At 70.0% G+C, this 55596-nt stretch carries 54 protein-coding genes and 1 rRNA gene (1 of these 55 only partly in view); 29 read left to right on the top strand and 26 right to left on the bottom strand.

Features of this window, described 5'->3' with window-relative positions; translation table 11 throughout:
• Positions 1-175, bottom strand: partial view of an uS10/mL48 family ribosomal protein gene (locus F3H10_RS00275; RefSeq protein ID WP_149782862.1) — the 5' portion only. It extends 158 nt beyond the left edge of the window; only the first 175 of its 333 coding nucleotides appear in the window; its start codon is at positions 173-175; the stop codon falls past the left edge of the window.
• 182 nt (positions 176-357) lie between these two features.
• On the opposite strand from F3H10_RS00275, the gene F3H10_RS00270 reads away from it, so the two are divergent.
• Complete coding sequence (locus tag F3H10_RS00270) at positions 358-804, top strand: bis(5'-nucleosyl)-tetraphosphatase (RefSeq protein WP_149782861.1); 447 nt, start codon at positions 358-360, stop codon at positions 802-804.
• Positions 805-869: 65 nt separating this feature from the next.
• Positions 870-1889 (top strand): DUF5787 family protein, encoded by a 1020-nt coding sequence (locus tag F3H10_RS00265; protein WP_149782860.1) that lies wholly within the window; start codon positions 870-872, stop codon positions 1887-1889.
• A 12-nt stretch (positions 1890-1901) separates the two neighbouring features.
• Here the strand turns inward: F3H10_RS00265 and F3H10_RS00260 are convergent, their stop codons facing one another.
• Positions 1902-4961 (bottom strand): FAD-binding and (Fe-S)-binding domain-containing protein, encoded by a 3060-nt coding sequence (locus tag F3H10_RS00260; RefSeq protein WP_149782859.1) that lies wholly within the window; start codon positions 4959-4961, stop codon positions 1902-1904.
• 153 nt (positions 4962-5114) lie between these two features.
• Here F3H10_RS00260 and F3H10_RS00255 point away from each other — a divergent pair, with 153 nt between their 5' ends.
• Both F3H10_RS00255 and F3H10_RS00250 read left to right on the top strand, forming a co-directional pair.
• Positions 5115-6149, top strand: a complete 1035-nt coding sequence (locus F3H10_RS00255) for a sodium:calcium antiporter (RefSeq protein WP_149782858.1) — start codon at positions 5115-5117, stop codon at positions 6147-6149.
• A gap of 134 nt (positions 6150-6283) precedes the next feature.
• Positions 6284-6589, top strand: coding sequence for a PRC-barrel domain-containing protein (locus F3H10_RS00250; RefSeq protein WP_149782857.1), 306 nt, complete (start codon positions 6284-6286; stop codon positions 6587-6589).
• Between the two features lie 31 nt (positions 6590-6620).
• Here the strand turns inward: F3H10_RS00250 and F3H10_RS00245 are convergent, their stop codons facing one another.
• Genes F3H10_RS00245 through F3H10_RS00235 form a run of 3 tightly spaced genes read right to left on the bottom strand, consistent with a single transcriptional unit; the run spans position 6621 to position 8143 of the window.
• Positions 6621-6947 (bottom strand): DUF5789 family protein, encoded by a 327-nt coding sequence (locus tag F3H10_RS00245; protein ID WP_149782856.1) that lies wholly within the window; start codon positions 6945-6947, stop codon positions 6621-6623.
• Between the two features lie 59 nt (positions 6948-7006).
• The gene (locus F3H10_RS00240; RefSeq protein ID WP_149782855.1) at positions 7007-7423 is read right to left on the bottom strand and encodes an MPN domain-containing protein; all 417 of its coding nucleotides are present in this window, start codon (positions 7421-7423) and stop codon (positions 7007-7009) included.
• 27 nt (positions 7424-7450) lie between these two features.
• On the bottom strand, positions 7451-8143 hold the full coding sequence (locus F3H10_RS00235) for a hypothetical protein (protein WP_149783171.1): 693 nt from the start codon (positions 8141-8143) through the stop codon (positions 7451-7453).
• A 92-nt stretch (positions 8144-8235) separates the two neighbouring features.
• Between F3H10_RS00235 and F3H10_RS00230 the strand changes: the two genes are divergently transcribed.
• The gene (locus F3H10_RS00230; RefSeq protein WP_149782854.1) at positions 8236-8739 is read left to right on the top strand and encodes a DUF3592 domain-containing protein; all 504 of its coding nucleotides are present in this window, start codon (positions 8236-8238) and stop codon (positions 8737-8739) included.
• A 40-nt stretch (positions 8740-8779) separates the two neighbouring features.
• Here F3H10_RS00230 and F3H10_RS00225 read toward each other — a convergent pair whose 3' ends face one another.
• Entirely contained in the window at positions 8780-9340 is a 561-nt protein-coding gene (locus tag F3H10_RS00225) for a thioredoxin family protein (RefSeq protein ID WP_149782853.1), read from the bottom strand.
• 67 nt (positions 9341-9407) lie between these two features.
• Complete coding sequence (locus tag F3H10_RS00220; protein WP_149782852.1) at positions 9408-9896, bottom strand: hypothetical protein; 489 nt, start codon at positions 9894-9896, stop codon at positions 9408-9410.
• 147 nt (positions 9897-10043) lie between these two features.
• Between F3H10_RS00220 and F3H10_RS00215 the strand changes: the two genes are divergently transcribed.
• Positions 10044-10238: a hypothetical protein gene (locus F3H10_RS00215; protein WP_149782851.1), complete on the top strand. Its 195-nt coding sequence runs from the start codon at positions 10044-10046 to the stop codon at positions 10236-10238.
• 97 nt (positions 10239-10335) lie between these two features.
• On the opposite strand, the gene F3H10_RS00210 is transcribed toward F3H10_RS00215, so the two are convergent.
• Entirely contained in the window at positions 10336-10734 is a 399-nt protein-coding gene (locus tag F3H10_RS00210) for an OsmC family protein (protein WP_149782850.1), read from the bottom strand.
• 74 nt (positions 10735-10808) lie between these two features.
• Positions 10809-11534: a metal-dependent hydrolase gene (locus F3H10_RS00205; protein WP_149782849.1), complete on the bottom strand. Its 726-nt coding sequence runs from the start codon at positions 11532-11534 to the stop codon at positions 10809-10811.
• Positions 11535-11754: 220 nt separating this feature from the next.
• Between F3H10_RS00205 and F3H10_RS00200 the strand changes: the two genes are divergently transcribed.
• From F3H10_RS00200 to F3H10_RS00180, 5 genes are all read left to right on the top strand, one after another.
• Complete coding sequence (locus tag F3H10_RS00200) at positions 11755-12849, top strand: zinc ribbon domain-containing protein (RefSeq protein ID WP_149782848.1); 1095 nt, start codon at positions 11755-11757, stop codon at positions 12847-12849.
• A gap of 87 nt (positions 12850-12936) precedes the next feature.
• Positions 12937-13680 (top strand): fumarylacetoacetate hydrolase family protein, encoded by a 744-nt coding sequence (locus tag F3H10_RS00195; protein ID WP_149782847.1) that lies wholly within the window; start codon positions 12937-12939, stop codon positions 13678-13680.
• Between the two features lie 144 nt (positions 13681-13824).
• On the top strand, positions 13825-14919 hold the full coding sequence (gene hisC, locus F3H10_RS00190; RefSeq protein ID WP_149782846.1) for a histidinol-phosphate transaminase: 1095 nt from the start codon (positions 13825-13827) through the stop codon (positions 14917-14919).
• The gene (locus F3H10_RS00185) at positions 14916-15494 is read left to right on the top strand and encodes an adenylate kinase family protein (RefSeq protein ID WP_149782845.1); all 579 of its coding nucleotides are present in this window, start codon (positions 14916-14918) and stop codon (positions 15492-15494) included. Before hisC ends, F3H10_RS00185 begins: the two co-directional genes overlap by 4 nt.
• 82 nt (positions 15495-15576) lie before the next feature.
• Positions 15577-16179, top strand: coding sequence for a CDP-alcohol phosphatidyltransferase family protein (locus tag F3H10_RS00180; protein ID WP_149782844.1), 603 nt, complete (start codon positions 15577-15579; stop codon positions 16177-16179).
• Between the two features lie 31 nt (positions 16180-16210).
• Here F3H10_RS00180 and F3H10_RS00175 read toward each other — a convergent pair whose 3' ends face one another.
• The 4 genes from F3H10_RS00175 to F3H10_RS00160 all read right to left on the bottom strand — a co-directional run bounded on the left by F3H10_RS00175 (position 16211) and on the right by F3H10_RS00160 (position 20389).
• The gene (locus tag F3H10_RS00175; RefSeq protein WP_149782843.1) at positions 16211-16693 is read right to left on the bottom strand and encodes a cupin domain-containing protein; all 483 of its coding nucleotides are present in this window, start codon (positions 16691-16693) and stop codon (positions 16211-16213) included.
• 79 nt (positions 16694-16772) lie between these two features.
• Positions 16773-17558 (bottom strand): ABC transporter permease subunit, encoded by a 786-nt coding sequence (locus F3H10_RS00170; protein WP_149782842.1) that lies wholly within the window; start codon positions 17556-17558, stop codon positions 16773-16775.
• Complete coding sequence (locus F3H10_RS00165; protein ID WP_149782841.1) at positions 17551-18489, bottom strand: ABC transporter ATP-binding protein; 939 nt, start codon at positions 18487-18489, stop codon at positions 17551-17553. Before F3H10_RS00165 ends, F3H10_RS00170 begins: the two co-directional genes overlap by 8 nt.
• Positions 18479-20389 carry a COG1361 S-layer family protein gene (locus F3H10_RS00160; RefSeq protein ID WP_188127829.1) on the bottom strand — a complete coding sequence of 637 codons (1911 nt, stop codon included), beginning with the start codon at positions 20387-20389 and terminating at the stop codon, positions 18479-18481. The genes F3H10_RS00165 and F3H10_RS00160 overlap by 11 nt, the downstream gene beginning before the upstream one ends.
• A 189-nt stretch (positions 20390-20578) precedes the next feature.
• On the opposite strand from F3H10_RS00160, the gene F3H10_RS00155 reads away from it, so the two are divergent.
• Complete coding sequence (locus F3H10_RS00155) at positions 20579-20815, top strand: hypothetical protein (RefSeq protein WP_122104569.1); 237 nt, start codon at positions 20579-20581, stop codon at positions 20813-20815.
• Positions 20816-20844: 29 nt separating this feature from the next.
• Here F3H10_RS00155 and F3H10_RS00150 read toward each other — a convergent pair whose 3' ends face one another.
• Both F3H10_RS00150 and F3H10_RS00145 read right to left on the bottom strand, forming a co-directional pair.
• Positions 20845-22029 (bottom strand): MFS transporter, encoded by a 1185-nt coding sequence (locus F3H10_RS00150; protein ID WP_149782839.1) that lies wholly within the window; start codon positions 22027-22029, stop codon positions 20845-20847.
• A 105-nt stretch (positions 22030-22134) separates the two neighbouring features.
• Entirely contained in the window at positions 22135-23313 is a 1179-nt protein-coding gene (locus F3H10_RS00145) for a M24 family metallopeptidase (protein ID WP_149782838.1), read from the bottom strand.
• Between the two features lie 293 nt (positions 23314-23606).
• Here F3H10_RS00145 and F3H10_RS00140 point away from each other — a divergent pair, with 293 nt between their 5' ends.
• Positions 23607-24581 (top strand): transcription initiation factor IIB, encoded by a 975-nt coding sequence (locus F3H10_RS00140; protein ID WP_149782837.1) that lies wholly within the window; start codon positions 23607-23609, stop codon positions 24579-24581.
• Positions 24582-24617: 36 nt separating this feature from the next.
• On the opposite strand, the gene F3H10_RS00135 is transcribed toward F3H10_RS00140, so the two are convergent.
• Positions 24618-25391 carry an inositol monophosphatase family protein gene (locus F3H10_RS00135; protein WP_149782836.1) on the bottom strand — a complete coding sequence of 258 codons (774 nt, stop codon included), beginning with the start codon at positions 25389-25391 and terminating at the stop codon, positions 24618-24620.
• A 114-nt stretch (positions 25392-25505) separates the two neighbouring features.
• On the opposite strand from F3H10_RS00135, the gene F3H10_RS00130 reads away from it, so the two are divergent.
• Positions 25506-25982 carry an NUDIX hydrolase gene (locus F3H10_RS00130; RefSeq protein WP_149782835.1) on the top strand — a complete coding sequence of 159 codons (477 nt, stop codon included), beginning with the start codon at positions 25506-25508 and terminating at the stop codon, positions 25980-25982.
• A gap of 222 nt (positions 25983-26204) precedes the next feature.
• Entirely contained in the window at positions 26205-28715 is a 2511-nt protein-coding gene (locus F3H10_RS00125; RefSeq protein ID WP_149782834.1) for a DUF7527 domain-containing protein, read from the top strand.
• A 91-nt stretch (positions 28716-28806) separates the two neighbouring features.
• Here F3H10_RS00125 and F3H10_RS00120 read toward each other — a convergent pair whose 3' ends face one another.
• Complete coding sequence (locus F3H10_RS00120) at positions 28807-29112, bottom strand: hypothetical protein (protein ID WP_066416926.1); 306 nt, start codon at positions 29110-29112, stop codon at positions 28807-28809.
• A gap of 258 nt (positions 29113-29370) precedes the next feature.
• On the opposite strand from F3H10_RS00120, the gene F3H10_RS00115 reads away from it, so the two are divergent.
• Together F3H10_RS00115 and F3H10_RS00110 are read left to right on the top strand one after the other, a co-directional pair.
• Complete coding sequence (locus F3H10_RS00115) at positions 29371-30732, top strand: adenylosuccinate synthase (protein WP_149782833.1); 1362 nt, start codon at positions 29371-29373, stop codon at positions 30730-30732.
• A gap of 61 nt (positions 30733-30793) precedes the next feature.
• Positions 30794-31942, top strand: coding sequence for an acyl-CoA dehydrogenase family protein (locus F3H10_RS00110; protein WP_149782832.1), 1149 nt, complete (start codon positions 30794-30796; stop codon positions 31940-31942).
• A 54-nt stretch (positions 31943-31996) separates the two neighbouring features.
• Here the strand turns inward: F3H10_RS00110 and F3H10_RS00105 are convergent, their stop codons facing one another.
• Positions 31997-32734, bottom strand: a complete 738-nt coding sequence (locus tag F3H10_RS00105; protein WP_149782831.1) for a bacteriorhodopsin — start codon at positions 32732-32734, stop codon at positions 31997-31999.
• 1 nt (position 32735) lies between these two features.
• A complete protein-coding gene (locus F3H10_RS00100; protein WP_149782830.1) occupies positions 32736-34481 on the bottom strand; it encodes a methyl-accepting chemotaxis protein in 1746 nt (581 codons plus the stop codon).
• Positions 34482-34659: 178 nt separating this feature from the next.
• On the opposite strand from F3H10_RS00100, the gene F3H10_RS00095 reads away from it, so the two are divergent.
• Together F3H10_RS00095 and F3H10_RS00090 are read left to right on the top strand one after the other, a co-directional pair.
• The gene (locus F3H10_RS00095) at positions 34660-36456 is read left to right on the top strand and encodes a MutS-related protein (protein ID WP_149782829.1); all 1797 of its coding nucleotides are present in this window, start codon (positions 34660-34662) and stop codon (positions 36454-36456) included.
• The gene (locus tag F3H10_RS00090) at positions 36449-36898 is read left to right on the top strand and encodes a hypothetical protein (RefSeq protein WP_149782828.1); all 450 of its coding nucleotides are present in this window, start codon (positions 36449-36451) and stop codon (positions 36896-36898) included. Before F3H10_RS00095 ends, F3H10_RS00090 begins: the two co-directional genes overlap by 8 nt.
• A 4-nt stretch (positions 36899-36902) precedes the next feature.
• On the opposite strand, the gene F3H10_RS00085 is transcribed toward F3H10_RS00090, so the two are convergent.
• Complete coding sequence (locus F3H10_RS00085) at positions 36903-41666, bottom strand: glycoside hydrolase family 15 protein (protein WP_149782827.1); 4764 nt, start codon at positions 41664-41666, stop codon at positions 36903-36905.
• A 147-nt stretch (positions 41667-41813) separates the two neighbouring features.
• Here F3H10_RS00085 and malA point away from each other — a divergent pair, with 147 nt between their 5' ends.
• Both malA and malQ read left to right on the top strand, forming a co-directional pair.
• Positions 41814-43871 (top strand): alpha-amylase MalA, encoded by a 2058-nt coding sequence (gene malA / locus F3H10_RS00080; protein ID WP_149782826.1) that lies wholly within the window; start codon positions 41814-41816, stop codon positions 43869-43871.
• A 69-nt stretch (positions 43872-43940) separates the two neighbouring features.
• Complete coding sequence (gene malQ, locus F3H10_RS00075) at positions 43941-45431, top strand: 4-alpha-glucanotransferase (RefSeq protein WP_149782825.1); 1491 nt, start codon at positions 43941-43943, stop codon at positions 45429-45431.
• A 234-nt stretch (positions 45432-45665) separates the two neighbouring features.
• Here the strand turns inward: malQ and F3H10_RS00070 are convergent, their stop codons facing one another.
• Positions 45666-45887, bottom strand: coding sequence for a PLDc N-terminal domain-containing protein (locus F3H10_RS00070; protein WP_149782824.1), 222 nt, complete (start codon positions 45885-45887; stop codon positions 45666-45668).
• Positions 45888-46025: 138 nt separating this feature from the next.
• Between F3H10_RS00070 and F3H10_RS00065 the strand changes: the two genes are divergently transcribed.
• The 6 genes from F3H10_RS00065 (at position 46026) to F3H10_RS00040 (ending at position 50732) form a co-directional block, all read left to right on the top strand.
• On the top strand, positions 46026-47300 hold the full coding sequence (locus F3H10_RS00065) for a Zn-dependent hydrolase (protein WP_149782823.1): 1275 nt from the start codon (positions 46026-46028) through the stop codon (positions 47298-47300).
• 117 nt (positions 47301-47417) lie between these two features.
• Positions 47418-48374, top strand: coding sequence for a mechanosensitive ion channel family protein (locus F3H10_RS00060; RefSeq protein ID WP_149782822.1), 957 nt, complete (start codon positions 47418-47420; stop codon positions 48372-48374).
• Positions 48375-48452: 78 nt separating this feature from the next.
• Positions 48453-48761, top strand: a complete 309-nt coding sequence (locus F3H10_RS00055; RefSeq protein ID WP_149782821.1) for a hypothetical protein — start codon at positions 48453-48455, stop codon at positions 48759-48761.
• A gap of 312 nt (positions 48762-49073) precedes the next feature.
• Positions 49074-50084 carry a transcription initiation factor IIB gene (locus tag F3H10_RS00050; RefSeq protein ID WP_149782820.1) on the top strand — a complete coding sequence of 337 codons (1011 nt, stop codon included), beginning with the start codon at positions 49074-49076 and terminating at the stop codon, positions 50082-50084.
• Between the two features lie 145 nt (positions 50085-50229).
• Entirely contained in the window at positions 50230-50409 is a 180-nt protein-coding gene (locus F3H10_RS00045) for a DUF7836 family putative zinc-binding protein (protein WP_149782819.1), read from the top strand.
• An 89-nt stretch (positions 50410-50498) separates the two neighbouring features.
• Positions 50499-50732: a UPF0058 family protein gene (locus F3H10_RS00040; protein WP_094531428.1), complete on the top strand. Its 234-nt coding sequence runs from the start codon at positions 50499-50501 to the stop codon at positions 50730-50732.
• A 68-nt stretch (positions 50733-50800) separates the two neighbouring features.
• Here the strand turns inward: F3H10_RS00040 and F3H10_RS00035 are convergent, their stop codons facing one another.
• Together F3H10_RS00035 and F3H10_RS00030 are read right to left on the bottom strand one after the other, a co-directional pair.
• Positions 50801-51181 (bottom strand): DUF555 domain-containing protein, encoded by a 381-nt coding sequence (locus F3H10_RS00035; RefSeq protein ID WP_149782818.1) that lies wholly within the window; start codon positions 51179-51181, stop codon positions 50801-50803.
• A 46-nt stretch (positions 51182-51227) separates the two neighbouring features.
• Entirely contained in the window at positions 51228-52154 is a 927-nt protein-coding gene (locus F3H10_RS00030; RefSeq protein WP_149782817.1) for a DNA-3-methyladenine glycosylase family protein, read from the bottom strand.
• A gap of 134 nt (positions 52155-52288) precedes the next feature.
• Here F3H10_RS00030 and F3H10_RS00025 point away from each other — a divergent pair, with 134 nt between their 5' ends.
• Complete coding sequence (locus tag F3H10_RS00025; protein ID WP_149782816.1) at positions 52289-52789, top strand: SRPBCC family protein; 501 nt, start codon at positions 52289-52291, stop codon at positions 52787-52789.
• 5 nt (positions 52790-52794) lie between these two features.
• Here the strand turns inward: F3H10_RS00025 and F3H10_RS00020 are convergent, their stop codons facing one another.
• Positions 52795-53652 carry a DMT family transporter gene (locus tag F3H10_RS00020; RefSeq protein WP_223174148.1) on the bottom strand — a complete coding sequence of 286 codons (858 nt, stop codon included), beginning with the start codon at positions 53650-53652 and terminating at the stop codon, positions 52795-52797.
• A 118-nt stretch (positions 53653-53770) separates the two neighbouring features.
• Here F3H10_RS00020 and F3H10_RS00015 point away from each other — a divergent pair, with 118 nt between their 5' ends.
• Positions 53771-54064, top strand: coding sequence for a hypothetical protein (locus F3H10_RS00015; RefSeq protein WP_149783170.1), 294 nt, complete (start codon positions 53771-53773; stop codon positions 54062-54064).
• A gap of 14 nt (positions 54065-54078) precedes the next feature.
• On the opposite strand, the gene F3H10_RS00010 is transcribed toward F3H10_RS00015, so the two are convergent.
• Together F3H10_RS00010 and rrf are read right to left on the bottom strand one after the other, a co-directional pair.
• On the bottom strand, positions 54079-54966 hold the full coding sequence (locus F3H10_RS00010; protein WP_149782814.1) for a hypothetical protein: 888 nt from the start codon (positions 54964-54966) through the stop codon (positions 54079-54081).
• 314 nt (positions 54967-55280) lie between these two features.
• Positions 55281-55402: ribosomal RNA gene (rrf, locus tag F3H10_RS00005) — 5S ribosomal RNA — on the bottom strand.
• Positions 55403-55596 lie beyond the last annotated feature (194 nt).

The following is a 55596-nucleotide window of genomic DNA, read 5'->3' as shown; positions in this document are numbered from 1 at the left end:
CGTCGCCGGCGCGGAGACGCTTGTACTGTGGAACGCGGACCGTCTCGGGGGGTGAGGCGTGCGGGCCCTTACACTCCGCGCCCTTCCGCTCGAGGGTGTCTTTGAGCTCCTGGACGGTCTCGGCGAGCACGTCGCGGTCGCCGGAGGCGAAGGAGAGTTTCGTGACGAAGGTCATGGCTGGGGGTCGTGGGTGAATGGTCCCCCGAGGCGTAAAAACACATCTACTGGGGGACGGTACCGGGGGCCGTCATCGGCCGGTTTCGACGGAACCGCGCAGATCGCCCGAGAGCGCTCGAAAGGGGCTCGGAACCGGCAATTCCGACACCCTCTTTACTGGTGGTTGCTTACCTGAGGCTAATGACGGTCGAAGCGATCAGTTCCGGAGCCATCCTCTTCCGCGATACCCGCGGCGAACGGGAGTACCTGCTCCTGAAGAGCCGACCGGGGGACTGGGAGTTCCCCAAAGGCGGGATCGAAGGCGACGAGGAGCTCCAGCAGACGGCGATACGGGAGGTGTCCGAGGAGGCCGGGATCGACGATTTCCGCCTCATCGACGGCTTCCGTCGTGAGTACGACTACGTGTTCGAGGCCGGAGGGAAGACGATCCACAAGACGGTCCACCTGTTCATCGCCCGATCGTTCGAGGCGAGCGCGGAGCTCTCGAAGGAGCACCGCGACCTCCAGTGGCGCGATTACGACCAGGCGATCAACACGATCACCCAGGACGGCCCGCGGGAGATCCTCGAGGAGGCCCACGAGTACCTCGACGAGCTACAGGAGGAGGCCGACGACGGCTACGTCTGAGCCGGGACGGTGACGCCGACCGAGCGGTCAGGACCGATCGGCTCATCCGCCACACGCCGACACCCGTGATCCCCGACGCGGAGTTCGGCTACGAGCTGCTCGTCTGTCGGTTCGTCGAGCTGACGTGGTACCCCGACGGCGACCCGCGTCCGGCGATCGTCTCCCGACAGCTCGGCACGAAGCGGCGGCGCTGGGACACCGTCGTGATCGAGGTCGACCCGGAAGCGTACGCCGCGCGGCGGGCCTTCGGCGACCGCGCTCTCGACTCGGACCTCCTCCACGTCGTCCGGGACGCCCCGGCGGAGTGGGCGTGGTACCGCGACGCGCTCCCGGACCCGGGCTACCCCTGGCGCTACGTCCGGCAGGCGGTCCACCGCGCCGCGGGCCGGGACGTGATCGAGAAGCGCCGACGGGGTAACCGGATCGAGATCCGTCGCGTCAGACCGTATCCGGACTGGGTCGATCGGATCGTCGCGATCGAGAACAAGCCCGACCTCGACCGGTCGGCGGCGGACGCCCTCGCCGACCAGCTCGCTCACGACGTCGAGACCGCCCTCGCCGACGAGGTCTGGCTCGCGACGGAGGCGACCGGGGACCGCGTCGAGCCCGCGCTCCTCCGGTCGATGCCGGTCGAGGCGGGGATCCTGACCACGGCGTTCGCCGACGGCGACGCCGGGGGCGAGAGGGCCGCCGTCGACGCGGATGCCGCGACCGTCGACTGGCTCCCGAGCGACCTCGAACCGAGCGGGTCGGAGGGACGCGACCCGGAGACGGTTACCCGCCGGCTGGAGATCGCGGAGCGCGCCTACGGCAAGGGGTGGCGCTCCTATCACGACACGATGCGGCCGGACTGCCGCCACTTCGAGCTCCGACGCGCCGGCCGGGCGCTCGTCCCGCACTGTACGGCCAAGGACCGCTGTCCCACCGACCGGGAGTGTTCGGGCTCGTGTCCGTCGTTCACGCCGGAGCCGCCGGCGTGGCGGACGAAGGGGTGGCCGATCGAGGGCGGGCCGGGAAAGGGGATCCGCGCGCTCCTGTCGCGGCGTCGAGAGCGCGTGCGCGACCGGATCGATCCGGACGGGTAACGGTCGAGCGACTCAGGCGAGCGCCGCCGCCAGTTTCTCGACCGGGTGCGGAGGCTCCTCGGCCGCGTCGTCCCGTTCCTTCAGCTGCGTGCTACAGGACGCGCCGGGTGCGACGACGGCGTCGGCGTCGCTCGCCTCGACCTGCTCGAAGAGGTCCTCGCCGATCGCCTTGCTCATGGAGTAGTGTTCCGCCTCGTAGCCGAACGAGCCGGCCATCCCGCAGCAGGTGGTGTCGAGCGGGTCGACGCCGTAGCCGGCGCGCCGGAGCACGCCCACCGCGTGGTGGTCCTTCTTCGTCGCCTTCTGGTGGCAGTGGCCGTGGTAGGCGAGCCGCTCTCCGGGCGCGTCGAAGGCGAGCGCCTCGTCGAGCCGGAGCGCGTCGACGTACTCCATCACGCCGAAGGTCCCCTCGGCGACCGTCGTGACCGCCTCATCGGAGACGTCGCTCGCGTCGCCGCCGAGCAGGTCGGCGTAGTCCGACTGGAGCATCACCGCGTCGGTGGGCTCGACGACGACCACGTCCCAGCCCGCCTCGACGTCGGGCGCGACCGCCTCGACGGTGTCGCTGGCGATCGCGCGCGACTCGTCGATGAGGCCCTTCGAGTGGGGCGGCCGCCCGCTCCCCTTCACGTCCGGGATCTCCACGTGGCAGTTCGCGGCCTCGAGCACGCGCACCGCGGCCTTCCCCGCGCCCGGGTTCGTGTAAGTGGTGTACACGTCGGGGAACAACAACACGTCGCGGTCGGCCGCCTCGCGCGGGACGCCCGCGCCGCCGCGGGCCTCGAACCAGTCGATCAGGCTCTCCGAGCGGAACGTCGGGAGGTCGCGCTCGCTCGCGATGCCAAGCGTCTTCTCGAGGACGACCCCCGCGCCGGGGAGCTTCCCCGGCAGGTTCGACAGCGGGGCGAACCGGGAGCCGAGCGGCGCGAGCGACTCGAACTTCCCGAGCAGCCGCGTCCGCAGGCCCGCACCGTGTTCCTCGTGGTGGGCGTGTTCGACCTCGGCTTTCAGCTTCGCCATGTCGACGCCGCTCGGACAGTCCACCTTACAGCCCTTACACCCCACACAGAGGTCCATCACTTCGGTGACGAACTCGTCGTCGGTGGGGTCGTCGGGCAGTTCCCCGTTCATCGCGCCGCGAAGCATGTTCGCCCGGCCCCGCGTCGACTGGATCTCCTCCTCCGCGGCGCGGAAGGTCGGACACATCACGCCGCCGGTCGTCTCCTGTGGCCCCCGACAGCCGCCGCAGCCGTGACAGAGCTCGACCATCCCCTGCATCCCGTTCTCGTTGTCCCACTGCATCGCGGCGTCGAAGCCGGCGTCGAACTCGTAGTCGGCGTCGAACCGGAGGTTCTCGCTCATGTCGAAGTCGCCGCAGACGTTGCCGGGGTTGAGCAGCCAGTCCGGGTCGAAGGCGGTCTTGAGGTCGCGGAACGCCTCCCAGAGGTCCTCGCCGTACAGCTTCCGGTTCCACTGGGTCCGCGCGTGGCCGTCCCCGTGCTCGCCGGAGACGGAGCCGCCGAGGCGGACGACCGCGTCGGTCACGCGGTCCGCGATCTCCACCATCGTCTCCACGTCGTCGACCTGCTTCGTGTCGATCAGCGGCCGGACGTGGAGCACGCCCGGGCCGGCGTGCGCGTAGAACGTCGCGAACGTCCCCGTGTCCTCGAGGATCTCCTGGAACTCGCGGGTGTACTCGGGGAGGTGTTCGGGCGGGATCGCGCAGTCCTCGATGAAGGAGATGTGCTTGGCGTCGGAGGTCCGCGACAGCAGGATCGGGAGCCCCGACTTCCGCATCTTCCAGAAGCGGTCGCGCTCGTCGGGGTCGTGTGCCTCCATGGCCGCCAGCGCCCGTTTGGGCTGGGCGGTCGTCCCCGCGGCGTCGGGACGCGGGTCGGCGACGGTCTCCGCGCCGTCGACGCGGTCGGCGACGAGGTCCGCGACCTTCCGCCGGCCCGCCTCGTCGCTCTCGGCGTAGAACTCGACGAGGAGGACCGAGTCGGTTCCGTCGGGGAGCATGCCGACGACCTCCGCGAACTCGGGCGTGTCGGCCGCCAGTCCGAGCAGCACGTCGTCCATCACCTCGACGGCGGCGGGGTCGTGTTCCAGGATCGGCGCGACGTCCTCCATCGCGTCGAGGAGGTCGCCGTAGGTGAGAAGCGCCACCGCCTTCGTCTCGGGGATCTCCACGAGCGAGACGGTCGCCTCGGTCACCGTCGCGAGCGTCCCCTCGCTGCCCGCCATGAGTCGGCCGAGGTTGACGACGCCCTCCTCGCCGTACTCGCCGCGGTACTCGGCGAGGAGCCGGTCGAGGTTGTACCCGGAGACGTTGCGTTTCATCTCCGGGAACCGGTCGTCGACCGCGTCGGCCTCCTCGTCGAGGATCCGGACGACCTCGGCGTGGATCCGCGGGAGGAGCTCGTCGCTCTCGGGGTCGGCGGACTCGCGGAGGTCGTCGACCCGCTCGTCGCCGAAGGTGGCGACCGTCCCGTCCGCGAGCACGACCTCCAGCTCCTCGACGTAGTGGTCGGTCTTCCCGTACTTCAGCGAGTGTGACCCGGTGGAGTTGTTCCCGATCGCGCCGCCGACCGCGGACTTGTCGCGCCAGGCGGGGTCGGGCGCGAACTTCAGGCCGTGCGGCTCGACCGCCGCGTTGAGGTCGCCGACGTACGCGCCGGCCTCCACGCGGGCGGTGCGCGCCTCCGGGTCGGCGTCGATCACCGAGTCCATCGCCTTGGAGAAGTCGAGGACAACCGCCTCGTTCACCGTCTGGCCCGCGAGCGAGGTGCCGCCGCCGCGCGGCAACACCGGGATCCCCTCCTCGAAGCAGTACTCCTGGACCGCGGCCACGTCGGCCGTCGACTCCGGGAAGACCACGCCGATCGGCGTCACTTCGTAGGCGGACGCGTCGGTGGCGTACAGCCGACGGGAGTAGTCGTCGAACCGCACGTCGCCGTCGATCCGACCGTCGAGCGCGTCGACGAGGTCGGGGCGTTCGACCTCCCCGCCGGTGTACTCGAAGTCCCCCCCGTCCCGCGGGTCGAGTTCCGACCCGCTCGAGTGTGTTGCCATGCGACTCCCTCGCGCTCGGATCGACAAAAGTCCCCCGGGGTCGGCGAGTTCCCCCGACACGAGCACCTCCGGCACGGCGAATTCCTCCGGCGCGGCGACCGACGGCCGACACCGGTGGTTTCATCGGCGCGCTCGCCGATGCTCCGGGAAACGATGGTCCTCGGAGGCGTCCTCCCCGACACGGTGGCCGTGAACGTCCTCGTGGTCGTCGCCGCGAGCGGACTGATCTGGCTCGGCAGCGGGTGGCTCGAGGAGGCGGCGGAGGGCCTCTCGACGCACTACGGCCTCCCGCCGGTCGTTCAGGGAACGGTCGTCGTTGCGGTCGGGTCGAGCTTTCCCGAGTTCGCGAGCGTGGTCGTCACCGCGCTCGCCGGGATCTTCGACATGGGGGTCGGCGCGATCGTCGGCTCCGCGATCTTCAACGTCCTCGTGGTCCCCGCGCTCTCGTCGCTCGCGACCGACGACGACCTCGACTCGAGCCGGACGATCGTGTACAAGGAGGCGCAGTTCTACATGCTCGCGGTCTCCGTGCTCGTCATCACCTTCGCGCTCGCGGTCATCTACGAGCCGGTCTCCGGCGGGTCGGGACTCGTGGGATCGATCACCCGCCCGCTCGCGGTGATCCCGCTCTTCGTCTACGGGCTGTACCTGTTCATTCAGTGGCAGGACACCGGCGACTACGAGGCCGAACCGGGCGGGGCGGACGTCGACGTCCCCCGCGAGTGGGGGAGACTCGCCGCCGGCCTGCTCGTCATCCTCGTGAGCGTCGAGGCGATGGTGTCGGCGATCGAGTCGCTCGGACACACCTTCGGGATCCCCGAGTTCCTCGCCGGCATGACGATCATCGCGGCGGCGACGAGCCTCCCGGACACGCTCGTCAGCGTCCGCTCCGCCAAGGACGACAACAGCGCGACCAGTCTGGGAAACGTCCTCGGGTCGAACACCTTCGACCTGCTCGTGGTCATCCCGGTCGGCGTGCTCCTCGTGGGAGCGGTTCCGGTGAACTTCTCGACGGCCGTGCCGATGTTCGCCGTCCTCACGCTCGCGACGGTCCTGCTCTTCGGGGCGCTCCGGACGGATCTGGCCCTGACGACCCTCGAGGCGTACGCCCTGCTCGCCGCGTACCTGCTCTTCGTCGCGTGGGTCGTCGCCGAGACCGCGGGCGTGACGCGGGTCCTCCCGGCCTGATGCGGACTCCTCCCGGCGTGACGCGGGTTCTCCCGGCCCGAGCCGGTCTTCGGGCGGGGCGAACGGGCTCCCGCGTCAGACGGGCGTCGTTCGACAACGAACGCTTAATAGGCGCGCTCGTGACCGTATCTGACATGAACGCTGCTCCCGAGGAGATCACGTCGCTGGTCGGCAGAGAGGTGTACTCGAACAACGGCGTCTTCGTCGGCGAGGTGGAGGACGTCCGGCTCGATCTCGACACGCAGTCGGTGACCGGGCTGGCGCTCGCCGAACTCAACCACGAGCTGTTCGCCGGACGCGTCGACGGCAACACCGGCGTGATCGTCCCCTACCGCTGGGTCCGCGCGGTCGGCGACGTGGTGCTCATCAACGACGTCATCGAGCGGCTCGAGACCGGCACCGACGAGCCGGAGGTCGAGACGGAACAGCAGGCGACCTAGACCGGCCCACGCCCCGGAGCGGGAATCGGGCTCAGAAGGGAAGCGCGTCCCTGATCCCGCCGAGGAAGCCGCGACCGCCCCGCCGTGCCTCGTCGAAGACGGGATACAACGCGTCGAGCAGCTCCGTCTCGTTCTCGAACTCCGACCGGGAGACCTCGTCCAGCGCCGTCGCCAGCTCGATCGTTCGTCCCTTCGAGTCGTAGGGGATCTCCGGGTGATCCAGCGCCCGGAGGACCTCCCGGCTCGTCGCGGGGAACGTGAGGTCCGACTCCTCCAGCCGGGCGTCGAGCGCGGCGATGCCGAACTCGATCGCCTCCGGTTCCGCGGACCCGCCGCCGCCTGGTGGACGTGCTCCCATCGCCGTGTCGTAACCGCTCGGCCGCCTTTAAACTCGGGTTTTCGGGACGGAGCGGGGGGTCACTCGGGGACGGACTCCGTCGGCGGCGTCGCGTCGAGGACGACCAACTCGATCCCGTCGCCGGCGCGGTCGAACGCGGCGACGGAGTCGTCGTCGTACGGCGGGACCGCGACGACGACGACCGCCGCGAGGTCGTCGGTCTTCGAGACCTCGAGTCGACCGGTCGGGTGCGAGAGGAACCGCGCCCCGCCCCGGCCCGCCGGCGTCCCGAGGTCGACGCCGAACACCGCGTTCACCGACCCGCCGACTCCCTCCAGCGTGAAGTGCGTCAGCACGGGCGTCTCCGGGTCCAACCCGAGGTCCGTCTCGAACTCCCCCGCTCGAGTGGCCGACAGCCGGAGGCTCACCGCGGCCGGGTCGCGCTCGGCGGCGCGGTCGAGAAGCACCGTCAACAGGTCGCGAGTGACGTGGATCACGGGAGGGCGACGTTGATCACGGGGCACTCAGATCCCGAACGCGGACCGGAGGGTCTTCGCGTAGAGTCCCGGGGCCTTCCGTCGGGACCCCGCGAGCGCGTCCTCGACCGCCGCGCCCGCGTCCTCGAGGACGCCCACGCCGTGGCCGACGAGGACGCGTTCGGGGTCGAGCCCGGAGAGCGCCGTCCGCGGCGGAGTGAGCCGGAGCATCGGATGGACGCCGAGCCGCTCGCGGTCGCCGCGGAAGTACGACGACGAGCCGAGCGACTCGGGAACCACGAGCGTCTCCCCGTCGAAGAGGCCGACCTCCTGCCAGGGCGGCAGCGTGGAGTCGCGGATCCGGATCGACTCGAAGCCGGAGTCGGCCAGCCGGTCGCCGAACCGGCGTACCGGGGCGTCGATCCCGTCGGCCACGCCCGTCATCCACTCGGGGACGTAGACGGGCACGTCGTGGCGGGTCGCGAGCGTCCCGGAGTCGCGCTTATGCCGGTCGAGCCCGACGACGACGCCCGCGACCGAGCCGAACTCCGCGAGCAGGTCGTCGAGGCCGGGCGCGTCGACCGGGTCGATCACCCACACGTCGTCGTCACCGCCCTCCTCGTTCGGCACCGCGAGCGCGTGGCTCGCCCGCTCCATCGTCTCGCCGGGGTACGCGATCCATCCCACGCCGCGGTCGAACCGGTCGATCTCGTGGAGTTCCGGCTCGCCGTCCTCCTTCATTCCCATACGGTCCCTTCGGGCGGGAGCCATTTCAACCCATGCCGCGGCGAAGTTCCGACAGTCCTTTGGATCGAGACGGCGGAGCGCCGGGCATGTCCCCGGACACCGACATCACCGTCGCCGGGCGGGAGGTCGACCCCGTCCGCGGCGGCCTGTTGTTCCTCGTCGTCGGGCTGGCGATCGCCGGCTACGGCGGGTACGACTACCTCCAGCAGCAACAGGCGATCGAGACCGCGGAATCCGTCGAGGCGACCGTCCTCGAGACCGACGTCGACTCCACGAGTTCGGGATCGAGCCCGGACGTGGACTACTACCCGTTCGTTCGCTACGAGTACGCCTACCGCGGAGAGACCCACACCGCGACCGGCGTGTATCCGGCGTCGGTTCAGCGGTCGTACGACACGCGGTCGGCCGCGAGCGAGGCGATCGAGGAGTACCAAGCCGGCGAGACGGTCACGGCGTACGTGACGCCCGACTCGCCGGGCGACGCGTTCCTCAGGAGGCAGCGGTCGAACGCCCCGTTCCTCGCGGTCGGGATCGGCGCGGTTCTGTCGCTGCTGGGCGGGCGCTCGGCGTTGCGGGGGCGTCGGGCCTGAGGGGTCCCCCCGGGCCTCGTCCCGCTCCTCCCACCCCGTCTCACTCCCCGGGCCACTTGATCGAACAGCCCCGCGAGGGCCGGTCCGGGTGCGGGACCTCCTCGCCGGCGAGGACGGCGTCGACCGCGTCGCGGATGTAGAACTCCGTCGGCTCGTCGTCGGGGTTCAACGCGTCGTCGACCCGACCGTGATACCGGAGCCGCCACTCGCCGTCCTCGCGGCCGAACAGGAACGGGTCGGGGGTACACACCGCGCCGTAGGCCGCGGCGGCCTCGGCGGTCCCGTCGCGGAGGTACGCGTCGTAGGCGATCGTGCCGTCCGCGACCCGCTCGCGCATGGTTTCGAAGGAGTCGCCGGGGTACTCCTCGGCGTCGTTCGGGTTGACCCCGACCACCGCGAGGTCGTCGTACTCGGCCGCCAGATCGTTGAGGAGGCCGAACTTCGCCTTCGCGTACGGACAGTGGTTACAGGTGAACACCACGAGCAGCGCGTCCACGTCGAAGGAGTCGATCGAGTACGTCTCGCCGTCGGTTCCGGGTAGCTCGAATTCGGGCGCCGCGTCGCCGCGCTCGAGCTCGGAGTCGGATTCCATCGCGACCATGCGGCGTGATTGCGTCGCCGGATCCAAAGCCGTTCCGGCGGGATTCGAGCTCACTTCCGAGGTCCCCCTATCGGACCGTGCCCGCGGCGAGACGCACCGTCGCCGACAGGACGAGCCAGCCGACCGCACAGGCGACGCCGACGGCGAGGAGAACCGAGAGACCGTGAACGGTCCCCGCGACCCTCGAGAGGACGGCGGCGTCGACGCCGATCGGGACGCCGGCGAAGCGTGCGGCCACGTCGGGCGCGAACCGCCGACCGGCCGATCCGATCCGGATCCCGACGGCCGCGACCATCGCGGCCGGCGTGACGGTCGAGAGGACGCGTGCCCAGCGGTCGGAGCCGTACGCACCGAGACCCGAGCGGTTGCGGGAGCCGTGCCGACCGCCCCCGTCCGGGTCGGCGATACCGACCGGGTCGACCGCATCCACCGCATCGACCGCACCGGTCACGCGCTCGGCAACCCTCACCGGTCGATCGCCGGACGCCCCGGTACCGGATGGGTCCCTCTCGCTCCTTCCCCTGCGAGACTCCGCGTCGTATCCGTTCGATGGCATACGCCCGGTGGCCGCGATATCGCACATAAACGTGTGGCTCCGGGCGGACGAGCGGACGATCCGGGCGAGACGACCGTGACGCGTCGCGTGGCGGCCGCTGTCGGCGTCGGTCCGGGATTTATCCCGCGGTCGACCGTTCTCTCGGACATGTCGGTCGTCGAACCGAGCTATCGGACCCTGCGACTCCTGTGTGCGAACACGGTCGCGATGGTCGCGTTCCTCGCGGCGTACGTCGTCGCCCGCGAGCCCGGCGTGGCGGTCGCCGCCGCCGTCGTGGTCGGCGTCATCGGCTACGTCGCCTCGAGCGCCGTCGTCGACTACGCGGGCGGTAGATCGGGCTGATCGAGTGGCTGACCGGGCGGCGGATCGGGCGACTGACCGGACGCTGAGCGAGTCGGACGGTCTCGAAGAGATCGGTCTGGACGGGAGTCGGTCCGCCTCAGAACGCGTCGGAGTGGACCGCGATGTCGGCCTGGAGCTCCTCGCGGACCGCGGAGTGGACGTGACAGATGTCCTCTCCGCGCTCGACGAGCTCCGCGGCGGTGTCGTCGTCGAGGTCGGCCTCGACGTGGAGGTCGAAGGCGATCGACGCGAGGTCGTCGTCGTCGTCGAGCTCCGCGCTCGCGTCGATCTGGACCTTGCCGAGCTCGTCCTCGCCGCGCTGGCTGCCGCCCACGCGGAACGCCGGGATGAAACAGGAGGCGTACGTCGCGACGAGCGCGGCGTTCGGGTTCGGACCGGTCTCGTCGGTCGCGTCGATCTGAAGGTCGAAGTCGCCGACCTGGCTCGTACACGCGTAGCCCTCCTCACAGACGGTGGTGGTCTCGATGTCGGACATGTCGTCTCCGAGGTGGGCTCGCGCCGGCCTAAAGGTTCCTATACGATCCGTTTCGGGATCGGATCCTCCCGGCTTCAGGGCTCGAGCGTGTAGGTCTCGTCACCCTCCAGGACCACGGGCTCGGCGGCCGCGCCGGCCGCCTTCACCTCGTTGACGAACTCGCGGGTGTCGATCTCGATCGGCGGGAAGGTGTCGTAGTGCATCGGGAACACCACGTCGGCGCCCACCCAGTCGGCGGCGATGCCGGCCCCGGCGGGCCCCATCGTGAAGTGGTCGCCGGCGGGCAGCGCGGCCGCGTCGGGCTCGAGGTACGGCGCGATCACGTCGACCATTTCGGACATGAGGCCGGTGTCGCCGGCGTGATAGAACGTCGTACAATCGGGGTCCGACTCCTGGGTCGGCTTCTTGTCGCCGATCACGAAGCCGGCGGGCATCCCCGCGGACGTGCCGTATCCGGTGTCGATCCCGTTCGAGTGGTCCGCGCGCACCATCGTCACCCACGCGTCGCCGCACTCGACGGTGCCGCCGATGTTCATCCCCATGCCGCCGACGGCGTCCTCGTGGCCGAAGGTGTCCTGAACGTATCCCGTCAGCTCCGGGGTGGCGACCACCGTCGCTCCCTCGTACCGGTCCGCGTCGGAGATGTGGTCGGTGTGTCCGTGCGTCAAGAGGAGGTAGTCCGGGTCGAGCTCCTCGGGGTCGACGTCCGTCTTCGGGTTGTCGAAGTGCGGGTCGATCAGTAGTTCGGTCTCGTCGACGACGACGTGCCACGTCGAGTGGCCGTGCCAAGTGAGCTCCATGATGCGTGAGCCACGTCACGGCGAAGACTAATAAACCTCGACGCCGCGGAAGACGGATCCGCGGCCCGACACGCGGGACGTGAACCCACCGAGCCCTCCGGGATACGCGCCGTCGAGACCCTCGAGACGAAAGCGATCCTCGAGACGAAAGCGATCCTCGGGACGAAAGCGATCCTCGGGACGAAAGCGATTATCCGACGCGAGCGCGAACGTCGAGCGGATGCCCTCCGAGACCAGCGACCACGGTACGCCGTTCGCGTGTCCGGATTGCGGCGAGCCGGTGCCGGCCGACGCGAGTTTCTGTCCCGACTGCGGCGTCGATCTCGAAGACCGGTCCGTCCCCGCGCACTGCCCAGACTGCGGCGAGCGGTTCGACGACGACGACCGGTTCTGCTCGAACTGCGGCGCGGCGCGGTCGAGAGGTGACTCGTCCACGTCCCGACGAGGGACCGACACCGGCTCGTCCGCGTCCCGCTCGACCCCGTCCTCGAACGAACGCGAGAGCCAGCGCGCCTTCCGCCGGCGGGTCCAAGAGCACCTCGACGCGGGCTGGGAGATCGAGCGGGACGACGGCGATCGCGTCGTCCTCGTCGACAGGGGGATCGGATCCACGGGGATCCACGTCCTCCTGTTCCTGACCACCGGCGGCATCGGAAACCTCCTGTACGGCTGGTGGCACTACGCCGAACTGGCCGAACGGCTCCGGCTCGTGCGGGGCGACTCGACGACGCCTCGTCCCCCGTCGAACGTCGGTGGAGGGACGGCCGAGACCGTTTCCACCTATCTGTTGAGCGGGCTGTTGTTGTTGATCGGTGGCTGGATCGCGGCGGTGGCGGCGACGGGCGGATCGCCGGCGTTCGCGGCGATCGGCGTCGGGTTCGCCCTGCTCGGCGCCGGCATGGCACCACCGGTCCGACGGCGGCTCGACCGCCGACACGGCGTCAGGGACTTCGGCCGGCTCCGGAGCGTCGACCACCGGGTGGTCCGGCCGACCGAGCGGATCGAGGAACCCTGCGTCGTCTGCGGGGAGACGTTCGACCGGGGGCTCGTCCGCCGGCGGCGCGACGAGACCGTCCTCGCGGGCGTTCCGGTCCTGACTCACGACGAGCGGTACAACCACTACTGTGCCGACTGCGCCCGACGGGAACTGTTCGGGGCTGACGACGTCGAGGTGGACGACATCGAAGTGGACGACATCGAAGCGGATCAGGTCGGGGAGGATGCCACCGAGTCGGACGACGCGACGGGAGTGGATCGAGACCGGAAGGACGGGGAGACGGGTAAGGAGACGACGGGAGCGGCGCGTGAGCGTTGAGGACGGCCTCGGTCACGGGTGGATTCCCTGCCGGCAACAACGGAGCCATTCACGAAGACTTTAACCATCACTTTCGATGATCGGGTCATGCATTACGCACGGTTCCGTGACCCGGCCGGATCGGTTCGGAAAGGACGCTACGACCCCGAGACCGAGACGGTCGCGTTCGGCGACGACGTGTACGACTTCGACGACCCCGAGATCGACGTACTGCCGCCGGTCGATCCCTCGAAGATCGTCTGTATCGGCCGCAACTACGCCGAACACGCCGCTGAGCTCGGCAACGACGTGCCGGACCGACCGCTGCTCTTCTTGAAGGGACCGAACGCGCTCGCGGGCCACGGCGACACCGTCACCGCCCCCGAGGGCAAGGACCGGATCGACTGGGAGGCGGAGTTCGTCGTCGTGATCGGCGAGTCGTGTAAGGACGTCGCCGCCGAGGACGCGATGGACGTCGTCGAGGGGTTCACCTGTATGAACGACGTCTCGAACCGGGACGACCAGAACCGCGAGCAGAACTGGGTGCGCGGGAAGGCGTTCGACAACTCGGCCCCGCTCGGTCCCGTCGTCGCGACGCCCGACGAGGTGCCGGAGGAGGCGAGCGTCGAGCTCCACGTGAACGGCGAGCAGAAACAGGACGGCCACCTCGGCCAGCTGATCTTCGACGTGCCGACGCTGATCGAGGAGATCACGACGTACCTGACGCTGGAGGAGGGCGACGTGATCGCCACGGGCACCCCGGACGGCGTCGGCCCGCTCTCCGACGGCGACACGGTGGAGGTCACCGTCGAGGGCGTCGGAACGCTCGAACACGACGTCCGGATCCCCTGAGAGGGGATCCCGGTTCGCCGGCCGGGGATTCGCCCCACGATGCGGACCGATCGCACACCACGTTTCCGGTGAATCGGACGTTCGGTTCGTCGGCGGAGGGCCGGTTCGGTCATCCTTAAGTCCGGCCGCCGCCGACCCACGGGCATGCAACCACGGGATCTCTCGGAGCACTCCCCGTACGTGCCCGGCAGGGGCGTCGAGGAGGTCGCCCGCGAGCTCGGGATCGACCGGTCGGAGCTCATCAAACTCTCCTCGAACGAGAACCCCAACGGCCCGAGTCCGGCGGCCGTCGAGGCGATCCGCGAGCACGCAGAGCGGGTGAACGCCTACCCGAAGTCCTCGCACGCGGACCTCACCGACCGGATCGCCGAGGAGTGGGACGTGACGCCCGAACAGGTGTGGGTGTCGCCGGGGGCCGACGGCTCGATCGACTACCTCTCGCGGGCCGCCCTGGAGCCCGACGACCGGGTGTTGGTCCCCGATCCCGGCTTCGCGTACTACGCGATGTCCGCCCGGTACCACCACGCGGGCGTCGAGACGTACGACCTCTCGATCGACGACGGGTTCACGCAGACCGCGGAGCGCGTCCTGAGCGCGTACGGCGGCGAGCGGATCGTCTACCTCACCTCGCCGCACAACCCGTCGGGCTCCGTGATCCCCCTCGAGGAGATCGAGACCATCGCGGACGCGACCGCCGAGGAGACCCTCGTCGTCGTCGACGAAGCCTACGGCGAGTTCGCGGACGTCGACAGCGCGATCCCGCTCGTGAACGACCGCGACGACGTCGCCGTCCTCCGGACGTTCTCGAAGGCGTACGGCCTCGCCGGCCTCCGGATCGGCTACAGCGTCGTCCCCGAGGAGTGGGGCGAGGCGTACGCCCGGGTCAACACCCCGTTCGCGGCGAGCGAGCTGGCGTGTCGGGCCGCGCTGGCCGCGCTGGAGGACCAAGCACACGTCGAGGAGTCCGTCGAGACCGCCCGGTGGGCTCGCGAGCACATCGCCGCCGAACTCGACGCGGAGACGTTCGAATCGGCCGGCAACTTCGTGCTCGCGCGGGTCGGCGACGGGAGCGCGGTCGCGGAGGCCGCCCGGGAGCGGGGCGTCATCATCAGGGACTGTACCTCGTTCGGCCTCCCCGACTGCGTGCGGATCTCCACCGGGACCCGCGAGGACACGCGGGAGGCGGTCGAGCGGCTCAACGAGGTGCTCGCTGACCTCGAACTCGGGGCGGAAGCGTGACGGGAGAGACGGGCGACGCGACGGACGACCGCCCCGACAGACCCGCGAGCGCGGAGGCCGACGACCCCGATCGCGTCGCCGTCACGGGCACGCCGGGAACCGGGAAGTCGACCGCGACCGCCCTGCTCGAGGCGGAGTACGACGTGGTCCACCTCAACGACCGGATCAAGGAGCGCGAGGAGCTCTGGACCGAGCGCGACGACGAGCGCGACACCCTCGTCGCCGACCTCGACGCGGTGGCCGACCACCTCGGCGACTGGACCGGCGTGCTCGACTCGCACCTCGCACATCACTTCGACATCGACCGGGTCGTCGTCCTGCGGTGTCACCCCGAGACGGTCGAGCGGCGACTCCGCGAGCGCGGCGAGTCGGAGGCGACCGCGGCGGAGAACGCCGAATCGGAGGCGCTCGACGTGATCCTCTCGGAGGCCGTCGCGGCCCACGGCATGGAGAACGTCTACGAGGTGGACACGACCGACCGGGAGCCGGAGGCCGTCGCCGACGCGGTCCGCGAGGCGATCGAGGGCGCGGTCGAACCCAGCGCCGGAACGGTCGACTTCACCGACTACTTATGAACCGGGCGGGCGTTGCGGACGGTCGAACCATGATCGCGACCCCGATCCGGAGCCCGGCCCCGACCTCGGAGGGGATCCCCGCGTGACGCTGGATCGGTTCCGGTCGGTCGCGGACCGGCTGCTCGGCCCGTGGGTGGCCGCCGCCGACCGGATCGGCCTCTCGCCCGACCAGGTGAGCGTGCTCGCGTTCGTCGCGGCCCTCCTCGCGGCCGGCGCGTTCGCGGTCGCCGACCCCGCGTTCTACGTCCTCGGGTCGCTCCTCGTGTTGCTCAACGGCTGGCTCGACCTCGTCGACGGCGCGCTCGCCCGCGATCAGGGCGTCGACTCCGACGGCGGCGACCTGCTGGATCACGTCCTCGACCGTTACGCCGACATCGCCGTCATCGCGGGTTTCACCGCCGGGATCGACGCGTACGCGCTCGGCTTTCTCGCGGTGACCGGCGTGTTGATGACGTCGTACATGGGCACGCAGATCCAGGCGGTCGGGATCGGCCGCGAGTACGGCGGGCTGCTCGGACGCGCGGACCGGCTCGCGCTGATGGGGATCGTCGGCGTCGTCGCCGCGGTCTACCCCGACCCGATCGTCGCCGGGCTGAACGTCGTCGGCCTGTTGTTGGCGCTGTTCGCAGTCGTCGGCCACCTGACCGCGCTCCAGCGCTTTTTCGGTGCGTGGCGGGACCTGTGAGCGGCGGCCGCTTCGCCGACGCGGGTTCGACTCACTCCGGGCCGGGCGTGAGCCGGTCGACGGTCGCCCCGCAGGCCGCACACGAGAGCACGTAGTCGTCGCCGTCGACCTCGTAGCTCCGGTCGCTTGCCGCCCCGCAGGCGGGACACTCCTCCTCGATGACCGCGCCGTCGTCCTCCTTCGGCGCGCCGACGGCGATGACGCGTGCCGGACCCTCGCCGGTCGCGCGCGCCAGGTTCGTCGTCTCGGGCGGGACGAAGACCGCCTCGCCGGCCGTCACGGGGAGGACGCCGTCGGACAGTTCGACCGCGAGTTCCCCCTCGAGGACGTAGAACAGCTCCTCGTGGTCCGGGTGTCGGTGGGTGGCCCACGGGAGCCGCTGGCCGGGCTCGGCGACGTAGTAGTTGAACCCGAACTCGGTCACGCCGAGGGCCTCGTCGACCTCCTTCTTGTGGCGGGTGGGGTTCGGCGCGTCCGGCAACTCCTCGACGGCGACCTTTCTCGCGTCGCTCATGCCCGTGCCATCGACGCTCACCGGCTTACCACTTGCGCGTGGGTCGGCGTCCTCGGACCGACGGGATCGCTCACGGCCGTCAGATGTCCCGGCGGTCGAAGAGGACCTGGCTGAGAAGGACCAGCCCGAGGAACGCCACTAGGAGTATTCCGGCATCGATCGGGTCGTGCGTCCCGTCGATCAGGAGCGGCGTCGGCTCGTAGTAGTGCGTCGGGCTGACGTACCGGATCCAGTCGTAGTCGCCGGCACCGCTCACGACGGATTCGACGAGGAACAGCACGAACACGACGCCGACGGCACCCCGCTCCGCGACGGCTGCGCGATCGACGGCGACGGAGAAGGTCAATCCGATCGCCGCACAGACGAGGAAGTACGGAACCGACAGCACGTGCGTCAACACGAGGTGCGTCGCGTCCAGTCGCTCGCCGATCGACGCCGCCAGGAGGTAGATGACGCCGCCGGCGACCGCGTTGACGACGACGATGGGGACGAGGAGCGAGGCGAACTTCTCCACGAGGAGCCGCGACCGAGCGATCGGGAACGACAACAGGAGCTCCATCCGGCCGCTCTCGACGTCGTTCGCGACGAGCCCACCTGCGGCGTACGCGAAGTACAGGCCCAAGCCGAGCAGCCAGACGAAGTTGTAGATCTGCGCCCCGAGGAAGCCCTCGATCGTCGACAGCGTCTCGATCCCGAACGCCTCCATCATCGCTGGGGGGAGCTCCTCGAACACCTCCTCGACCGCCACCCCCTCCAGGACGGTGAAATACCAGACGATGAACGCGGCATAGAGGCTGATGCCGACCGACAGAAACGCCGTTCCTCGGACGCGTCGGGCGACCTCGTACCGGGCGGTCTCAAGCATCCGTCCCGTCCGTTTCGTCTGCGTACGCCGGCTCGTGCTCCCCGTAATAGTGGATGAACACGTCTTCGAGCGGCGGCTCGGAGACGTCTATCTCTCGGACGTCGTGTTCGACGAGCGCCGCGAGCAGCGCGTTGTACTCCCCGGTGTAGATGAACTGAACGCCGTCGGAGAGACGTCGGACGTCGACGACGCCGTCGAGCGACGCCAACTGGGCGTACGCGTCGTCCGCCGTCACGACCCGGACCCGTTTTCCGCCCTGGCTCAAGAGCGTCTCGACGCTCTCGAGTTCCACGAGGCGTCCCTCTCGAATGATCCCGACCCGGTCACAGATGCGTCGCACCTCGCTCAGCACGTGCGACGAGAAGAACACGGTCGTCCCTCGATCCCGTTCGTCCCTGACGAACTCGTTGAACTCCTCCTGTTTGAGCGGGTCCAGTCCCGACGTGGGCTCGTCCATGATCACGAGGTCCGGGTCGTGCATGAAGGCCTGGATCAACCCGAGCATCCGTTCGTTCCCGGTCGAGTACTCCCGTATCGGACGGTCGAGGGGCGGCGTGAACAGCTCGAGGAGCTCGGGCAGTCGCCCGTCGCCCTTGACCGACGCGTGGTACTCGAGGACGTCCGCGCCGGTCACCTCGCCGTCGAACCCGAGGTGGGCGGGCAGGTACCCGACGCGTCGTTTCGCGTCGATCAGCGCGGGCTCGTCGTGGACGTCCGCCCCGAGAACGGTCGCCGTGCCCGAGGTCGGCCGTATCAGGCCCAGCAGCATCCGGATCGTGGTCGACTTCCCGGCGCCGTTCGGCCCGAGGAACCCGAACACCTCCCCCCGTTCGACGGCGAACGACAGCGCGTCGTTCGCGAGCACGCTGCCGTACTCCTTGGTGAGGTCGTGCGTCTCGATCGGCGGGGCGGCTCCGCGATCACCTCGCATAGTACCACCACCCGCCGGCGGCGACGAGGAGCAGCAGCACGCCGAAGATGGCGATCTCCACGGGGAGGTCCTCGCCGCCCGCGTCGGTCACCGGGACCGCGACCGTCGCTGGGCGAGCCGTGTTGCGGGCCCCGTCCCCGTCGACGTACGCTATCTCGACCGTCGCCGGGAACCGGCTCGCCGGTGCGGCGCCGTCGACCTCGAGGTCGAACGCGACGCGGGCGGTCTCTCCGGGTCGTAACGACGGGACCACCGCCGTCCGGAACTGGCTCTCCAGCGGTTCGTCGACGGCCAACCTGAGGGACACGTCGCGGATCTCGACGTCTCGCCGGTTCGCGACCTCCAGCTCGAGAACGCCGTCCTCTCCGGCGGCGAATCCGGGATCGATCGCCGTCACCGCGACCGCGTCTCGACGTGCCGCGACCGGGACGTACAGCGAGTCCTCGGCCGCCAGCTCGTCCCCGACGGACCCGCGATACCGCGTCTCGATGTCGATCCGTTGTGGGACCGCGTCGGCTTCGGACGGGACCGTTCCACGGAACCGGAAGGACGCGGTGTCGCCGACCGCGAGGTCGCCGATCGCGTAGGTCGGGTTTCGGGGATCGAACCGTGCCTCCCCGAGGACCAGTTCGACGTCGCTGGCGTTGACCGGACCGGCGTTCCGGATCGTTCCCCGTACCGTGCCGGTCTCCCCGACGCGAAGCGACGACTCGGTGACCGACACGACGAAGTCCTGTTCGGGCGCGACGGGGACGTACAGCGCGCTCCCTCTCGACCGCTCGTCGCCGGCCCGATCCCGGTATCGGGTCGTTACGTTCACCCGTCGGGGAACCGCGGCAGTGTCGGGAGGCAGGGTCCCCCGGAACCGGAAGGTCGCGGATTCGCCGACCGCGAGGTCTCCCACCGCGTAGGTCGGACTCGACGACACGAGCCGTGCCCCGTCGAGGTCGACGACGACGTCGCTCACGTCGGCGGGCCCGTCGTTCCGTATCTCGCCCCGCACGGTCCCCGTGCCGCCGACTCGGAGGGTCGCGTCGGTCAGCGACACCGAGAAGGCCTGTTCGGGTCCCGGCCGTAAGCCGGCGATCAGCCCCGTTCGGGCGTCGCGCACCCCGTCCGGGTCGGTGAACCGGACCGTTCCCGTGACGGCGAGGTCCCGAAGCGCGGCGCCGGACCGAACGTTCGCCTCGTATCTGAGCGTCACGTTCTCTCCGGGTTCGAGTCGATCGACGTAGACCGTGTTGCGTGCGGTCTCCCCGAGGGTGAGGTCGCTGCTGGTCGCCTCGAGTTCGACGGAGAGGTTGCGAGCCGTCCCGTCGCCCCGGTTCGTTATCTCGGCGGCGATGGTCCCGGAGTCACCGATCCGAACGTCGCTGTCGACGGTTCGGAGGTCGAACGCGGGGCCGTCGTCGACGACCACGTCGATCGACCTGGTCACGCTTCGTGACCGCTCCTGAACGACGTTGCTTTCCGGCGCGTACTGGGACGTATACGAGTACTCGAGGTCCACGTCGAGAGTGTACTCGCCCCGCTCGACGTCCTCCGGCGTGGTGACCGTGATCGGGACGTTCCGAACGGCTCCGTCGTCGACCGAGCCGATCGACCGTCGGCGCGTCTCGACGGTGAACGGAACGTCCTCGTCCGCAACCTCGACGGTGACGCTCCGAGCCGTCGTCACCACGTCCCGGTTCGTCGCCGCGCCGGAGTGAACCTCGCCGTCGTTCGCGACCTGTACGATCAGTTCCGTCGTGCTTCCCGGCGCGAGGGTCGGCTCTGGAGCGTACACGTCGAGCTCGGGCTCTCCACGAACGTATCGGTCCTCCTGTGCGGCCCCGACGCCGGCGGCCACCCCGACGAGGAGGAGGACGGCGAGAGCCGTGCCCCGGAGCCGTCGCTTCATCCGCATCGCCTCCACCGAGTCATGGCCGCCCCACTGCGGGACGCCGCCACCGTCTCGGTTCGAGGACTGAACCCGCGCATGCGTGGTCGTCGACGCACACCTGAATAGGTGTTTTGGGGTACCGAGTCACATCGCGGTCGACCGGCTCCGGCCACCGGGTTTAAAAGTGTCCGCCCGAAAGGATGAGTCATGCCGACCTTCGAACTGAACCTCTCGGACGACGTGTACGCCGATTTCCAGCAGCTCGCCGACTCCGAGTTCGTCACTGAAGAACAGGCCGCAGAGGAACTGATCGCCTCCGGGATCGAGGCGTACAACGTCAGCGTCGTCGACGACGACCCCCGCGACGAGATGCTCGACGGGGCGGAGAACAACATGTTCGACACCGCACAGGACCCGGGCAGCCTCGAGGACGACCGGCTGTAGGCCGGCTCCCCGACCGCCTTCACTCCCTTTCAGTACCCCAACCCGAGCGTGCGGTTCGCCAGCAGCGTGACGAGCCCGAGCGTCATCACCGCCGCGAGCAGCCCGAACGCGACGGTCCACCCCGCGACGTCGGAGACCGCCCCGACGACGACGCTGCCGGACGCGCCGAACACCATGTAGACGGTGCGCACGAGCCCGAATCCGGCCCCGCGCTCGGCGTCAGAGAGCAGGTCCATGAACCGCGACTGGAGCGGGGCCCCCCACGACATCGCCAGGCCGACGAAGAGGACGCCGAGGACGATCGGTGCGAGCCCGGTCCCGTCGCGGGTCGCGACGACGAGGAGCGCGTACCCGACGACGCCGGACGCCATCGTGAGGATCACCGTCTCGTCGCGGCCGATACGGTCGGAGAGTGACCCGGTCAGCGGCTGGGTCCCGCCGTGGACCAGGAAGTACAGCGAGAACAGGAGCGCCGACAGTGCGCCCGAGAGCCCGCCGCCGACCTCGAGGAACGTCGGCAGGAAGGAGGCGGTGGCCTGCCAGGTGAACGCCCCGAGCGTCGCCAAGCCGGTCGTGTAGAGGATCGACGGCCGCGAGAGTAACTCGGCGAGCGGCCCGACCGCGAACCGCTCGCGCATGGGTTGGTCGGGTCGGCGCGGCTCGGTCGGCCGGATCTTCCACGCGAACAGCGCGAACACGGGGACCGCGACGGCGACGCCGAGCAGGACGCCGGCCCGCCAGCCGTGGCGCGCGCCGACGAGCGCGGCCGCGGGCGGGGCGGCGAGCCCGGCGATCGGGCCGCCGGCGACGTGGACGCCGATCGCGCGCCCGATGTCGTCGAACTGCCGGGTCAGGAACGTGGTCGCGACCGAGTAGTGGAGCCCGGCACCCGCGCCGAGGACGACGGTGAAGAGCATGAACGCGAGGATCGACGGCGAGGTGGCGATGAGCAGCGAGGCGACCGCGGTCGAGCCGACGGCGACGAGGATCACGGTCCGCTCGCCGTAGCGGTCGCCGAGGATCCCCGAGGGGAACTGCGAGAGCGCGTACGCGACCCACATCCCCGAGAGCGCGAGCCCGACGGTCGCGTTCGTGACCTCGAAGGCCGCGGTTATCTCCGGGACGAGCGGGCTGATCGCCAGCCGCGCGACCATCGTCGCGGTGAACGCGAGGGTACAGAGCGCGAGCGCCGTGTGTGCGTACCGCCAGTTCACGGCGGCCCTACCGGACCCGCGTCTAAGCGGGTTCCGATCTCGGCGGCGGTCGCCGGGTTCGGCGTGAGCGACGGTCCGGAAACGAGCCGACTCGGACGAGCCCGATCAGACGACGAACTCGAGCGGGTACTCGGTGAGGTTTTCGTGGCCGTCCTCGGTGACGACGACGAGGTCCTCGAGCCGGACGCCGCCGACGGCCGGGTCGTAGAGGCCGGGCTCGACGGTGACGACGTGGCCCGGCTCCAGCTCGCCGGCACCGCTCGCGAGCCTGGGGGACTCGTGGACATCGAGGCCGATCCCGTGGCCCGTCGAGTGGATGAACCCGGTCTCGGTCTCGGGGTCGGTCCGGAACGTGGGCTCGCCCGCCGACTCGTACACCTCGCAGGCGGCGGCGTGGACGTCCTCGCCGGTCGCACCGGGCTCGACCGCGTCGAGTGCGGTCTCGAGCGCTCGCTCGGTGAGGTCGTACCACTCGCGGGCCGCGGCGTCGGGCTCGCCGACGCAGAACGTCCGCGTCATGTCCGCGTGGTACTTCGTCGCCTTCGAACGCGGGAAGACGTCGACGATGATCGGCTCGTTCGCCCGGAGCGGCCCCGATCCGCGGTCGTGGGGGTCCGCCGCCTGCGCGCCGCCGGCGACGATGGTCTCGTCGAGCGCGCACCCGTGCCGCAACAGCGCGACCTCGATCTCCTCGGCGACCCGCTCGCTGGTGAGCGGCTCGCCGTCGTGACGGAGCGTTCCCGGCTCGAGCGCGTCGTCGTCGGGATCGACGAGCACGTCGGCCTCGGCGAGCAGCGACTCCGCGGCGCGCATCGCCGCCTCGTTCGCTCGCTGGGCATCCCGGATCGCGTCGATCTCCTCGTCGGTCTTGACCGCCCGGACCTCCCCGAGCGTGTCCTCGCCGTCGACGACGACGTCGATCCCCCGGTCGCGGAGCGCGTCCGCGGTGCCGACCGGACCGCGCGGCGGGACGGAGACCGACTCCACGCCCTTCTCGCGGACGAACCGAGCGTACATGTCGTACCGTTCCTCGTGTCCACCGTACTCGTAGTCGTAGTCGGCGTGGCGCTCGACCGTGTCGACGGCGGCCTCCGTCCGCGCGCGACCGTACTCGAGTCCGGAGACGAGCGCGTGGATCTCCCCGTCCGCGTACAGGGTGAGGAAGGGGTCGGGGCCGGTGAATCCCGAGAGGTACAGTTGGTTCGCGTCGTCCTGTGAGGCGTCGAGCAAGTATCCGTCCGTGTCGACGTCGCCGAGGAGGCGGTCGAGTCGCGTTCGGTCCATGCGGATCCTGTCGGACGGAACATCAAATCGGTTGTCCTCGCGGAACCGCTCGTGGACGAAAACGATATATACCGGAACTTCCGGAAGGCGCGGCGCGAACGGTCACGAAAGAACACGACGGTCGATACCTCTCGAAACCGGAGCGTATCGGCGTTTCATTCCCGTTTGACGGCCTTTTCAGGTTCGAGATCGAGGAGAATGTTTATATGTTTCGCGTCCTTACCGACGGGTGAGGAAAACGAAATCGAGATCCATCTCTCGGTCCCGCGGTCCCTCCACGAGTACCAAACACAATGAGCGACAACGTTCGAACCTACACGACCGAGCAGGTCGAAGACGAACAGGAGACCGAAACGTCGGCCGACGAGGAGCTCCGCTGTCCGGAGTGTGGCGGTCAACTCGCGACCGACACCGAACACGGCGAGACGGTGTGTGCGGACTGCGGGCTCGTCGTCGAGGCGGACGAGATCGACCGCGGGCCGGAGTGGCGCGCGTTCGACTCGGCCGAGCGGGACAGCAAGTCCCGCGTGGGCGCGCCCACGACGAACATGATGCACGACAAGGGCCTGTCGACCAACATCGGCTGGCAGGACAAGGACGCCTACGGCAAGTCGCTCTCCGGTCGGCAGCGCGAGAAGATGCAGCGGCTCCGCACCTGGAACGAGCGCTTCCGCACGCGCGACTCGAAGGAGCGCAACCTCAAACAGGCGCTCGGCGAGATCGACCGGATGGCCTCCGCGTTAGGGCTTCCCGACAACGTCCGCGAGACCGCCTCGGTCATCTACCGCCGCGCGCTCGACGAGGACCTCCTCCCCGGCCGCTCCATCGAGGGGGTCGCGACCTCGGCGCTGTACGCGGCCGCCCGGCAGGCCGGAACGCCCCGCAGCCTCGACGAGATCGCCGGCGTCTCCCGCGTCGAGAAGGACGAGATCGCCCGGACGTACCGCTACGTCGTCCGCGAGCTCAAACTGGAGATCCAGCCCGCCGACCCCGAGAGCTACGTGCCCCGGTTCGCCTCCGATCTCGGGCTCTCCGACGAGTCGGAGCGTCGCGCTCGACAGCTCCTCGACACCGCGAAGTCACAGGGGATCCACTCCGGGAAGTCGCCGGTCGGGCTCGCGGCCGCCGCCGTCTACGCCGCCGCCCTCCTCACCAACGAGAAGGTGACCCAGAGCCAGGTGAGCGAGGTCGCGAACATCTCCGAGGTCACCATCCGCAACCGCTACCACGAGCTGCTCGAGGCCGAGGACGGCATCACCGTGAACTGACCCCGCTCCCTCATCCTCGAAACCCGTTCGTACGCTTCATCGCGCGTCGTCGATCGCCGCCCACAACGCGTCCAGCCGCTCCGCGTCGGACGCCGCGACGTACAGCGGCCCGTCCCGACGGACCGCCGCACCGGCCTCCGCCGCGAACAGCTCGGTCACCGCGCGCTCCTCCTCGTCGGGATGGAACTGGACGAGACCCTGAAGCCGACCGCGCGCGAGGAGCCCGGAGTGGACCGTCGGGGCCCAGCTGTCGACGACCCGCTTCACCTCGCCCGAGACCGCCTCCCGGATCGCGTCGGCCTGCCGGGAGAGGTCGGGTTCCCGAGGAACGTCGCGTCCGACGATCGTCGCGACCGTGCCGGCCTCGAGGGCGACGTCGCTCTCGGCGGTCGCTCGTTCGCCCTCGTAGGTGACGCCGGCGTCCCGACGCGCGAGATACGTCTCCTCGGTCGCCGGCTGTCTGATGGCCGCGAGCGCCGGCTCGTCGTCCTCGAGAACCGCAACTGACGCGGCGAAGGTCGGCAGCCCCGCCGTGAAGTCGTTCGTGCCGTCCAGCGGGTCGATCACCCAGCGGTAGGGGCCGGTCCCGTCGAAGCGGCCGGCCTCCTCGGCGAAGACCGGGTGGTCGGGGAACGCCCGGCGAACCACCGGGAGCATCCGCGCCTCCGCCGCCTCGTCGGCGGCCGCCTTCACGTCGGTCGCGCCGTACTCGCCGGCGGCGTCGCCGTTCCGGTACCGCTCCCGAAGCTCCGCGCCGCCGGCCAGTACCGCCGCGCGGGCGACGGCCTCGACGTCGTCCAAATCGGTCATCGCCGGGCGTTCGAGCACCGCGGTCAAAGAACCCGGTGGTACGCGTCGGGGAGACGACAACCCGCGTCGGTCGCGTCCCGAACGCACAAATCGTCCCGGTGCGAGCGGATCGCTATGGAGACGACCCGCCACTTCACGGCGACCACCTACGTCGTCAACGACGGCGCCACGGCGCTTCACGAGCACGACCGACTGGGGATCCGCCTCCCGCCGGGCGGCCACATCGAGCGGGACGAGCTGCCGCACGAGGCGGCGTTACGGGAGGTCCGCGAGGAGACGGGACTCGAAGCCGAGCTCGTCGCCGACCGCGCGGACGTGGAGACGCCGAACGGGCGGCCGCTCCCGGAACCGGCCCACCAGATGCTCCACGACATCGACGTCCATCCCGACGGGTCGGTGAGCCACCAGCACATCGACCACCTCTTCTACGCGCGAGTCCCGACCCGCCGGATCGATCCGGCCGGCGACGACGAGGCGGACCCCGAGGCGTGGTCGTGGTACACTCCCGAGGACCTGTGGGCGGGCGAGTTCGACGCCGACGTGATCGCCCTGGGCAGTGAGGCGATAGAGACCGTGACGGACGCGGAGTGATCGGGGACGATCATCGCGTTTCGGCGGTCGAACCGACCGACACAAGCGGCTGACCCGACCGACACAAGCGGCTGACCCGACCGACACAAGCAGCCGATCCGACCGACCGAAGCGGGTCCGACCCGACTGATCGGATCCGGCCGATCCGGCCGATCCGGCGTCTGACGGCCGTCTCACGGTCCGGAAAGTATTTGGGTCGGTGCTGGCGAACTAGCGGTAAGAATGGACGCACAGCGAAGAGAGGACATCACCGGGTGGGACGCGCGGGAGTTCGACGGCGGGTTCGACGGGCTCCGTCGGTTCGCGGACCGCGGCTTCTCCGGCGCGGCGACCGACGGCACCGGGTGGTTGTTCATGCTCGACGGTCGCGTCGTCGGGACCGTCGACGCGGATCTCGACGCGTTCGCGGACGCCTCCGGAACGGTTTACGAAGCGCCACACGAGGCGCTTCCGGTGCTTTTCGCGATGCAGGAACGGGGCGGCGAACAGCGCGCACAGTACTACACGAAGGACACGCCGCTCTCGGCGGCGGACCGGAAGCTCTCGGAGGGCGGCTTCACCGGCTACGTCGAGCTCTCGGAGAACGTGCTCTCCGGCGACTACTACGTCACCTACACCGCCGGCGAGTCGATGGCGGCCGCGTTCGTCGGGAACGCGCGACGGCTCGAGACCGGCGAGGACGCGTTCGACCTCGCGAACGACGAGGTCGGGATCTACACCGTCTACGAGGTCGACCTCGACGTCCGGGAAGTCCCCGAGACGGATCGAGGCGCCGGCGCTGGCGCGGCCGAGAAGGAAAGTGCCGACGAGAATCGTGCCGACGAGACCCGGTCAGACGCGAGCGAGCGACCCGACGAGACCCGATCCGAGGCCGCCGCCGGCGTCAAGGCAGGGGCCGCCGAAGGGGCGGATGCGGACGACGAGGACGTGGACACGGGCGGCAACGACGGAGACCCGGACCGGGCGAACGCCTCCGGCAGGACCGACGACGACGACCGCACCGACCGCACCGATCGCACCGATCGCACCGAGCAGCCACAGGAACCGGGAACCGGACCTGCCGCGACGGAACCCGACGATCCGAGACGGGCGGACTCGACCGATCCGACCGCGAGGGAACCCGACGACTCGTCGTCGGCGGAGCCGGACCGAGGCGAGGAACGGACCGACGCGGACGACGACGAGAGACCGTCCACCCCGTCGTCGGCCACGACCGAGTCCGGCGACCGCGACGACCGGTCCCGGTCGACCGCCGGATCGGAGAACGCCCCGGCGAGGAATCGGGACGCCGGGACGGAAAACCGGGACGACACGACGGGCCGGCCGACCGATCGACGATCGGAGGCGTCGACCGGGGCGACTGCGTCGACCGAGTCGGCCGGGTCGAACGGATCCCCGGACGACGACGTCTTCTCCGAGGAGGCGCAGTGGCGCGAGGCGAAGTCGATCCCGGCGCTCGATCCGTCCGAGACCAACGAGCGTGGCGAGGACCCGACCGGGTCGTCCCAGCGCACGAATCGACAGACCGGCGGTTCATCGAATCGGACGGGCGGCCCCCCGAATCGAACCGGCGACCCCTCCAACCGAACCGGCGGGTCGAGGGAGGGGTCGGGAAGCCGATCGCGAGCCGACGGGACTTCCTCGGACGGGTCGGCGGCCGGCCGCGGGGGATCGCCTCCGAGTCCCCGCTCGACGGAGCGGTCCGGCTCGGGACGGGCCGCCGTCTCCGGACGGTCCCCGAACGAGGTTCGCGAGCGGATCGAGGAGCTCGAGTCGGCGCTCTCGACGGCCGAGTCCGCTCGCGAGGAGATCGCGACCGAGCGGGACGAGCTCGAATCCGAGCGCGACCGGATCCGCGAGGAACTGGAGGAGGTGACGGCCGAGCGGGACGAACTCGAAGCCGAGCGTGACCGGCTCGAGGACGAACTCGAGCGGCTCCGCACCGAGGTGGACCGTCTCCGCGATCGGCTCGATCAGGCGGAGTCACGGCTCCCCGAGGGCGAGCGGAGCCTGTCGCCGGCGGAGGCACGCGACGGGACCAACCTGTTCATCAGGTACGACTCGAAGGGTGGCGCGACGCTCGAGGACGCTCACGACGGGGCCGTGGGCCGCGACGAGCTTCGGGAGAACCTCCGGATCGAACACCACACGAGCTTCGAGACGGAGGGACTCCTCGTCGACGGCGAGCCGTTCGAGTCGTTCCTGCGGGGGACGATGGAGTACGGGTTCACCCGCTGGCTCGTCGAGGAGCTCCCCTTCGAGGTGGGCGAGACGGGCAACGGGAGCGCGCTGCGCGACCTCTACGATGCCCTTCCCGAGGTGGATCGCGCCGAGATCGGCGGCTCCGTTTCCGTCGTGATCCGGGAGAACGGCGAGGAGACCCGCGAGCAGCGCTCGTTCGACTTGGTGTTGCGCGACCGCATGGGCAACCCGCTCTTCGTCGCCGAGCTCAACGACTCGCGGGAGCCGACGGCGGGTGCGACCCTGGAGTCGCTCGTCGCGAGCGGCGGGGTGATAGCGGAGTCGAACGAGGCGTTCGCCGGGGCGTTCGCGGTGACGGCGAGCTTCTTCGAACCCGACGCGTTGGAGGCCGCGAGCGACGCGGTCGGCGGCGGACTGTTCAACCGATCGAAGCGGAAGAGCTTCGTGAAGCTCTCGCGCAAGCGCGGCTACCACCTGTGTCTCGTGGAGTCGCGCGAGGGCGGGTTCCACCTGACGGTCCCGGATCTGTAACCGGGTCGGAGTATCGGAAACGCGGCTCTCGGCGACGGAAAACGGTCAGTCGTCCGGGCGGGCGAACGTCGCGTCGAATCGGTTCAGGCGATCAGTTCTCCACTTCGGCGGCGTCGTCGATCCGCATCGAACCGAGCTTCTCGACCGTGTCGTCGAGCTTCTCGTCGAGTTCGTCGACGAACTCGTGGGTGCGCTCGGTCGTGATGGCTCCCTGACTGGAGGGCTCGATGAGGTTCTCCTCCTCGAGGACCCGAAGGGAGTATCGGACCTTGTGGTGGGGGTAGCCCGTCTCGTTGGACATCTTCACGATCCCGATCGGTTCGTTCTCGATGACCATCCGCAGCACCTGAAGGTGCCGCTCCAGCATATCTACCTCTTTTTCGAGTCGATCTATCATGCCATATGTTAACTCGTCATGCCCCTTTTTAAAAGTTGCTGTCGAGAAGCGGGGGGCGAATACCGGCTTAGGGTTTGACATGCGAGTAGTTAACGGTTCGGATCGACGATCGGTCGTCGACGAGGCCGCGGCTCGGTCGAGAAGCGCACGAACGACGACATCTTCCCGGAGTTGGTCCGAAAACGATCCACGTTTGTGAGGTGATCGCGCCGATGGACCGTAATCTGTTTTACCCCCCGGTCGGAAGGGGGTAGCGGTATGACAGTCACCATCGTCGGCTCCCAACTCGGGGACGAGGGCAAGGGCGCGCTCGTCGACCGGTGGGGAGGGGACGCGGACGTCGTGGTCCGTTATCAGGGCGGCGACAACGCCGGCCACACCGTCGTCGAAGGCGGCGAGGAGTACAAGCTATCGCTGGTTCCGAGCGGAGCGGTTCGGGGCACGATCGGCGTGTTGGGCAACGGCTGCGTGGTCAACCCGCGGACGCTCTTCTCGGAGATCGATGAGCTCCGCGATCGCGGGCTCGATCCCGACGTCCGGGTCGCGCGCCGGGCACACGTCATCCTCCCGTACCACCGGGTCCTCGACGGCATCGAGGAGGAGGTCAAAGCCGACGACGACGCCGGCGACGAGGTCGGCACCACCGGCCGCGGGATCGGCCCCACCTACGAGGACAAGGCGGGCCGGCGCGGGATCCGGATCGGCGACCTGCTCGAGCCGGACGTGCTTCGCGAGCGGCTCGAGTACGCCGTCTCGCACAACCGGGCCGTCGCCGAGAACGTCTACGGACTCGACGTGGCCGATTCCGAGCACGCGGACGCCTTCGACGTGGACGCGCTCTACGAGGAGTACCTCGCGATCGGCGAGCGGCTCGCCGACGACGGGATGACCGTCAACTGTAGCGACTTCCTCCACCGCCGTCGAGAGGCGGGCGACCGGATCCTCTTCGAGGGCGCACAGGGGACCTCGATCGACGTCGACCACGGCAACTACCCGTTCGTCACGTCCTCGAACCCGACCGCCGGCGGCGCGGTCGTCGGCTCCGGCGTCGGCGTCACGACCGTCGGGTCGGGCGAGGTCGTCGGCATCGTGAAGGCGTACCTCTCGCGGGTCGGCGCGGGGCCGCTGCCGACCGAACTCGACGGCGACGACCACGAGGCGGCGCTCGCCGACGAGATCCGCGAGAAGGGCGGCGAGTTCGGGACGGTCACCGGGCGGCCGCGGCGGATCGGCTGGCTCGACCTCCCGATGTTACGCCACGCCTCGCGCGTCTCCGGGTTCACGGGCGTCGCGATCAACCACGTCGACGTGCTCGCCGACCTCGAGGAGCTTCAGGTCTGTGTCGGCTACGAGCTCGACGGCGAGCGGATCGACACCGTGCCGACGACGACCCAGCGGTGGGAGCGGTGTGAGCCGGTCTACCGCGAGTTCGACACCTGGTCGGAAGTCGACTGGACCGCGGTCGCGGCGGAGGGGTACGAGGCGCTCCCCGAGGCGACGCGGACCTACGTGGAGTTCGTCGCCGAGGAGACTGACGCGGCGGTGTACGCGGTGGGCGTCGGGCCGGACCGCGAGGAGACGATCGAGCTGGCGAACCCGTTCGCGGCGTCGGACGAATAAACGTACCCCGCGTTCTTCGTTGTTCCACGAAGGTTTTGCCCCGGGAGGGTGGAGTGCGGACATGGACCTACTCGACGAGAGCGTCGTGCCGGAACGAGCGAGAGACGTCAAACGCGAGGCGCGGGCCTTCGCCGACGAACACATCGCGCCGAACGCCGAGGCGTACTACGAGTCGGGCGAGTACCCCTGGGAGGTCCTCGAGGCCGGGATGGACGCCGGGCTGGTCGCACAGGACATCGGCGAGGAGTACGGCGGGAAGGGGTTCGACCTCGCGCAGGTGCTCGCGATCGCCGAGGAGTTCTACCGCGCCGACGCCGGCATCGCCCTCACCCTCCAGCTCGCCAGCTTCGGCTGTGAGATGCTCGAGCAGTACGGGACCGACGAACAGAAGGAGACGTACCTCCGGCCGGTCGCCGAGAACGACCAGATATCGGGGCTCGCAGTCTCGGAGCCGGAGACCGGCTCCGATCTCGCGGGAATGACGACGAAAGCCGAAAAAGTCGAGGGGGGCTACGAGCTCACCGGCGAGAAGTACTGGGTCGGCAACGCGGTCGAGGCCGACTGGCTCACCGTCTACGCGAAGACGGGCGAGAGCGACGACCGCTACTCCAACTACACTCTGTTCATCGTCGAGACCGACCGGGAGGGCTACGAGGCCGAACACATCCCGGAGAAGATGGGAATGCGCGCCTCCAAGCAGGGACACATCGTCCTCGAGGACTGCTTCGTCCCCGAGGAGAACGTCGTCGGCAGCGAGGGCGGCGGCTTCTACGTGCTCGCGGACTTCTTCAACCACGGTCGGGTGATCGTCGGCGGGCACGGGCTCGGGCTCGCGGCGGCCGCCATCGAGGAGGCGGAGGAGTTCGTCCACGACCGCAACGCGTTCGGCCGCACGGTCAACGAGTTCCAGGCGGTCCAACACACGCTCTCGGACATGCGGATCGGCTTCGAGTCGGCCCGCGCGCTCAACTGGCGCGCCTGCGAGAAGGTCGCGAACGGCGAGGACGCGGGTTACTGGGCCGCGCTCACCAAGACGAAGTCCACCGAGGTCGCGGTCGACTGCGCCGAGAAGGGGATGAAGCTCCACGGCGGGCGCTCGGTCCTCACCGACCGCCGGATCGCCCGCGTCTACCGCGACGCCCGGATCCCGGTGATCTACGAGGGCGCGAACGACATCCAGCGAAACCTCATCTATCGACAGTCGCGCTGATCGACGGTCGCGACCGAGCGACGGTCGCGGTGAACGGTCGTCGAGGCCGACCGCTCAGTCCGCCGTTTCCCCGCCCGTCCGAGACCGCTCGGTCTCGGCGTCGATCTCGCGGGCCGCGTCGCCCTCGACGTACGCGACCGCGTCCGCCCCCGCGACGGCGACGATCGCGAACCCGACCTTCGAGACGAAATCGAGATAGACGAACACCAGCATCTCCGTCGCGGGCGTGAGCAGGCCGAACCCGGTCGGCGCGAGCAGCCAGACGACGGGGTACAGCGTCCAGAGGACGACGGTGATGTTCCGGAGCGTGTAGAAGACGGCGCGCACCCGGTCCGCCCGCGCCGCGGCCGATCGCGGAAGCTTCACGAGCAGCCCGTACACGAGCCCGAGGTACGCGACCGAGGCGACGGCGAACGCCGCCCACGAGACGGTTCCGGTGGTCGCGACGGCGACGACGCCGCCCGCGATGACGACCACGTCGACGGCGATCAGCGTCGCGATGGTTCGCCGGTCGGTCCTGACGAGCAGCGCGAGATACGCGATCAGAAGCGGCGTCGTGAGCAGCCAGTCCGCGTACCGCGCGGCCGGTAGCGTCCCGCCGGGCGTGGCGACGTTGCCGACGCCGAGTCCCATCGCGGTGTACGCGACCGCGGCGATCCCCGTGACCCCGGCGAGCGTCGCGTAGTACCTCGCCTCCGAGGGCCGCCGGTACCACAGCCACAGCGAGGGAGCCGTCCCGGCGAGCATCCCGATGGCGCCGATCCACGCCCAGACGGTCACGTTCGCGAACATCTCAGTTCACCCCCTCCGGACCGTCGTCGGCGAAGTCGAAGGCGGATCCATCGTCGCGAGGGTCCGAGCCATCGCCGGGGTCAAGGTCCCGACCGCCGTCGGAGGTCGCCACTCCCTCGGGGGCCGTCGTTCCTCGCGAGGCCGGATCGTCGGGGGGCGGCGTCGCCGTCGACGCGTCGTGATCCCCGTCGAGGTCGAGTTCCGCCCCCTCGATCTCCTCCGCCTCGTCGACGTCGTACTCGAAGCTCCCGACGGTGCTTCGGAGCCGCCCTGCGCGGCTCGAGAGCGCCTCGGCGGCGTTCTCGACGGCGGCGAGGGTCCGTTCCTGTTCGTCGACCGCGCCGGTGACGTCGCCGGCCGCGCTCGCGGTCTGTGCGCTGATGGCGGCGACGTCCTCGACGTGGCCGACGACGGTGTCGACCGTGTCCGCCTGCGACTCCGTCGCGCGGGTGATCTCGGTCATACTGTCGTCGGTCCGCTCCGAGGCCTCCGCGAGGCGCTCGAGCGCGTCGATCGAGGTCTCGACCGTCTCGACGCCGGTCTCGATCCGGTCTTCGGTCTCCGCTATCGAGTCGACGCCCGCCTCCGCGCGCGCCTGAACCGCGTGGATCCGGTCTTCGATCTCGGCGGCGGACTCCTGGGTCCGCTCGGCGAGGCTCTTGACCTCCTCGGCGACGACCGCGAAGCCCGCGCCGTCGGCGTCCGAACGCGCCGCCTCGATCGAGGCGTTGAGCGCGAGCATGTTGGTCTGTTCCGCGATCTCGGCGATCGTGTCGACGACCTCGCCGATCTCCTCGATCTCCTCGGCCAGCGCCTCGATGTCCTCCGTCGTCTCCGAGGTGACCTCCTCGACCGCGTCCATCTCCGCGAGGGCGGCCTCCGCCGCCTCCTGTCCCTCCTCGCCGACCGCCGCGGCGTGTTCGGCCGTCTCGGCCACTTCCGTGACCGTCGCCGCCACCTCCTCCGCCGAGGAGGCGAGCGACTCGGCCTCGTCGGTCGTCGCCCGGAGGTCGTCGCGCTGGGTTCGTGCCCCGTCGGCGATCTCGGAGACGGCGCCGGAGACGGTCCCGGTCGTCGACCGCAGGTTCTCGGTCCGGTCGTCGACGGTCCCGGCGACGGTCGCGGTGTCCTCCGCGACCGACGCGACCGACGCGACCGTCCCCTCGAGTTCCGCCGCCATCTCGTTGAACGCGGTGCCGACGCGTCGGATCGGGTCGCTCTCGCAGTCGGGGTCGACCCGGCGGGTGAGGTCGCCGTCGGCGAGCGCCCGCATCGCCTCCTCGTAGGCGGTCGCCTTGCGCTCGATCGTCGCCGCCCGCTCGTCGGCCTCGCGCCGAGCGGCCTCCGCGTCCGCCCGCGCCTCCTCGGCCTCGCGGATCTCGCGTTTGAGCGATCCGCGCATCTCGTCGAAGGCCGAAAAGAGGCGACCGATCTCGTCGCTCCGTCCCGTGTCGAGAGCGACGTCGAGGTCGCCGTCGGCCATCCGCTCGGCCTTCCGGGTGAGCTGTCGCAGCGAGACGACCGTGTTCGACCCCACGGTCACCCCGATCAGCGCGATCCCTATCACGGCGAGTAACGTCATGCCGACCAGCCCGGACCTGACCTCCTCCCCCGCGGGACCGAGATCCCCCGTACGAGCGTAAACGACGACCCCGTACGCGACCGAGACACCCATCACCCCGACCAGCGACGACGCGAGCTTCACGCCGTAACTGGCTCGGAGTCGAGATAGCGGTTCGAATCCCATCGATAGTGGATACGAAGGGATTTTCCACGGATAAAAGCGAGCGTCGGAGTATCAGACGTGAAAATCCCGGGCGTCACGGCTCGTCGACCGGAATGGAACGGAGCGCGACTCGGACGGCGTCGTCGCGATCGAACCGGACGGACGAAAACACCAAGCGGCCCCGCCGAGACGTCCACCCATGCGACTCGAGGACTACTGGGGGATCGGCCCGAAGACGAGCGAGCTGCTGACCGCCGAGCTCGGGGTCGAGCGGGCCGTCGAGGCGATCGAGTCGGCCGACGTTCGGGCGCTCGTCGACGCCGGGCTCCACCGCGGGCGCGCGACGCGGATCCTCCGCCGGGCGAACGGGGAGGCCGGGATGGGCGTCCTCGCGACCGGCGACACGCGCGAGGTGTACGACGACCTCCTGACGCTCGCGGCGGGGTACGCGCTCACCGAACACGCCGCCGACCGGATCCGCGTCCTCACGCCCTCGCTCGACCGGGACGCGATCGAGGCTCGGCTCGAGGAGGTCGTGGCCGCCCGCGACGCCTGGCGCAGTCTCGACGACGACGCCCGCGAGCGCGTGGTCGGCGCGTTCACCGCCTACGACGAGGCCGGCGGCACCGACCGGGCGGCCGTCGAGACCGCGATCGCGCTCCGGGAGGTCGGGCTGACCGGCGGAACCTTCGATGCGCTCTCCGGCCTCGACGACGACGCGCTCCGGGAGGCCGCGGACGCGCTCGGGAACGTGCGCGGCTCCCTCGGCGACGACGACGTCGAGGTGGCACCCGGCGCGGACGACGAGCTCGACCGGCTCCGCGAGCGGCTCGCGGCGGCCGAGGAACTCGCGGACTCGGCGTTCGACGTGCTCGAGACGGTTCGGGACGGCTCCCTTCGCGACTTCGAGGCGCTGGAGGCCGCGACCGTCGACCACGTCGCGACGGAGACGGGCGTCGACCCGGCGACGGTCCGGGCGGCGGCCCCCGACGACGCGCTCGACGCGGCCGACTTCGTCTCGGCCACCCTCCGGGGGCTCGTCGACGAGCTTTCGGCCGCGGTCGACGACCGGGAGGCGACCGTCGCGGCCGACCTCCGCGACCGTATCGGCGACGCCGGCGGCGACGTCGACCGGGCCGTGGAGGTCGTCTCCGACGTCGCGGTCGACCTCTCGCTCGGCCGGTTCGCCGCAGAGTACGACCTCGTCCGTCCGCGACTCGTCGAGGACGGCCTCGCGGTCCGGAACGCCCGGAGCCCCTTCGTCGACGACCCCGTCCAGCCGGTGTCGTACGCGGTCGGGACCCACTCGCTCGCCGGCGACGCGGGCGTCTCGAACGCCGAGTCGCCGCCGACGGGCGACCGGGTGAGCGTCCTCACCGGGGCGAACTCCGGCGGGAAGACGACGCTTCTGGAGACGCTGTGTGCGGTGACGCTGCTGGCGTCGATGGGGCTCCCGGTGCCGGCCGAGGAGGCGGAGGTCGGGTCGTTCGACCGGATCGTCTTCCACCGCCGGCACGCCTCGTTCAACGCCGGGGTGTTGGAGTCGACGCTGCGCTCCGTCGTCCCGCCGCTCGTCGAGGAGGGGCGGACCCTGATGCTCGTCGACGAGTTCGAGGCGATCACGGAGCCGGGGCGGGCCGCGGACCTCCTCAACGGCCTCGTCGACCTCACCGTCGACCGCGGCGCGCTCGGCGTCTACGTCACCCACCTGGCGGAGGACCTCAGCCCGCTGCCCGAGACGGCCCGGATCGACGGGATCTTCGCGGAGGGACTCACGAACGACCTCGAGTTGCGCGTGGACTACCAGCCGCGGTTCGGCACGGTCGGGAAGTCGACCCCGGAGTTCATCGTCTCGCGGCTCGTCGCGAACGCGACCGACCGGTCGGTCCGCGGCGGGTTCGAACACCTCGCGGCCGCGGTCGGCGAGGAGGCCGTCCAGCGGACCCTCTCGGACGCGCGCTGGACGCCGGAGGACGACCGATCGGCGGATGACTGATCCCGACCGTTCCGGAGAGGGAACCGACCCGACCCGGATCCGGTCGATCGCGGTCCATCGCGAGGACGTGGCGAACGCCCTCGAGGCGACGCTGCGGACCGAAAAGCGGGTCGTCCTGCGGGTGACGCCGCCGTACTCCGGTCGGATGCGCGCGCGGATCCACCGGGTCGACGACGCCTCGATGGACGGATCCGACGGAGCGATCCACGTCGATGCGGCCGCGTTCCTCGAGACGGTTCCCCCGTATCCAGAGGTCGACGAGACCGCGGCAGAGTTCCCCGACGCCGACGTGGAGACCCGCCGCGAGCGACACGCCGAGGCGGTCGCCGAGTGGCGGGAGGCCGTCCGCGAGGCGGTCGGTGGGACGGTGGAGATCGCCATCGCCGACGGCGACACGGTGGGCGAACGGACCCACGAGGTCGACGTGGTCGCGCTCGGCTAGCCGCCTACAACCGTATCCGCTCGACGGCCGTGCCCGCGGCCTCGAAGTCGCCGTCGCTGGCGGCGGCGACCACGACGGTCCGGGCGTCGTCGTCCGCGAGGCGGACCTCGAACTCGCCGTCGGTCGGCGTCGCGATCGCCGAGCCGTCGGCGGTGAAGACTGCGACCCGCTCGCCGGTCGTCTCGCCGGAGACGACGACTCCGTCGTCCTCGAATTCGGCGGTCGCCGTCAGCTCCGGGCCCGCGGGCAGGTCGCGCTCGACGAAGCGGTCGCGGACGACCGTCGGCGTCTCGACGGGCTCGCCGGCGTCGACGCCGTGTGCCAGCCGGATGAACCCCGCCATCGACCAGGCCAGCGGCGTCGCCCCCCCGGTCCCCTCGCCGAACTCCCAGCCGTAGTCGGTCGGGTGCTCGCGGTCCCACACCTGCTCGGGGAGCATCCGGCCCTCGTTGCCGAACCCGGCCATCGTCTCGAGCAGCGAGGCCGGCTCCAACGCGTCCTCGTCGGTGCCGCCGAAGGCGTCCGAGCCGTCGGCACGGGCTCGGAGCTCGTACTCGCCGCGCTCGCCGGTGAAGATGGGCCAGAGGCGTCCCTTCCCGTCGCCGGTGCCCGCCCACGGGCCGCCGGGGTCGCCGTAGCCGAGCTCGCCGTAGGCGTCGCCGATGTAGCGGTACCAGGCGGGGCCGTGCGGGGTGTCGACCCGGATGGAGTCGTCGACGACGGCGACCGAGTTGCGGACGACCGGGTCGTCGGCGGGCTTCACGCCGAGCCGGACGAGCTCGAGGAAGCCGCCGTCGACGATCTCGCGCTCGTCGTAGGTCGGTCCGTCGTTGGCGATCGTCCGCGGTCGGCCGGCGTTCGGGTCGCCGTCGGCGGTTATCCGGATGTAGTAGGGCGTCTCGTCGTGGCGGTCCGTGCCGGCGTCGGTCGCACACCACTCCTCGACGCGGTCGGCCCAGTCGTCGGCGAGCGCGAGCCACGCGAGCGCGTCGGCGCGGAGGGACTCCGGGTCCGGCGCGTCGTCTTCCGGGTCCGGCGCGTCGTCTTCCGGGTCCGGCGCGTCGTCTTCCGAGTCCGGCGCGTCGACCGCACCGGACGCGTCGCCGCCGTCGGCCTCGAGCCGGTCGGCCTCCGCGAGCGCGAGCGCGGCCGCACACGTCAGCCCCGCGATCTCGGCGGCGATGCTCGAGGGCGAGTAGCCCGCCTCCTCCTCCCAGCGCTCCTGGGCGGTCTGGGGGCCGTTCGTCGCCACGTAGCCGACCGACCGGCGCACCTGGTCGTAGTCGTACTCGGCGTCCGAGAGCGTCACCCCGTGTTCGTACAGCTGCCACGCCATCACCGAGGGGAACGCGATGTTGTCCATCTGCTCGCCGCCCCAGCGAGTCCGGCCGTCGATGTAGGTGTTCTGCGGGAGGAAGCCGGAGTCGTCCTGTTGGGTGTTGTAGAGGTACGCGAGCGCGTCCGCGCCGCGCTCCACCTCGCCGACCTCGATCAGCGCGGTGAACACCTGATAGAGGTCGCGCGACCAGACGAAGTTGTAGCCGTACCCGCGGTCCTCCTCGGCGAACTCCGTCTCGCCCCACGGGACCGAGGGGCTGGCGATCCCCGCCCCGTCGTGACGCTTGTCCTCGACGGCGGCGAGCGTCATCAGCGCGAACAGGTACTGTGCCTCGAGGTCGGGGTCGGAACTCACGGCGTCCGGGTACTCCCGACCGTCGAGCCAGTCGCGCCACGTGTCGACGTACGCCGACTCGACCGCCTCGAAGCCGCGCGAGAGCGCGCCCTCCGCCTCGCCGAGCGCCGCCGCGGTGTCCCCCTGCTCCGCGAACCCGAGCGCGACCGTGTCGGAGACGGTCGTTCCGCTGCCGAGGAGCCCGGCGAGCACGACGTTCCCGCTCGCCGTCTCGCTTGCCTCCCCGCGGTCGCCGCTCCCGAACAGCGACTCCAGCGCGTCGTCGCCGGCCGCGAGGGCGCTGGCCCAGTCGAACCCGCCGCCGGCCGTGAGCGCGGCCGCGACGTCGAAGGGATCGCCGTCGTCGTCGACCAGCTTGCCCGGCGGGCGGTTCCCGCGGTCGCTGTGGGCGAGCAGGTGGAACGGGCCGTCGCCGACGCGGCTCCCGCGGTCGTCGGTCCCGACGTTCGCGAGCGTGGTGTCCGCGAGCGCGTACACGTCGTAGGCGCGGGCGCCCTCGAACTCGACGTCCGCGAGGATCGCGTCGCCCGCGGTGTCGACCGCGTATTCGACCGAGAGCGTCCAGCTGTGTCCGTGTCCGTCGCCCGACTCGCGGATCGTCTGTCTGTACGCGAGCGCGTCCTCGGCGCTCGGCTCCGTGGACCGCGTGATCGTCTCCGTCGTCGTCACGTGGCCCGTCTCGTCGAAGGTCCGGACCGTGTGGCCCGTCTCCGGGTCGGCGATCAGGAAGTCGAACGTCCGGAGGTTCATCACGTCGATCCGGGGGAACCGCGCCTCCGTCAACGCCCCCTCGGTCAGCGTGAACCAGACCGGGACCGGGTCGTCCTCGGCGTGGTCCGCGGGCGTGCCGACGCCGAACTTCCGTCCGGTCGTCCACCGCGGGGCCTCCGGCCCGCTCGGCCGGTCGTGCGGCACCGGAAGCGTCCCGTGTCGCGCGAGCGTCGCGGTCGCGTCCAGTCGGAGCGCGTGCGCCCACGCGATCGGAGTCGCGCTGTCGAGGTCGCCGTCGTCGAAGACCTGCTCAGCGAGCAGCCCGGAGCCGTTCGCGAAGGGGCCGTCGGACTCACAAAGCGAGTACAGCCGCCGGGCCGCGGAGAAGAGCGGCTCCGGCTCGTCGCCCCGTGACTCGAGGATCCCGCCGACGGTCCCGGCGGCGACCGCGCCCCACAGCGTCGCGATCGACCACACCTTCGCGCCGCCCTGTTCGGCCGTCCGCCAGTCGTCGCCGACGAACCGGACCAGCCCCTCGACGTGTTCGGTCTCCCGGCCCAGCGAGTCGATCGACGTCCGGACGTGCGTCGACACCTGCGAGACGAACGCGTCGAGGTCGACCGCGTCGGGGATCGGGTCGAGCGACGGATCCGCCTCGGTCGCGTCGCCGCCGGCGACGTTCGGGCGTTCCTCGGCGAGCGCGACGTACTCGGCGAGCGCGTCCGCGAGCGCGAACGTGCTGGCGTCCGCGCGCTCGTCGCCGTCGCCGTCGCTGGCGCGCTGCGGGAACCGCTCGAGTTCGGGGATCCAGCGGCTCTGGAGGCCGGCGGCCGCGTCGTCGGCGGCGCTCGCGGCGGCGGCCCGTAGGTCCGCGTCGAGCGGCGCGCGCGCGACGGACGCGAAGGCACCGAGGTACGCCGCGCCCGTGTGCGTGAACCGTCCGATCGCGTTCTCCCAGCAGTTCTGACAGCGGCGGGGGAGCCCGTCCTCACGGGTCGTCTCCCGGAGGAACGCGACCGCGTCGCCGATCGCCTCGTCGATCCGGGAGCGGAGGGGCTCGGGCACGTCCGTCGTCCGTCGAAGCTCGGCGAGGAACGCGACGACCGACGCCGGCTGGTCGAGCTGGTCGTTGGGGCTCGCCCCGTCGCCCGACTCGATCCGGGCGTTCGCCCACCCCGGCGCGACCTTGCCGGAGTCGGCCCAGACGCGGTGGGGCCAGCTCCCGTCGGCGTCCTGGGTGCGACAGAGGAACGCGGCCGACGCGAGGAGGTCCTCCCGCGCGTCCAGATCGAGCTCCTCGCTCGCGGCGAGCAGGGCGCTCGAGGCCTCCGCCTCGTCGCGGAACCAGGTGTAGCCGTACCCGCCGGAGGTCGCGTAGAAGTGGTCGAACTCCGGACCGGCGATCCGGCCGCCGGACGCCGACTCGAGGAGGTCGAGCGCGCGGAGGTCGCTCGCCACCGTCGACGCCCGCGGCACCGAGTCGGGGACTCCCGGAGCGCGCGCCTCGGCCGCCTCGCGGACGCTGTCGGTGTCCGCGTGGGCGGTCGCGATCCGCGAGACCGCCTCGAGCCGGTCGGCGCGGTCGGCCTCCTCCGCGAGCCGCGTTCCGTCGCCGGATTCGCCCGATCCCGGCCCGTTCTCGTCGAGGACGGGTCGGCTGACGAGGGTGACGCGCTCGGTCCGCCCGTCGCGCTCGAAGGGGGCCCGCACGACGACGTCGGGCGTGAGGCTCGTGTCCTCGCGTTCGTCGATCTCGCCGCGATGGGGCGTCCGCCCGTCGTCCTCGCCGAGCAGTTGGGGGATCGTCTCCTGCCGTTGTCCGTGTGCCGCCGAGAGGCCGGTGGAGGCGGTGAGGAAGTCGTGCTCCCGGCGGTGGAACACCTCGATCACGTCCCCGCCCTCGGGACCGGACCCCTCGTGGACGAGGTTGCCGACGCGTCCTTCGACCATGTCGGGCGCGAACGCGCAGCTGGCGACGAGGTCGGCGTTCGCCGGCGGCGACCCGCGGAGGACGACGTGCGTGAGGTGGGCGTCCCCAACGACGAGGTCGAACTGGTGGACCGTGTACCGACCGGCGTCGTATTCGGTCTCGACGAGCGGGGTGTCCCCGTCGTAGTGCTGACGGGTGGTCTCGAGGTCCGCGAGCCACCGAACCCCGCCGCTGCCGGCGATCCCGATCCGGACCCGGTCGGTGCCGCCCACGCCGGAGAGCGCGTACGAACAGTCGTGAGCGTCGCCGTCCGGCCCGACGTGGACCAGCCGACCGCCGTCGCCGGTGAACGCCCCGACGGTGGTCGGCCGCTCCGTCGAGTAGCGTTCCCCGCGGCGACGTTTGTGTTCCGTGATCGCGGTTCGCAGTCGCATGCAAGTCCTGCCGGTCGCGGGAGCAAAAGCCTTGACGGACCGGGCGAAGCTGCTCGGCCGATCGCGGCGACCGGTTCGACCCCCGAGAGCGCGCGCCAGTTTGGCGTCGAGAGCAACACCGAAGACCCCCGGCGGCGATGGGCCGGCATGCACCATCCCGGACCCCCACGGTTCGTCTCCACCGGCGAGACGGTACAGCTCGCGCCGCGGGACCCGGAGCCGACCGGGAGCTACGAGTGGCGGATCGCGGACGCCCCGCCGACGAGCGACTCGACGGTCGGTTCCGAGCCCGTGACCGAGTTCACGCCCGACGTGCCGGGACAGTACCGGATCGGACTCGCGGCCCCCGACGGGGACCACCTCCTGACCGTGCTGGCGTTTCCGGCGGCCTACGAGGGGGTGGACGTCGCCGGCGGCAGCGGCGAGGCGATCCGCGATCGCGACGTCGACCGCGCGGGGATCGACTACGGGGCCGGCCGGCTCGCGGGTGAGGGCGGCCCCCCACGGATCCGGCTCGACGCCGAGATCGAGGGGACGGAGGCGGTCGTGCGCGCGGTCGCGACGCCGAACCCCGACTCGTCGCTCGCGGCCGACGACCTCGCCGTGCGGTTCGTGATCGACGACCGCGACGTCGCCGCGGCGGTCGCGGACGGACGGACGAACCCGCGAGACGCGTTGACCGTGACCGAGAACCCGACGGGGGCGACCATCCGGCTGCCGACCGGGTCCGTTCCGGACCGGCTCCGCGTCCACGCCGTCGCCGTCGCCCGCGATCCCGGGGAGGACGCCCGGGTCAGCGTCGCCGACGCCGTCTCGATCGATCGGGTCGACGCCGGGGGACCCGACTCGTTCGGCGACCCCACGGCGGGCGAGGCCTTCGAGACGACGCGGCCGAACCAGCCGCCGGCGTGGACCGCGGACGCGACCGTCTACGAGGTGTACGTCCGGACCTTCGCCGACGCGGAGGAGGGCGAGACGCTCGCCGCGATCGAGGGGCGGCTCCCCGAACTCGCCGAGTCGGGCGTGGACACGCTGTGGCTCACGCCCGTGCTCGAGAACGACGGGAAGCCGCACGGCTACAACATCACGGACTTCTTCGCGATCGCCGACGACCTCGGCGACCGCGACGACTACGAGCGTCTGGTCGAGACCGCCCACGACAACGGGATGCGGGTGCTCTTCGACCTGGTGTTGAACCACACCGCCCGCGACCACGAGTGGTTCCGCGACGCCTACCGGAACCCCGACTCGCCGTACCGCGACCGCTACGAGTGGCAGGACTCCGGCGAACCCGGCACCTACTTCGACTGGGAGCTGATCGCGAACCTGAACCACGCGAACCTGACGGTCCGACGGTACCTCCTCGACGTGGTCGACGAGTGGGCCCCGCTCGTCGACGGCTTCCGCTGTGACATGGCGTGGGCGGTCCCCGACTCGTTCTGGCGGGAGATCAGGGACCGAGCGAAGGCGGCCGACCCGGACTTCCTGTTGCTGGACGAGACGATCCCGTACGTCCCCCGGTTCCACGAGGGGATGTTCGACGTCCACTTCGACGCGACGCTGTACTTCCAACTCCGGCAGATCGGCCGCGGGGCCGCGCCGGCGGAGTCCGTGATCGACGCGGTCGAGAAGCGCGCCGCGGTCGGCTTCCCCGACCACGCCGGGTTCCTCCAGTACGTCGAGAACCACGACGAGACCCGGTATCGCGTGGAATGCGGCGACGCCGCGGCGGCGGCCGCCGCCGCGGCGACGTTCACCCTGCCGGGCGTGCCGATGGTGTACGCGGGCCAGGAGATCGGCCAGCGCGGCCGACGCGACCCGATAGCCTGGGACCACGCCCGCGAGGAGGTCCGCGAGCGCTACGCGCGGCTGTCGGCCGCCCACGACGCCCACTCGGCGCTCGGGCCCGCGGGCGACCTCGAGCGGGTGGACTACCGCGTCGCCGGCGGCGGTTCCGGGGAGCGGCCGATCGCCGCCGACGGCGACGAGGTCCATCCCGACGACGTGGTGGCGTTCCGCCGCGAGCACGGGTCCGAGGCGCTCGTGGTCGTCCTCAACTTCGCGCCGGGCGAGGCGCTCGTCGCGGTCGACGCCGACCACGGGCGGTTGAACGTCGTCACGGGGGACCCCTGCGTCGTGTCCGACGCCGAGGGGGAAGAACGGATCCGCGTCGACGACGTGGCGATCGTGTCGACGGAGCCGTGACCGCTTGGAGCCGGCAGCCCCCCGACCGCGGACGCAACGCTTGAGTCGGTGGCCGTCGCAGGCGTAGCCATGCGATTCGACCGCTCCGACGGAGTGTTCTGTCACGTCACGTCGCTGCCGGGGCCACACGGGATCGGCGACCTCGGCGACGGCGCGGCGGCCTTCCTCTCGTTTCTCGGGGAGGCCGGCGTCGACTACTGGCAGGTGTGCCCGCTCGGACCGACCATCGGGGCCGCCGGGGAGTCGCCGTACCAGTCGCCCTCCGCGTTCGCCGGCAACCCGCTCCTGATCGACCTCCGAGGACTCGTCGACGACGGTTGGCTCGAGGCGGACGACCTGGAGCCGGTTCCCGAGTTCCCGACCGATCGGGTCGATTACGAGGCGGTCCGGGAGTACAAGCTCCCGCTATTGCGAACCGCGTTCGATCGGTTCGAGGCGGCGGAGGAGACGGGAGCGGGGGGGACGTTCGACGCCTTCCGCGAGCGCGAGCCGTGGGTCGAGGAGTACGCGCTGTTCCGGGCGCTCTCGGCCGCCAGACCGGAGGACACCTGGGTCGAGTGGCCCGAACCGCTCCGCACGCGGGACCCGGACGCGCTCGCGGCGGCGCGGGAGGAACACGCCGAGGAGATCCGGTACCACGAGTTCCTCCAGTGGACGTTCGACCGGCAGTGGGCGGCGCTCCGCGACCGCGCCGCCGAGGCGGGCGTCGAGATCGTCGGCGACGTGCCGATCTACGTGGCGCTCGACTCCGCGGACGTGTGGGCGAACCCCGAGGCCTTCCGGCTCGACGAGGGGAACCGTCCGGCCGCGGTCGCGGGTGTGCCGCCGAACGCCGGCGACGACGGGCAGCGCTGGGGGAACCCGGTGTACGACTGGGAGCGGCTCGCCGAGAACGACTACGGCTGGTGGATGGACCGGTTCCGCCGGCTGTTCGATCTGGCGGACGTCGCCCGGCTCGACCACTTCCTCGGGTTCGTTCGGTACTGGGCCATCCCCGCCGACGCCGACGACCCGGCCGCGGGCGAGTGGAACGACGGGCCGGGGCGGGCGCTCTTCGAGGCGGTCGAGCGCGAGTTCGGCGAGGCTCCCTTCATCGCGGAGGACCTCGGGTTCGAGGACGCGCGGATGGACGACCTGATGGCCGAGTTCGGCTTCCCCGGGATGCGGGTGCCGCAGTACGCGAACTGGACCGAAGGGGGCAACCCGTACCAGCCGATGCACTATCCCGAGTCCGTCGTCGGCTACACCTCCACGCACGACACCGACACCTGGGTCGGCTACTACGAGGACCTCGCGCCCGCGCAGCGCGACGCGCTCCACTACAACCTCGGCTACGGCGGCGACCGGCCGATCGAGTGGGCGATCGTCGAGGAGGTGTGGAGTTCGGAGGCGATCCTCGCGATGACGACCGTCCAGGACCTGCTCGGGCTCGGCAGCGACGCGCGCTTCAACGAGCCCGGAACCGTCGACGGCAACTGGGAGTGGCGCGTCGAGCGCGACGCGCTGAGCGACGACCTCGCCGGGCGGCTCCGCGAACTCGGCGAGTTCCACGTGCGGTGATCACGAGGCCGGGTCCTTTGTTTCGCGAGGCTGGGTCCCTTCGTCGTCGGCGCGCGCGAAACGAGCGCCAGCGAGTCGCGCGCGAGGGAGCGCCGGCCGGGCCGCCGAGCGGAGCCGGCGGCCCGGCGGGTGCGAGGCTGGGGAGGGTGAGGTGTGGGAGGGTGAGGTGTGAGAGGATGGTGCGGGAGGGTACCGAGACGGGGGGATGGGGGCGGATCCCGGTACCCGCGACCCTCAGTATCCGCCGTCTCGACCGAGGATCAGGTAGAGCACGATGCCGAGCAGCGGCGCGAAGAAGACCACGATGGCCCACAGGAACGCGGGATGCCCGCTCCGCTTTTGTGCGTCGCTGTACGTCCAGACGATCATCGCGATGTGCGCCGCGAACATCAGGAGGGCGAAGAGCAGGGAGACGATCGCGACGATCCCACCCTGCAGCGGGACGACTGGTACCATACGACCGCGGTCGACTCCCGACGACAAGTGCTTTTCCCTCGAAGGCGAGACCGCGACCCGCCAGACCGACGACGACTCCCCGACTCGAGCACGGGCCAGCGACGAACCGTTTTTATTCCGGCGGGGAACGGTAAGCGTATGGAACTCCCAGTCGACGCGGACCGGCTCAGAGCGGACATCGAGGCGAACGCGGCGTTCGGACAGCTCGACCTCGAGGACCCCGAGGCACACGGTCGAACGAACCGCACCGGCAGCGAGGCGAACCGGAAGGCCCGCGATCGCTTCGTCGAGCGGCTCGAGGACGCCGGCATGGAGGTGACCGTGGACGCGATCGGCAACGTCGCCGGCGAGTGGGTCCCGGACTCCGCGGACCCCGACGCCGCGCCCGTCGCCTGCGGCAGCCACCTCGACAGCGTGCCCGAGGGCGGGATCTTCGACGGCCCGCTCGGCGTGTACGCCGCGCTCGAGTCCGTGCGCGCGATGCGCGACGCCGGCGTCGAGCCCGACCGCCCGGTCGTCGTCGTCAGCTTCACCGAGGAGGAGGGCGCGACCTACGGGAACGGGCTGCTGGGTTCGAGCGTCGCGACCGGCGAGACCGACCTCGAGGAGGCGCTCGCCTACGAGAACGACGACGGCGAGGCCCTCGGCGATGCGCTCGAGTCGATCGGCTACCGCGGCGAGGGAACGGAGACGCTCGACCCGGCGGGCTGGGACGCCTTCTACGAGCTCCACGTCGAACAGGACACCACGCTCGAGGAGGCGGGCGTCGACGCCGGGATCGTCACGACGATCACGGGGATCGGCCACTGCGAGGCGACGATCCTCGGGGAGGCGAACCACGCGGGCGCGACCGCGATGGACGACCGGACGGACGCGCTCGCGGCCGCGAGCGAGTTCGTGCTCGACGTCGAGGCCGCCGCCAACGACGTGGTCGCGGAGTCCTCCGAGACCGCCGTCGGCACCGTCGGGGCGCTGTCGGTCTCGCCGAACGCGACGAACGTGGTGCCCGGCCGCGTCGAGGCCGGCGTCGACGTCCGCGACGTGAAGGCCGAGTCGATGGAGACGATCGCGGAGGCGGCCCGCGAGTCGCTCGATCGCCTGGAACGCGAGCGCGGGGTCGACACCGAGTTCGCGCGCCCGTCCACCGTCCTGCCGGAGCCGATGAGCGACCGACTCCGGGAGATCGCTCACGACTCCGCGGAGGCGGCGGGCCGGTCGGCCATCGACCTCCACTCGGGGGCCGCACACGACGCGATGCGGGTCGCACGGGTCACCGACGCCTCGCTGCTGTTCGCGCCCTCCCGTGACGGGGTCTCCCACAACCCCCGCGAGTGGACCGACTGGGCGGACTGTGCGGCCGCGACCGAGGTCCTCGCGGGCGCGGTCGCGCTGGTCGCCGGCGGAAACGAGTGATCGCCCGCGACGACGACTGACGGCGGTCGGTCGAACTCGGAGACGGAGAGGCCGGTCGAGGTCAGGGGCGAGGAGGTCGGTCGCAACGGTTTTGCCGCCGCCCGCCGACAACCCGTCGTGAGACGATCGATCCCGCTCGGCTCCGTGCTCCTCGGGACCGTCGCCGCCGCGATCGGTCTGTTCGTCGGCACCGCCGAGCCCCTCGCCGGGTGGCCCGCGGTCGGCGACTACCCCGCGAACCTCGTCGTCGAGCGGGCGGCGTTCGTGCTTGCGCTGTTCGCGCTGCTCTTCGGCTCCTATCGGCTGCTCGCGGACGTGTTGATGCGCTCGTCGAACAAACGCCGGGCGTACAACACGCGGAACCTCCTGCGGCTCGCGTTCGGGTTCGTCGGAACCGTCGGAACGCTCGCGGTGTTGACAGACAACTGGCTCGGATTGTTGTTCTCTCTTGGCGTCATCGGGTTCGCGATCACGTTCGCGCTCCAACAGCCGCTGCTCTCGCTCATCGCGTGGGTGTACATCACGGTCAAGCAGCCGTACGGCGTCGGCGACCGGGTCCGGATCGGCGACGCCAAGGGCGACGTGATCGAGGTGGAGTTCCTCGTGACGACCCTCTGGGAGATCAACGGCGAACTCGTCAGCACGAACCAGCCGTCGGGCCGGGTCGTGACCGTCCCGAACAGCGTCGTGCTCTCCTCGAACGTGGTCAACTTCGGGGGCGGCGGCTCGCCGTACGTGTGGAACGAGGTCGCGATCCAGGTCGCCTACGAGACCGACCTGGAGTTCGCACGCGGGCTCATGCGTGAGGAGGCCGCGGAGCTGCTCGGCGAGGAGATGGCTGCGGGGATCGCCGCCTATCGGGACGCGCTCTCGGAGACGCCCGTCGAGTTGGAGGTCCACGACGGGCCGAGCGTCAACGTGACACAGGGAGAGTCGTGGGTCGAGCTTCGCCTCCGGTACCTCACACACCCGCGCCGCGGTCAGCGAGTGAAAAACGAGCTGTACGAGCGGATCCTCGACCGGTTCAACGATCACCCCGAGCGGGTCGCGTTCCCGGTGAGTCGGAGCCGGTAGTCGAGGGGTGACCGGACGGGGAAACCGGGACGCATTTGGGAAAGTCATTATACACCCGCACCCGGTAGCAGGCATACGATGGGTCTCTGGTTCGACGTGGCACGGGTCTCCGCAGGGTTGAACGTAGCCCTGCTCCTCGCGCTCGTCTGGGTGTGGGGACGGAACTACCTCCAGTTCCGGTCGAAACACACCCTCGGACTCGTGATGTTCGGTGGGTTCCTGCTCGGGGAGAACGCGCTCGCCCTCTACATCTACCTCGTCGACCCGATGTTGTCGGCGTGGTTCGCCTCGGAGGCGGTCCCGTCGGTCGCGTGGCGCGCCATGATGGCACTTCACCTCCTTCAGACGGTCGGTCTGGTGTTTCTCGTGTGGATCACGTGGGACTGAACCGGAAACTGGAGAAGGCTCGGATCGAGGGATGGAGAGGGTCGGATCGGGAGGTGGAGACGCCGGACCGGATCCGCCTCGCTACCTGAATGATTTATATACTATCAGGGTCGAGTTACCGAGTGTCACGGCCACACGACGATCGACGAAAGGAAACTATAACGGTCGATAACGGGCGGTAGCGAAGTTCTCAGAGTACACAGCGCACTCCAATAACGACAAGTTTAAATATAGAAGACGCTTACTGTTAGTTAACGAATCGGGCACACCCGGCCCTCGCATTTTCGTCGGGAGTTCGATCGGAGAACACCCATGACAGAGACACGCATTCGAAGTTACGAGCGAGACGAGACGGTCGATCGATCCGCCGCTTCAGAGCGGACGGATGAGCAGCACTCCGAGAGCGAGTCCGTCGAAAACGAACGGGTGACGAGCTGTCCGGAGTGTACGGGCCGTCTCGTGACGGACACCGAACACGGCGAGACGGTGTGTGAAGACTGCGGGCTCGTCGTCGAGGAGGACTCGGTCGACCGTGGACCGGAGTGGCGCGCGTTCGATTCCGCGGAGCGGGACAGCAAGTCCCGCGTGGGCGCGCCCACGACGAACATGATGCACGACAAGGGCCTGTCGACCAACATCGGCTGGCAGGACCGCGACGGCTACGGGAAGTCGCTTTCCAGCCGACAGCGGCGACAGATGCAGCGGCTCCGCACCTGGAACGAGCGCTTCCGTACCCGGAACTCGAAGGAGCGCAACCTGAAACAGGCCCTCGGCGAGATCGACCGGATGGCCTCGGCGTTAGGGCTCCCGGACAACGTCCGCGAGACCGCCTCCGTCATCTACCGCCGCGCGCTGAGCGAGAACCTGCTTCCCGGCCGCTCCATCGAGGGCGTCGCGACCGCCGCGCTGTACGCGGCCGCCCGGCAGGTCGGCAACCCGCGGAGTCTCGACGAGTTCACCGCGGTCTCGCGCGTCGACAAGATGGAACTCACGCGGACGTACCGCTACGTCGTGCGCGAACTCGGCTTGGAGGTACAGCCGGCGGACCCCGAGAGCTACGTGCCCCGGTTCGTCTCGCGACTCGACCTCCCCGAGGAGGTCGAACGGCTCGCGCGGGAGCTCCTGAAGAGCGCGAAGGACGCGGGGATCACGAGCGGCAAGTCGCCGGTCGGCCTCGCGGCCTCGGCCGTCTACGCCGCCGCCCTCCTGTCGAACCGAAAGGTGACCCAGAGCCAGGTGAGCGAGGTCGCCGACATCTCGGAAGTGACGATCCGAAACCGGTACAAGGAGCTGCTCGAGGCCAGCGACCACATGACCGCATAGCGGCTCGACGAAGAACTCGTCTCGACGACGGCGAGAGGGACGGGGAGGGACCCCGGCGACGAGGGTGGATCGCGACTCCGGGACGACCGTGCGGAACGTGACCTCGTCACGTACGTTTTTAATCCGACGGGCTGTACGTGGCCGTATGGTCGAAGCGTTCGTCAGGCTGGTGTGTCCGGAGTGTACCAAGGAGTGGCAGGAGAATCCGGCCGAACTGCCGGAGCTGCGCACGAACTTCAGCTGTTCCAATTGTCACGCGACTCGACGGCTCACGGAGTTCATGCGGACCGAGCGGGACCTCGAGGCGGTTCGACAGTTCCAGTGACGGGGCTTCCGAGGGCTATATAGACGGGAGGTATGGTAACTAGACTCAGGATAGTAATATAAGCCTCCGGTAGCAAAGGACCGTTACTCATGAAGAAACAGGAGCTCATCCACCTTCACGGCCTTCTGGCCGAGGTACGAAAACAGTGCGAATTCTGGAACGACGACCTCGACCTCGACGCGTACGAGGAGCTCGGCGTGAAACCGACATCGATTCACAAATCGAAGACGGACCACAAGGCGGCCGTTTTTAAACTGACCGAGGGGATCACGGAGCCGATGGAGGAGACGGAATCGGAGCCGCTGGCCCCCACCGCGGACTGAGATTCGTCGAGTAGCCTACCGTCGTTCGTTACGTCCCGAGTGACGACCACGCCTGCGAATCGGAGACGTCACTCCCTCTCGTCGGTCGACGACGACGCATCCGTCTCGCCCTCCTCGTCGATCTCCTCGACCGAGAGTACCTTGAGCGGGATGTTCCGGAGGCGTTGGCCGATCTCCTTTCTCGCGACCCGCCTGGCGTGTTCGGCGCGGTCGACGTTGAACACGTCCATCCGGAGTTCGAGCGCGACGAGCGCCTCGTCGGCCGCGATGAACGCCGGCGGGAGCTCCTCTCCCGTCGGGGAGGTACGACTTCCCATGTCGATCTCCACGTAGTTGAGGTCGGGATTCAACATCTCTCCCGTCTTCGAGACCGCGATCCGGACCGCCTCGTCGACGGTCTCCACGTCGTAAACGGGAACGGCGGCCTCCACGACGACTCGACAGTCCATCACGTGAAGACGTACCGTGCGAACGAGTATGAAGCTTCGGCCGAGGTCACTCCCCGCCGGCGCGGAGGTGATGGAACACGTAGGTCTGGGCGTATCCGGCGTGCTCCCCGCCGAACCGCTCGCGAATGGCACGGGACGTCTCCGCGTACGATCCGCGGTCGCAGTCGGGGTAGTACTCCTCGATCGTCGTGTGGATCCACGTGTCGAGCGGCACCGCCTCGAGGAACCCCAACGAGAACAGCGCGACGCAGTCGGCCACCTTGTCGCCGACGCCGATGAACCGCGTCAGCGACTCCCGCGCCTCCTCGTACGGGAGACCGAGCGCTTCCCTCGGGTCCGCCTCTCCGGACGCGACCATCTCCGCAGTCCGTCGGACGTAGGGCGCTCGGTACCCGAGCGAGAGGTCACGGAGGTCGGACTCGCTCCGAGCCGCGAGCCCTTCCGGCGTCGGGAACGCGTGATACGTCTCCCCGTCGAGCTCGACGGCGTCCCCGTACGTCTCCCGAAGCCTCCGTTGCATCCCATGGATCCGGGCGACGCGCATCTGGGCGGAGCAGATGAACGAGACGAGGCAGGGAAACGTCGGGTCCCGAACCAGACGCATCCCCTCGTACCGGTCGTAGGCACGATCCAACAGGGAAAGGTTCGGCATCGAATCGCGGATCGCGTCGAGGTCGTCGTCGAGCCGGAGCAGGTGGGTGAGAAGCGGAACCGCGTCCGTCGACGCCTCCCACTCGATCGTCCCGTCACGAACGCCGCCGACCTGCCGGACCCGCAGGGGAACGCGTTCGTCGGTGACGCCCGGGATCGGGGAGACGACGGTCTCGTACCACTCGTCGCCGCCGTGGGCGTGAAGCTCCTCGTAGGTCCGACCGTCGGCGCGGTTCCACAGGTAGCTCTGTCCGCTCTCGACGGTCGCCTGGAGGTCGAAGGGACCCGAGAGGTCGGCGACGTCGATCGCTCCTCGTTCCATCGGATCCGTGGAGGCGACGCGAGCGTATCCGGGTTTCGGTACCGACGACGGAGGAAGCGGAGGCCGCGGGATCGGGAACGACGCCCGGGCGAAGCGGCGAAGGGGCTTTCCCCCGTCGACACCGTAAAGCGGGTATGCCGACGTACCGCCGGAGAACCCGGATAGCCGCCCCCATCGGGGACGTGTGGGCGTTCCACTCGACGGTCGACGGGTTGCTCGAGTTGACGCCCGAGTGGATGGACATGCGGATCGAAGCCGTCGAGGGGCCGGACGGCGAGCGTGATCCCGAGGTGCTGACCGCGGGCTCACGGATCCGGATGTCGATCCGGCCGTTCGGCGTCGTACCCCGCCAGCGGTGGATCTCCCGGATCGTCGAGCGCGAACCCGACGGAGACGCCCCCGTCGAAGGAAGCGCGTACTTCGTCGACGACATGGTCGACGGGCCGTTCCGGACCTGGGAACACACCCACGCCTTCTACGCCGACGGGGACGAGACGGTTCTCGTCGACGCCGTCGAGTACCGGCTCCCGTTCGGCGCGGTCGGCGACGCCGCGGGACCGTTCGCGAAGGTCGGCTTCGAGGGCATGTTCCGGGACCGACACCGGCGGACGAAGGAGCGGTTCGGCAGGGCCTGATCGGCTCACCGATCCGTTCCCGTGGTCGTAAAGTAGATCCCCGAGAGGACGATCACGCCGCCGACGACCGTGAAGCGGGTCGGAGCCTCGCCGAGGAGCACCAACGCGAGGACCGTCGCCCCGACGGGCTCGCCGAGCAGCGACACCGAGACGACGCTCGATTCGAGGTACCCGAGCACCCAGTTGATCACGGTGTGTCCGAACAGTCCCGGACCGACCGCCAGACCGAGGAAGACCGCCCACTCGCGGGGCGGGTACCCGGAGAGCGGATGTCCCTGTGCGAGCACGAGCGCGAGCAGCGACACCGTACAGACGCCGTAGACGACGACCACGTACGGGACCAGCGCGAGTCGCTGACGCAGCGACCGGCCGGCGAGGACGTAGCCGGCCGCCGTCACCGCCCCGAAGAGCGCCAACCCGTTGCCGTAAAGCGGGGCCGGTCCGACGAGGACCCCCCCGAGGAAGTCACCGAGCGACATCGCCACGATCCCGCCCACGGCGACCCCGATCCCGACGGCGATCCGTCGAGTCACCCGCTCACGGAGCAAAAGCCACGCGCCGAGCGCGACGAACACCGGCTGTGCCTGAACGAGCGTGACGCTCGCCGCGACGCTCGTCCACTCAAGGCTCTCGAACCACGAGGCGAAGTGTAGCGCCAGCGCGACCCCCGACAGCGTCGCGAATCCGAGGTCGCGCCGGTCGATGCGACCGAACTGATCGCGATACCGCCACGCGGCGACCGGAAGCAGCGGGAGCGTGGTGAAGAGCACTCGATAGAACGCGGCGACCGAACTCGGCGCGTCGCTCCACCTGACGAGGATGGCCCCCGTACTGACGGCGAGAACTGCGGTAACGAGTCCCACCTCCGGAGACACGCGCGGAGCGGTTCTGCTCGAGGTCACACGACCGCTTTCCGGCGAACCCGGTTACCGTTTTCGGGAGGTCGACGGAGGTTTGAACCGCGGGACCGAACGGATCGACATGTGTTCGGACACCTTCGGAGTCGGCGTGCGCGTCACCGAGGAGGAACTACGGTTTCTCGTCCGCGTCCCGACGGACGTCGATTCGGGATGGACCGACCCGGAGGCGTTCCAGTCGCTCGTCGCGGAGGTCGTCTGGGAGCGCCTCGACAGACGGTCGGTCCTCGAGACGATCGCGAACGAGTACGACACCGGCGACACGGTGACGCTGGGAACGGTCACGCTCGATCCCGACGGCTCGGTCGTCGATCACGACCTGACGGTTCCGGGAGGACGCGACCGAAACGGGCGATAACCGCCGGGCGCACGTCACTCCTCGGGGAGCCGGGCCGACTCGTCGTCGGAGACCGCCGCGAACGCGACGCCGACGGTCGCCATTCGGGACGGATCGTACGCCGTGAGGTCGTATCGCGTCGATCCGACCGTTTCCGCCCACGTGTCGAGCACCCCCAGCGAAACGAGCCCGGACAGCGTGGCTCCGAGCGTTCTCGGCGTCGTCTCCGGGTCGGAGAGGACGGCATGGACCTGCTTCGATTGCGGGTAATTCCGGGAACAGGACTCGATACCGCGCTGGGCCTCGGTCCAATACCGTCGCGTGTATCCGAACGTGGTCGGGTCCTCGTTCTGGAGCCTGTCGATCGCCGCCATCGACTCCGGATCGACTCCCTCGATGCCGTCGGCCCGTTGGAGAACCGACGGCAGCACGGACGCCGACTCGGCCGTGAGCGACCAGCCGATCGTGACCGGCGCGTCGACTTCGGCGGCCGCCGTCGCGAGCTCCTCGACCGCCTCGACCGCCTCGACTGCCCCGCGTTCGGCCGCGAACGGCGCGAGGTCGTCGAGTATCACTCGCGGCTCGGAACCCTCGAACTCCGCGAGACTCCCGGAAACCGTCTCCAGAATCAGGTCGACCCCGACGCCCGATCCGAGGACCGTGTACGCGAGACGCCGTTCCGGGAGGACCTGTGTAGTCGCCGTTTCGGCCGCACTACGGGAGACGTCACTCGCGACGACGACGGACTCCCGTCGTGGAGTTTCCCCGGCGCGTTCGCGCCAGCTACGTCTCCACGCCTCGAGGTCCGTCTCCAGCAGGACCGAGACGACCGATCGATCCGTTAACCCGTCCCGAACGGACGGCGATCCGGTAGACGCGACCCGGATCGTAACGTCGCTCTCACGTGTCGTCGGGACGGTCATTAACGTCTTGTCTTCAAACAGAAATACCATAAACTTATTGGTGAAACAATCAATATTGAGACCTTCAAGGGCGACGTACATCCGATAAACGGCGTCTCAGTCCGGATCCGGGCGCTCAAACCCGGACGTAACGCCAGCCGTGTCCGACGACGGTCTCGCGGTCATCGAGCGGGATCCGGATGAACGGAGTGGATCCGTCACGAGCGAGCGTCCAGGACCCGACCGATCGACGGCCGTTCGGCTCACAATATAACTGAAAAAAAGCCCACGGACACGGTGTCCGTGGGCTTGGACGGGAATGATCCCGATGAATGGTGAGGCGGCGTGCCGCGGTTCCCAGAGGATCGCTCACTCCAGTACTTCCCGGTACGCGGGTGGGCTTAACTTCCGTGTTCGGAATGGGTACGGGTGTGCCCCCACCGCTCTGGCCGCCTTCATGCCGACTCCCGGACTCGAACCGGAACTCTCCATGACGGAGAGACGCCTGTCTCGGTAATGACTACCGTGTATACGTGCGATCCAGCTACCGCCTGAACTCATGCGAGTGTGGAATATCTAGTGACCATATGATTGTGGCTTCGGTCTGTTAGTGCTCGTGGACTCAACGCCTCGTTGCCTCGGCGCGTACAT

It is taken from the genome of Halorubrum aquaticum, from assembly GCF_900113615.1.
GTDB lineage: Archaea > Halobacteriota > Halobacteria > Halobacteriales > Haloferacaceae > Halorubrum > Halorubrum aquaticum.
The sequence above is the reverse complement of the archived record's forward strand: the minus strand, read 5'-3'. Positions and strand labels throughout refer to the sequence as shown.

What these genes read in the sequence shown, in the direction of transcription:
- F3H10_RS00270 (WP_149782861.1), top strand. Translation starts at nt 358, where the DNA reads ATGACGGTCGAAGCGATCAGTTCCGGAGCCATCCTCTTCCGCGATACC.
- F3H10_RS00260 (WP_149782859.1), bottom strand. Translation starts at nt 4,961, where the DNA reads ATGGCAACACACTCGAGCGGGTCGGAACTCGACCCGCGGGACGGGGGG.
- F3H10_RS00255 (WP_149782858.1), top strand. Translation starts at nt 5,115, where the DNA reads ATGGTCCTCGGAGGCGTCCTCCCCGACACGGTGGCCGTGAACGTCCTC.
- F3H10_RS00250 (WP_149782857.1), top strand. Translation starts at nt 6,284, where the DNA reads ATGAACGCTGCTCCCGAGGAGATCACGTCGCTGGTCGGCAGAGAGGTG.
- F3H10_RS00245 (WP_149782856.1), bottom strand. Translation starts at nt 6,947, where the DNA reads ATGGGAGCACGTCCACCAGGCGGCGGCGGGTCCGCGGAACCGGAGGCG.
- F3H10_RS00235 (WP_149783171.1), bottom strand. Translation starts at nt 8,143, where the DNA reads ATGAAGGAGGACGGCGAGCCGGAACTCCACGAGATCGACCGGTTCGAC.
- F3H10_RS00230 (WP_149782854.1), top strand. Translation starts at nt 8,236, where the DNA reads ATGTCCCCGGACACCGACATCACCGTCGCCGGGCGGGAGGTCGACCCC.
- F3H10_RS00225 (WP_149782853.1), bottom strand. Translation starts at nt 9,340, where the DNA reads ATGGTCGCGATGGAATCCGACTCCGAGCTCGAGCGCGGCGACGCGGCG.
- F3H10_RS00220 (WP_149782852.1), bottom strand. Translation starts at nt 9,896, where the DNA reads ATGCCATCGAACGGATACGACGCGGAGTCTCGCAGGGGAAGGAGCGAG.
- F3H10_RS00215 (WP_149782851.1), top strand. Translation starts at nt 10,044, where the DNA reads ATGTCGGTCGTCGAACCGAGCTATCGGACCCTGCGACTCCTGTGTGCG.
- F3H10_RS00210 (WP_149782850.1), bottom strand. Translation starts at nt 10,734, where the DNA reads ATGTCCGACATCGAGACCACCACCGTCTGTGAGGAGGGCTACGCGTGT.
- F3H10_RS00205 (WP_149782849.1), bottom strand. Translation starts at nt 11,534, where the DNA reads ATGGAGCTCACTTGGCACGGCCACTCGACGTGGCACGTCGTCGTCGAC.
- F3H10_RS00200 (WP_149782848.1), top strand. Translation starts at nt 11,755, where the DNA reads ATGCCCTCCGAGACCAGCGACCACGGTACGCCGTTCGCGTGTCCGGAT.
- F3H10_RS00195 (WP_149782847.1), top strand. Translation starts at nt 12,937, where the DNA reads ATGCATTACGCACGGTTCCGTGACCCGGCCGGATCGGTTCGGAAAGGA.
- hisC (WP_149782846.1), top strand. Translation starts at nt 13,825, where the DNA reads ATGCAACCACGGGATCTCTCGGAGCACTCCCCGTACGTGCCCGGCAGG.
- F3H10_RS00175 (WP_149782843.1), bottom strand. Translation starts at nt 16,693, where the DNA reads ATGAGCGACGCGAGAAAGGTCGCCGTCGAGGAGTTGCCGGACGCGCCG.
- F3H10_RS00170 (WP_149782842.1), bottom strand. Translation starts at nt 17,558, where the DNA reads ATGCTTGAGACCGCCCGGTACGAGGTCGCCCGACGCGTCCGAGGAACG.
- F3H10_RS00165 (WP_149782841.1), bottom strand. Translation starts at nt 18,489, where the DNA reads ATGCGAGGTGATCGCGGAGCCGCCCCGCCGATCGAGACGCACGACCTC.
- F3H10_RS00160 (WP_188127829.1), bottom strand. Translation starts at nt 20,389, where the DNA reads ATGAAGCGACGGCTCCGGGGCACGGCTCTCGCCGTCCTCCTCCTCGTC.
- F3H10_RS00155 (WP_122104569.1), top strand. Translation starts at nt 20,579, where the DNA reads ATGCCGACCTTCGAACTGAACCTCTCGGACGACGTGTACGCCGATTTC.
- F3H10_RS00145 (WP_149782838.1), bottom strand. Translation starts at nt 23,313, where the DNA reads ATGGACCGAACGCGACTCGACCGCCTCCTCGGCGACGTCGACACGGAC.
- F3H10_RS00140 (WP_149782837.1), top strand. Translation starts at nt 23,607, where the DNA reads ATGAGCGACAACGTTCGAACCTACACGACCGAGCAGGTCGAAGACGAA.
- F3H10_RS00135 (WP_149782836.1), bottom strand. Translation starts at nt 25,391, where the DNA reads ATGACCGATTTGGACGACGTCGAGGCCGTCGCCCGCGCGGCGGTACTG.
- F3H10_RS00130 (WP_149782835.1), top strand. Translation starts at nt 25,506, where the DNA reads ATGGAGACGACCCGCCACTTCACGGCGACCACCTACGTCGTCAACGAC.
- F3H10_RS00125 (WP_149782834.1), top strand. Translation starts at nt 26,205, where the DNA reads ATGGACGCACAGCGAAGAGAGGACATCACCGGGTGGGACGCGCGGGAG.
- F3H10_RS00120 (WP_066416926.1), bottom strand. Translation starts at nt 29,112, where the DNA reads ATGATAGATCGACTCGAAAAAGAGGTAGATATGCTGGAGCGGCACCTT.
- F3H10_RS00115 (WP_149782833.1), top strand. Translation starts at nt 29,371, where the DNA reads ATGACAGTCACCATCGTCGGCTCCCAACTCGGGGACGAGGGCAAGGGC.
- F3H10_RS00110 (WP_149782832.1), top strand. Translation starts at nt 30,794, where the DNA reads ATGGACCTACTCGACGAGAGCGTCGTGCCGGAACGAGCGAGAGACGTC.
- F3H10_RS00105 (WP_149782831.1), bottom strand. Translation starts at nt 32,734, where the DNA reads ATGTTCGCGAACGTGACCGTCTGGGCGTGGATCGGCGCCATCGGGATG.
- F3H10_RS00100 (WP_149782830.1), bottom strand. Translation starts at nt 34,481, where the DNA reads ATGGGATTCGAACCGCTATCTCGACTCCGAGCCAGTTACGGCGTGAAG.
- F3H10_RS00095 (WP_149782829.1), top strand. Translation starts at nt 34,660, where the DNA reads ATGCGACTCGAGGACTACTGGGGGATCGGCCCGAAGACGAGCGAGCTG.
- F3H10_RS00090 (WP_149782828.1), top strand. Translation starts at nt 36,449, where the DNA reads ATGACTGATCCCGACCGTTCCGGAGAGGGAACCGACCCGACCCGGATC.
- F3H10_RS00085 (WP_149782827.1), bottom strand. Translation starts at nt 41,666, where the DNA reads ATGCGACTGCGAACCGCGATCACGGAACACAAACGTCGCCGCGGGGAA.
- malA (WP_149782826.1), top strand. Translation starts at nt 41,814, where the DNA reads ATGCACCATCCCGGACCCCCACGGTTCGTCTCCACCGGCGAGACGGTA.
- malQ (WP_149782825.1), top strand. Translation starts at nt 43,941, where the DNA reads ATGCGATTCGACCGCTCCGACGGAGTGTTCTGTCACGTCACGTCGCTG.
- F3H10_RS00070 (WP_149782824.1), bottom strand. Translation starts at nt 45,887, where the DNA reads ATGGTACCAGTCGTCCCGCTGCAGGGTGGGATCGTCGCGATCGTCTCC.
- F3H10_RS00065 (WP_149782823.1), top strand. Translation starts at nt 46,026, where the DNA reads ATGGAACTCCCAGTCGACGCGGACCGGCTCAGAGCGGACATCGAGGCG.
- F3H10_RS00055 (WP_149782821.1), top strand. Translation starts at nt 48,453, where the DNA reads ATGGGTCTCTGGTTCGACGTGGCACGGGTCTCCGCAGGGTTGAACGTA.
- F3H10_RS00050 (WP_149782820.1), top strand. Translation starts at nt 49,074, where the DNA reads ATGACAGAGACACGCATTCGAAGTTACGAGCGAGACGAGACGGTCGAT.
- F3H10_RS00045 (WP_149782819.1), top strand. Translation starts at nt 50,230, where the DNA reads ATGGTCGAAGCGTTCGTCAGGCTGGTGTGTCCGGAGTGTACCAAGGAG.
- F3H10_RS00040 (WP_094531428.1), top strand. Translation starts at nt 50,499, where the DNA reads ATGAAGAAACAGGAGCTCATCCACCTTCACGGCCTTCTGGCCGAGGTA.
- F3H10_RS00035 (WP_149782818.1), bottom strand. Translation starts at nt 51,181, where the DNA reads ATGGACTGTCGAGTCGTCGTGGAGGCCGCCGTTCCCGTTTACGACGTG.
- F3H10_RS00030 (WP_149782817.1), bottom strand. Translation starts at nt 52,154, where the DNA reads ATGGAACGAGGAGCGATCGACGTCGCCGACCTCTCGGGTCCCTTCGAC.
- F3H10_RS00025 (WP_149782816.1), top strand. Translation starts at nt 52,289, where the DNA reads ATGCCGACGTACCGCCGGAGAACCCGGATAGCCGCCCCCATCGGGGAC.
- F3H10_RS00015 (WP_149783170.1), top strand. Translation starts at nt 53,771, where the DNA reads ATGTGTTCGGACACCTTCGGAGTCGGCGTGCGCGTCACCGAGGAGGAA.
- F3H10_RS00010 (WP_149782814.1), bottom strand. Translation starts at nt 54,966, where the DNA reads ATGACCGTCCCGACGACACGTGAGAGCGACGTTACGATCCGGGTCGCG.